This is a genomic window from Acinetobacter sp. YH12132 (assembly GCF_013418645.1).
GTDB lineage: Bacteria > Pseudomonadota > Gammaproteobacteria > Pseudomonadales > Moraxellaceae > Acinetobacter > Acinetobacter indicus.
On the sequence record NZ_VPBR01000006.1, the window covers coordinates 115,344 to 165,988 of the forward strand.

A 50,645-nucleotide genomic window follows, 5' to 3' on the forward strand; every position below is an offset into this window, starting at 1 on the left:
CTTCATTGGGGAGTAGCCGCTTTTTACGCAAAGTAAAAAGGTGATGGTCAACATATTTGCTCAACAGGGCATGGTCATCATAGCAAAGAACCAAAATGCTTTTCTCAAGCTTTCTTTTGTTGGCAAGACCTTTGATTTATCACTCTGCAGATTTGGCTAGCAGGAGGGATAGGTCATTGGTATGTGTGCTAGCCAGAGAAATCCATCATGTATGAATTCCTGATCTCAACTGCAATTGTCGCTTTGGCCGAAATGGGTGATAAAACCCAGCTGTTGGCCCTGTTACTGGCGGCCCGCTTCCGTAAACCGCTGCCAATTCTGCTGGCGATTCTGGCCGCTACCCTGATCAATCACGGTTTGTCTGCAGCCTTGGGACAATGGATTACCACCATTTTAAGTCCTGAAATTCTGCGCTGGATTTTGGCACTCGGTTTTATTGGAATGGCGATCTGGATGCTGATTCCGGATCAGCTGGATGATGAAAATGAAAGTATCAACAAATGGCAGAAATACGGAGTGTTTGGTGCCACCTTTATTCTGTTCTTCCTGGCAGAAATTGGCGATAAAACCCAGATTGCAACCGTGGCGCTGGCTGCGCGTTTTGACAGTATTTTCTGGGTGATGATTGGCACCACCTTGGGGATGATGATTGCCAATGCGCCGGCAGTATTTATCGGCAATAAAATGGCAGAGAAATTACCGGTATCCTTGATTCATAAAATTGGTGCACTGATTTTCCTTATCATTGGGGTCAGCACCTTGTTGCAATATTATTTCTTTTAAAGGCTGCTACTGATTTTGGCCCAATCTTCCCGGTTGGGCTTTTTTATGGGCTGAACCTGACCCGTGCTTCTACAAAATAGTTGAAAGTTAAATTGTATATTGATTGTAAGTTGGCGGAATACCCTTTATTTTATAGGGAATTAAAAATTTAATGTAAAGATAAGATTTTTTGGGGACAAGGTATGGCGTTCGATCGCACCACATCACAAGTATTATTTGATAATGGCACGCATAAATGTATCAGTTTCACCAGTCTGGTCAAAGGTGAGGGCGTACAGGCCAACCAGTTTCTGATTCTGGACAATGACCGTGCCGCAGTTCTGGACCCGGGCGGCGATTTGACCTATGTACCGCTAACCATGGAACTGAATAAATATACCCGCCTGACCAATCTGGACTATGTGATGGCATCACATCAGGACCCGGATATTATTACCTCAATGCCGCGCTGGCTGGTGTATACCGATGCCAAAGTGGTGGCTTCGAAATTGTGGGCGCGTTTCTTGCCGCACTTGAACTCGGCCTTTATGAGTGACCGGATGAAAGGCAACTGGCTGGAGCGTCTGATTGAACTGCCAGATCATGGCCAGGTGATTCCATTGGGACAGGCATCCATTGTCGCCATTCCTGCGCATTTTCTGCATTCGGTCGGTAATTTCCAGTTTTATGATCCGGTGGCCAAAATCCTGTTTTCCGGCGATATGGGCGCTTCAATGGTCGAAGATGCGTCCAAGCCGTTAGAAAACTTTGCCGCGCATATTCCAAAAATGAAAGCTTTCCATCAGCGTTATATGTGTGCCAATAAAGTCATCCGTTTATGGGTGAATATGGTGCGTCAAATGGATGTCGAAATGATTGTACCGCAGCATGGTACCGCGTTTGTGGGCAAGGAGCAGATCAACCAGTTCCTGGACTGGATTGAAACGCTGGAATGCGGTGTCGACCTGATGGATGAGTCGGTATTTACCTGCCCAACTTAAGGTCAAAATCGCGTAAAAAGCTGAAAAAATAACTTGAGTGTAAAAACAACATTTTTTATATTTTCTTCCCCAAAAAAACTCTTTTTTGATGACGAGAATTTTAACAATGTTGTCTCAAGTTGCTTCCTCAGATGCGTGTCTTAGCTGCGGCGCATGCTGCACCTATTTTAGAGTTTCATTTTACTGGGCAGAAGGCATTCCCATGCCTGAGCATTATACCGAACCGGTAAATGCCCTCTATTCATGCATGAAAGGAACCAATCAGGCCAATCCGCGTTGTATTGCGCTGGAAGGAACGGTCGGACAACAGGTCAGCTGCTCCATGTACGAGCAGCGCAGTTCTAGCTGCAAAGAGGTACAGATTGCCGATGAGCAGTGCAATAAGGCACGCCGTGCACATAATCTGATTCCTTTAGTGCTGGTCGAAGCGGCCAATGATGGCCAGGACCCGGATTTTGACCGGGTCAGTTAAAGACTTCAGCATCCAGATGCTGTTATCGTAGAAAAGCAGGCCACGGCCTGCTTTTTTCATCAGCAAACTCATCCGAATTGTCAGGATGCGCGGAATAAATAATTATTTATGCAATAACAAATGAAATTTATAGCAAGATTTGTTTATAATAGCGCACGGAAATTACCAGTGAGACTGTTATGTTGACCATCGTTCAAGAAGCGCTAACCTTCGATGATGTCTTATTACTCCCTGCCTACTCAACTGTCCTCCCAAAAGATGTCTCTCTAAAGACACGTTTAACTCGCGGCATTAATCTGAATATTCCTCTTGTGTCTGCAGCCATGGATACGGTGACTGAATCTCGTATGGCCATTGCAATGGCGCAAAATGGCGGTATTGGTATCCTGCATAAAAACATGGATATCGCAGCGCAGGCGGCTGAAGTACGTCGTGTGAAAAAATTTGAAGCCGGTATGGTCAAAGACCCGATCACTGTGACCCCAGAAACCACAGTACGTGAACTGATTGCCTTAACTCAAGCCAACAACATCAGCGGTGTGCCTGTGGTGAAAGATGGCAAAGTGGTGGGCATCGTCACCGGTCGTGATACACGCTTTGAAACCAATCTGGAGCAGCCGGTCAGCAACATCATGACCGGTCAGGACCGTCTGGTGACGGTGCGTGAAGGCGAATCAAAAGAAAATATCCAGGCACTGTTGCAACAGCACCGTATTGAAAAAGTACTGGTGGTGGGTGAGAACAACGAACTGCGTGGTTTAATTACGGTCACCGATTTCCGTAAAGCCGAACTTTATCCAAACAGCTGTAAAGATGACCTCGGTCGTTTACGCGTAGGTGCTGCAGTGGGTACCGGTGTAGAAACCCCAAGCCGTGTAGAAGCGCTGGTTGAAGCTGGTGTGGACGTGATTGTAGTCGATACTGCACACGGTCACTCTGCCGGTGTAATTGAACGCGTACGCTGGGTAAAACAGAACTATCCGCAAGTGCAGGTCATTGGTGGTAACATCGCAACGGGTGATGCTGCGCTTGCGTTATTAGATGCTGGTGCAGATGCAGTGAAAGTCGGTATTGGTCCGGGTTCTATCTGTACCACCCGTATTGTGGCCGGTATTGGTATGCCGCAAATCTCGGCGATTGACTCTGTAGCAAATGCATTAAAAGAACAGATTCCATTGATCGCGGATGGTGGTATCCGTTTCTCTGGCGATATGGCCAAAGCGATTGGCGCAGGTGCCAGCACGATTATGGTCGGTTCACTGCTGGCTGGTACTGAAGAAGCACCGGGCGAAGTTGAATTCTTCCAGGGCCGTTATTACAAGGCTTATCGTGGTATGGGTTCATTGGGTGCCATGGCGGGTGCAACCGGTTCTGCAGACCGTTACTTCCAGGACTCTAAAGCCGGTGCTGAAAAACTGGTGCCAGAAGGTATTGAAGGTCGCGTACCGTACAAAGGCCCAATGGGTAATATCGTGCATCAGATGATGGGTGGTTTACGTTCATCAATGGGTTATACCGGTTCTTCAACCATTGAAGACCTGCGTCAGAATGCCAAATTCGTGAAGATTACTGCAGCCGGTATGTCTGAATCTCACGTGCATGATGTGACCATTACCAAAGAAGCACCGAACTATCGCGTTGGTTGATTTTTGGTAATTCGCCTTATAGAAAAGCCGTCATAAATGTGACGGCTTTTTTAATTTTGGTGTAAAGTAAGCGTGTTGAAACAGGATGATGAAAATCACCATAACCCTATAAGAAGTGAGTAAGACATGAGTTATTTTGGAACCGATGGTATACGTGGCAAGTTTGGGGAGCTTCCAATTACACCAGAGTTTGCATTGAAACTAGGTTTCGCGGCAGGTAAAGTTTTAAAAAAATACAGCAAGAAAAATAAACCGATTGTGGTACTGGGCAAAGATACCCGTCTGTCAGGTTATATTCTGGAATCGGCGCTACAGGCTGGTCTGAACGCTGCCGGTATTTATGTACATTTACTGGGGCCATTGCCGACCCCCGCGATTGCACATTTAACCCGTGCCTTACATGCCAGTCTGGGCATTGTCATTTCTGCATCGCATAACCCGTATTTTGATAACGGGATTAAATTCTTCTCCAGCGAAGGCAAAAAACTGCCGGATGAACTGCAGGAAGCGATTAATCAAGAACTCGAAAATGAAATTCAGATTGAAGATAACGCCAATCTGGGTAAAAGCTTCCGCGTTAAAGACTCTGCCGGACGTTATATCGAATTCTGTAAATCGACCTTTCCTTATCATTTCGATCTGAACCATTTAAAAATTGTGGTGGACTGTGCCAATGGTGCAGCCTATAACGTTGGTCCGGCGGTATTTAAAGAGCTGGGTGCCAAGGTCATTCCGCTATATAACACCCCAGATGGTCTGAATATTAATGAAGATTGTGGTTCGACCCATCCGGAACAGTTACAGCAGGCGGTGGTAGAACATCAGGCGGATTTGGGCATTGCCTTTGATGGCGATGCTGACCGGGTGATTATGGTTGACAAAAATGGTGAGCAGATCACCGGTGATCATATCCTTTATATTCTGGCGACGCAGGCCAAAAACAAACCGGCAGGTATTGCCGGAACTGTCATGAGCAATATGGCACTGGAACTGGCGTTAGAAAAAGCTGGAGTCGAGTTTGTCCGGGCCAAAGTTGGTGACCGCTATGTGTTGCAGGCGCTTGAGGAAAATGGCTGGAATATCGGCGGTGAGCCATCGGGCCATGTCCTGACTCTGGATAAAAGCACCACTGGTGATGCGATTATTGCCGCATTACAGGTCTTAACCGTCATGGTAGAGCAGGGCAAAGCCCTGCATGAACTGGTTGCCGATTTTAAACTGTTCCCGCAAGTGCTGGTGAATGTACGTTTAGAGGCCATGTTTGACCCGTATGCCGTGCCCGCTTTAGTGGAAGAATTTGGTAAAGCAGAAGCGCAGCTGCAAGGCCGTGGCCGTATCCTGATTCGTAAGTCAGGCACTGAACCGGTGATTCGTGTAATGGTCGAAGGGGATGACCAGCAGGAAGTGACCGTACTGGCCAACCATCTGGCCGATGCCGTGCGTCATCATGCGATTGCTGCCTAAGGGGAGTATAGATGTCTGATTTAATTAAAGACTTAAGTGAATTACGTTTAAGCTATCAAAAAGGCGAGCTGCATGAGTCAGCCGCTTTGGCTGATCCACATCAGCAGTTCTTAAACTGGTTTAATCATGCGCTGGAAATTAAACTGCATGAACCTTATGCCATGTCTTTGGCTACAGCCAATGCGCAGGGCCGTCCGCATGTGCGTACCGTGCTACTGCGCGGTGCAACCGAACTTGGTTATGATTTTTATACCAACTATGACAGCCAGAAAGGCACCGACTTACTGGAAAATCCTTATGCGGAATTGCTGTTTTACTGGCCGGAACTGGAACGCCAGATTCGGGTTAGCGGCCGGGTGAGTAAAATTCCGGAGGAAGAGTCGCATCTGTACTATAACAAGCGTCCACGTGACAGCCAGATTGCGGCGCATATCAGTACCCCGCAAAGTGGTGTGATTGCCAGCCGTGAAGCGTTGCAACAGCGTTTTGCACAGCTTGCTGCCCAGGTGGGTGAGCAGGATGTACTGAGCAAGCCGGAATTCTGGGGCGGTTATCGTCTGGAACCGGATTATTATGAATTTTGGCAGGGGCGCCCGAATCGTTTACATGACCGTTTAAGTTATGAAAAAACCGATGGGGCATGGACACTGCAACGACTGATGCCTTAAATGTCGAATATACAGATTAAACAACGACCTTTTCTGACACGCCCTGAAAGTTTTCAGGGCGTGACGCCGTTGATTGCCCAGATTTTGGCGCGACGTGGTGTGCAATCCGAGCAGGAACTGGAACTGAAGCTGAAACACTTGCTGGCGCCGACCATGAAAGGGCTGGATCAGGCCATTCAGCTTCTGGATCAGGCCATTGACGAGCACAAAGAGATTGTCATTGTCGGTGATTATGATGCCGATGGTGCCACTAGTACCGCCTTAATGGTACTGGCCTTGCGTGAATTGGGTGCCAAAGTGCAGTATCTGGTGCCGGACCGGTTTAAATATGGGTATGGCCTGACCCCGGCAATTGCCGATCTGGCCTTTACCCGTTTTCAGCCTGATTTATTAATTACCGTTGATAATGGTATTTCCAGTCATGCCGGCGTGGAACGGGCGCAAGCACATGGTATGCAGGTTATTATTACCGACCATCACCTGACCACCAAAGCTACACCAGCGGCGGATGCCGTCGTCAATCCAAACCAGCTCGGCTGCGAATTTCCGAGTAAAGCGCTGGCTGGCGTCGGGGTGGCATTTTATGTCTTGGCCAACCTGTCCAGCTATCGTAAAAAACAAGGCAAATCCAGTTCCAATCTGACCCAATATCTGGATCTGGTGGCCTTGGGCACCTATGCCGATGTGGCCAGTCTGGACTATAACAACCGTATTCTGGTGGATGCCGGACTGAAAAAAATCCAGCAACATCTGTGTCGGCCGGGAATTTCAGCACTGCTGGATATAGCCGGACGAGAGGCAGCCAGCCTAAAAGCCCAGGATTTAGGTTTTGTGTTGGGACCACGGATTAATGCCGCGGGTCGAATGGAAACCATGGATATTGGCATTGAATGTCTGCTGGCCAATGATGCACAAACTGCTTATCGCTTCGCTGAACAGTTAAACCAGCTAAATGTAGAACGCCGTCAGGTTGAAGGGCAGATCAAGCAGGAAGCATTGCAGGAACTGGAAAAAATTCAGCTCGATGCAAGTGAACTGCCTGCGGCCTTAATCATGTTTGAGCCGCACTGGCATCAAGGGGTGATTGGTATTGTCGCAGGACGGCTGAAAGAGCAGTTTCATCGCCCGAGTATTGTGTTTGCGGCTGATGAAGATGGTATTCATATTAAAGGTTCGGCGCGTTCCATTGATGGCATTCATATTCGTGATGCGATTGAACAGGTAGCCGAGCAGTATCCGCATCTGGTCAGCCATTTTGGCGGACATGCGGCCGCGGCCGGACTGACCATTCAAAAAGCCCATTTTCAGGAATTTAGGCAGATTTTTGAACAGCTGATTGCCAGCATGGACCCTGAGCTGTTTCAGGCCACCTTATGGACCGATGGCGAATTGCCGGTAGAAGATTTTCATCTAGACACTGTGCATACCTTGCAGCACTTGGCGCCGTGGGGGCAGAAATTTCCACCGCCAATTTTTGAGGGACAATTTCAGATTGTAGATTATCGCTGGTTAAAGGATAGCCATTTAAAGCTGCGTCTGGCTTTAAATAACGGGCAGGTATTAGATGCAATTGCTTTTAGTGCCAAAGATAAATTTGCATTTGACCCGATGCAGGATAGCGTGCATTTGGTCTATGAGCTGGAACGCAATGAGTTTAATGGCAATGTCAGCCTGCAAATGCGGATTATCCATTTAGAACAATAGGCCATAAAAAACCGCTCGAGTGAGCGGTTTTTTGACTTTTAATCGGAATGATTAGAAGCGGAAAGTACCATTGATACCAAACGAGTCAATACCGTCAGTTGTGTGGTAATTTACACCTGCTGCAATAGTTGGCGTAAAGAATTTTTGAGCTTTAATACCGAACAGTGTATCTGAACCATCTGCAGTAGAATCAGCAATAGATAGACCTACACTGAGAGTTGGATCGATATAAAGATCAGCAGCTAAGCGATAAGTTGTTTCATCGCCAATATAAGTTAAACCTTCAAAATTGGTAAAATGATTGCCAATTTGAGTCACGTATTTGGCACGTAAAGATAATGCAGTGTCATCACCTACAGTAACTGCATTTGAAAGATTTGCGATGAAGCCATAGTCTGCTACTTGAACTGGATCTACGCTTTCATTTGCAGCACCTACTGCTAATAACAAGCCATTAATTGGTAGGTAACCTACTTCAAGCGCATAACCGGTATTATCGTCACCTGCAAAATCAACTTGGTTAATAGTACCGCTTACATAAAATTGAGTATTTGGAATATAAAACTCACCACTTACACCAAACACATCAATATCTTCATCGCCATCACCGCTTGCATTTGCATAACCTAAGCCAATATTACTTGCTTTATTTAGGAAAGCCGCTTCTGCAAGTGGAGAGTTCTTAACTTGAACATCATTTAAATAATATTTTCCATTGATGAAAAATGTATCTAGATCCCCAAGGTTATCGATATCAGTGTTTTCATACCCTACATTAAGTTCAGCTTGGTAAGCATGTGCAGTTCCTAGGCTGGCAAGAAGTGCTGTAGCAAGAGCAAGTTTCTTCAACATTTAGATTTTCTCTCTTTGTTATAAAAATATGACTGTTTTATGAACAGTTGTAACAAATTGTACAGTTTATATTCGTTCAGTCAATGTGCAAAAACTACCTAAATGCTTCTTATCAGTGCAAAAAACCCATCCGAAGATGGGTTTTTTTACGATTTATGCGTTTCTATACAGATTAGAAGCGGTATTTTGCTGCTACACCAAAGCGGTTGTAGTCGTTGCTACCTGCTTCACCGAAACCGACACGACCTTCAAGGCTGACTTGTGGGGTGAAGAATTTACGGGCATTGATACCAAACTCGCTGTTGTCGTTCAGATCATTGTTGTAATAATCTGCGCCGATACTCAGGGTTTTATCAATGTAGTAATCTGCTGCTAAGTTATATTCGTCCAGATCACCGAACGCTGCACCGGCTTCAAGGTTAATGTCTTTACCATTGCTTAAAGTGGTGACATATTTGGCACGTAAGGTAGGGTCTACACCGTCGTCATAGTCATTGTCCCAACCTTTCACACCTGCGGCAATTAACAGACCTGGTGCTGGTAAATAACCTACTTCGGCACCATAGGTGGTTAAGTCATTGTCAAAGTCATCATTGTCTTTTAAATCATGACCATTGACATTACCGCTCAAGTAGAAATCTGAGTTTGGTACAAAGTACTCAGCGCCTACGCCATAACGATGCGCTTCACCATCACCGACTTCATCATATTGATATTGCGCACTTACGTTGCTGGCACGATCAAGGAAGGCTGCTTCTGCCAAAGGCGCATTACGCGTTTGAACAGGGTTAAAGTAATAGGTACCATCTACACCAAAAGAACCACTTGTGCCGCCATGATCTGGATCAATTAATCCTGCAGAAGCACCAATTTCAGCTTGGTATGCATGTGCTGTACCTGCGACTGCGAATACAGATAAAAGTGCTGAAGCAATTGCTAGTTTTTTCATGGATCTTACCCCTCTGAAATCAGGTTGACTGTTTAATTTTTTGTTACAACTTCAGTCTAGGCCAAATAAAATTTTGGTCAATCCAGCAAAAGTTACCGCATTGTTTCAGCTGTAATATTGTGTAATTGATTAATTTTAAGATATTGATAAATAATAGAAAATAATTAATGTTTTGTTTTATTAAAAGTATGGAGATTCTGTGAATTTAGGTCAATTTGTATAATTTTTGCGCTGTATTATAAGTTATGATGCGGCTTTGTAAAACCCTTTTGCGAAAGATGAAAAATTTCATTTTTATCAATTTGAAAGCCAAGAACGGGCAATTAAACCGAATTTTAAATGCGTTTTTTTCTTGATCTTTCTTCTAGTTTGCTGGTCTCTGTAGGTTGTGCCCATCATGGCCGTCTAAGTTTATATCCCTCATTTTAGTTGAGTGGATGCAGGCGCCTCTTACTCCTGATTGGCTCTATGCTACAATACACGGGTTTTATCGATATTTTTTGAGAGCATTCACGTGGAAATTAATCCTTATCTAAACCAGCTAAAAGACTTGAACGAACGTGGTCAAACACTACGGGGGTATCTTTGACTACGATCTTAAAAAAGAGCGTTTAGAAGAAGTTCTCCGTGAATTGGAAGATCCGGCCATCTGGAATGACCAGAACCGCGCCCAAGCCATGGCCAAAGAAAAAGGCGAGCTTGAGAACGTTCTGAATGTATTAGACGGTCTGGCAACACAGCTCGAAGATGCGCAGGCAATGCTGGATCTGGCGGTGGAAGCCGATGAAGAAGCCATGCTGGAAGATGTGCAGGCCGAATTGAGCGCCGCTGAAGAAGAGTTGGCAAAACTTGAATTCCGCCGGATGTTTAACAATCCAATGGACCCGAACCCGTGCTATGTCGAAATTCAGGCCGGTTCTGGCGGTACCGAAGCACAAGACTGGGCTTCAATGCTACTGCGTATGTATATGCGCTGGATTGAGCGTCATGGCTTTAAGGCCGAGCTGATGGAAGAATCAGACGGTGATGTGGCCGGGATTAAATCTGCGACTATTCGTGTAGAAGGCGAGTATGCTTATGGCTGGTTGCGGACTGAATCGGGTGTCCATCGTTTGGTGCGTAAGTCACCATTTGACTCGGGTAACCGCCGTCATACGTCATTCTCTGCAGTGTTCGTTTCACCTGAAGTAGATGACAATATTGAAATTGAAATCAATCCGTCAGATGTCCGTACCGATACCTATCGTGCATCGGGTGCTGGTGGTCAGCACATTAACAAAACTGACTCTGCCGTGCGTTTAACCCACATTCCAACCGGTATTGTGGTGGCCTGTCAGAACCAGCGTTCACAACATGCCAACCGTGACCATGCCTGGAAACAGTTACGTGCCAAACTCTATGAACTGGAGATGAACAAACGTAACGAAGCTGCGCAAGCGCTTGAAGATTCCAAGTCAGATATCGGCTGGGGCAGCCAGATCCGTTCTTATGTATTGGATGACTCGCGGATTAAAGACCTGCGTACCGGTGTCGAAAACTCCAACACAGGTGCAGTGCTGGACGGTGATCTGGACAAATTTATTGAAGCGAGCTTAAAGCAGGGGCTTTAAGCCGCTGGCAATAAAAAAGTATCAACAACAAGGCACTAGTAGTGTAAAACTAATATATCTAAAAAAATCGATATATAAATCGAAAAAATACGATATATTGGATAGGAACACTGAATAGTGCTTTGTTGCGTTCCTTGAACACAGCCTGATGCGACGTGCCTGAATTATGGATATTGATTTAATTTTTAAAGCCTTAGCCAATCCGACGCGCCGACAAATCTTGCTCTGGTTAAAACATCCGGAACAGTTTTTGTCAGAAGAGCAGTGCGGCGGCTTTCAACGTGGCGTCTGTGCCGGCAATATCGAAAAACTCGGTAAGGTGTCGCAGTCAACCATGTCCAATCATTTATCTGTGTTACAGCAGGCCGGTTTAATTCAGGCTGAAAAACATGGTCAATGGTCCTATTTCTCCCGCAACGAAGCCCTGATTCAGCAATATATTGAATTTTTAGAAAGCTCACTCTAAGACAAAACAGCATCTGTTTGGTCGCGTGCAGCTACAGAGGCATCTATGGCAGAACTGAATAATCCCTTAACCCTGGGTCAACTCCAGTTAAAAAATCGTGTGGTGATGGCACCCTTAACCCGTAGTCGGGCTACGGATGATCGCGTTCCGACGGCATTAATGGCGGAATATTATGCCCAGCGTGCCAGCGCCGGTCTGATTATTTCTGAAGCCACAGTCATTTCTGAAGAAGCCAATGGCTATTTAAATACTCCGGGCCTGTTTAGCGATGCTCAGGTTGAAGGCTGGAAGCGGGTCACCCATGCAGTGCATGAGCGCGGAAGTTTAATTGTGGCGCAGTTATGGCATGTGGGCCGGGTGTCGCATCCCGATTTACTTCAAGGCGAAACGCCAGTGTCTGCCAGCGCTGTGCAACAGGCTGGTCATGTCAGCTTGCTGCGTCCAAAACGTCCTTATGTGCTGCCACGTCCGCTAGAAATTGCTGAAATTCACGCGATTACTGCGCAATATAAACAGGCAGCGATACGTGCCAAAGACGCCGGTTTTGACGGGGTAGAACTGCACGCGGCCAATGGCTATTTAATTGACCAGTTCCTGCAAAGCAAGACCAACCAGCGTGAAGATCAGTATGGCGGTTCAGTTGAAAACCGTGCCCGTTTCTTGCTGGAAGTGGTGGATGCCTTGATTGAGGTCTGGGGTGCCGGTCGTGTGGGTGTACACCTTGCACCGCGCGGTGATGAGCATGATATGGGCGATGATGATCCACGTGAAACATTTGGCTATGTGATGCAGGAATTGGGTAAACGTCAGATCGCGTTTTTCTTTACCCGTGAATATTTGGCAGAAGACAGTATTTCCGAGTATATGAAACAGCGTTCAGGTGGTGTTCCCTACATTGCCAATATGCGTTTAAGCCGTACCGATGCGATTGAACTGCTGGCTTCGGGCAAAGCCGATGCCGTGTCTTTTGGTAAGGCTTATATTGCCAACCCGGATTTATATGAACGTCTACTGGATGATGCACCGCTAAATGATTTGCAGCTGGAAACCATGATTGGGGTGCAGGGTGCAGCAGGCTATACCGATTATCCAACTCTGGCTGAAAGCGTGGTGAATGCCGACTAAAGCAGCCGCGTTGTTGCTTTGCTTTTTTATTTGGAGCCATATCCATTAACATGCGGATAGGGCTCTGTTATATTCTCAGGGCAAAAAATCAGTTTGAGGCATCTCTTTGGCTACTCCGTTTTGGTATAACGCAGCGTTATCTGTTCTAAAACCGTTGTATCGGTCGCGTATTAAAAAGCGGGCCGAGAGTGAAGCGCAGTATCAGCAGGAAATTGTAGAGCGTTTCGGGCCATTTCAGCCGCCGAAAAATCTGCAGGCGATCTGGTTTCATGTGGTCTCGGTGGGAGAAACCAACGCGGCCCAGCCTTTAATTGAACATTATTTAAAAGCCGGTCATCCGGTGCTGGTCACCAACACCACCAAAACCGGACAGGCACGGGCTAAATCTCTCTTTTTAAAAGCACCGTATGAGGCGCTGTTTCAGGCAGTGTATTTACCAGCTGACCAGAAACATCTGATTCGGGATTTTTATCAGAAATATCAGCCGAAATTATTGCTGTTGATAGAAACCGAGCTGTGGCCGAACCTGATTGATCAGGCCAAAAACTTCCATGTGCCATGCCTGTTGCTAAATGCACGGCTGTCTGAAAAATCGGCCAAAGGCTATGCCAAAGTCTCCGGCCTGACCCGGGCGATGTTGCAGGGTTTGACGCAGCTGTTGGTGCAAGATCAGGCCTCACATAGCCGCTTTGTGGCACTGGGTGCAGCTGCTGAACAGACCCAGATGGTGGGCAGTATTAAATTTGATATTAGTGCACCGCCTGCTTTTATTGAACAGGCCAAAATGTTGCAGCAGGACTGGCAGCTGACAGGCCGTAAAGTGATCACACTGGCCAGCACCCATGCTCCAGAAGAAAAAGACGTACTGGCCGCGTTAAAACCAGCCTTGATGGCAGATCCGGCACTGGTCTGTATTGTGGTGCCGCGCCATCCGGAACGTTTTGATGAGGTCTTTCACGCGGCACAGGCTTTGGATTTACGTACCCAACGCCGCAGTTTGGGACAAACTATTGAAGCGGATACCCAGGTCTATCTGGCCGATTCAATGGGCGAAATGTGGCTCTGGTACGGTCTGAGTCAGGCCTGTTATGTTGGCGGTTCTTTAAATGAACCGGGTGGTGGGCATAATATTCTGGAGCCGATAGCGTTGCATGTGCCGACTATTCTGGGTAAGAATTATTTTAACTTCCAGACCATTGTCGATGAGTTTGTCGACGCTCAAGCGGTGGTGGTGGTAGAGAATGCTGAACAAGCGGCACAGACCATGCTGGAGATCTTATCGGATTCCTCCAAAGCACTGACTTTAAATACTGCAGCACAAAAGATTATGCAGCAGAATCAGGGTTCACTGGCAAAGCATATTTCGGTGATTGATCAATATCTTTGATGATATTCTGATGGGTAAAGAAGCTGATTTTCATGGATTTACGAGATCAGATTCAAACCGGGCCTTCTCTTTATAGATTTAATAGCAGGAGCTCTGCTTTCTTTTACTTTTGTTTTGGTAAAAGGAGTCCTGCCTCGGACCGTTGTGGATGACGTTTCCGCCTATCCAGTGATGGATTTGTTGAGTTATTTTTTTTATGAATATTGTCCTTCTTGATCCTCGCCAAACTGAATCTGAACTGTGGTCGATTAGTTCAACGCGGCAGTTAGCGCATTTGCAACAGCATCTGGATATTCAGGTTGGTGATACCCTGAAAGTTGGGATTCGTGAAGGCAAACGGTATCTCACGGAAATTATCGAAATTACAGAAAAAACGGTTCGTCTAAAACCGTTAAAAGAAGAAGCTGTGCCAGCGAAATTGCCAGTGACGCTGATTGTGGCTTTACCACGTCCGAAAGTGCTGCGCCGTTTAATTATGGATGCAGTCACGGTCGGGGTGGAAAAAATTATCCTGATGCATAGCTATCGGGTCGATAAAAGCTACTGGCAGACGCCATTTTTACAGCAGCTGGAGCATTATATTGAACTGGGGCTGGAGCAGGCCGGCGATACCATCGCACCAAAAGTTGAACTGTACAAACGCTTTAAACCCTTTGTTGAAGATGTTTTACCGGGTCTGATTAGCGCCGATTGTCCCGCCTATGTGGCACATCCCTATGCAGAGATGCGCATGCCCGCCGCGATTCAGCACCCGTGCAGCATTGTGATTGGGCCGGAAGGTGGTTTTATTCCTTATGAGGTCGATCTTTTGATACATAACGGCTGCCAGGCGGTGAGTCTGGGCAACCGGATTATCCGTACAGAAACCGTGATTCCGTATGTGCTGGGACGTTTATTTAGCCTCTGAGCTGTCTGCCACCGATGGATCACCACGATAGACTTTCACTTCCTGCACCGGGTAAGGAATGGAAATGCCCTGTTCGGCAAAGCTTTGAATGACTTCTTCCTGAATTTTACTGATAGATGCCGCGCTATTGGTTTCGCTGGTATTAATCCACCATTGCACGCGTAAATTGACCGAGAAATTGGCCAGCGCATCGACATTAACGCTAAATTCCGGCTGGGTCAGAATGGTCGGGTCACGTTTCAGAATGCACATCACCAGATCTTTGGCTTTCTGAATGTCATCTTCATAGCCAATGCCGACCACAAATTCGCAGCGGCGGCGTGGAAAGGCAGTATTGACAGTAATGGCGCTGGTATAGACCGTGGCATTGGGAATCACAATGCGGCGACCATCGGCCGAGCGTAAAAAGGTGGCGCGAATCTGGATATCTTCGACCGTACCTTCTAATCCATTCACCAGAATGCTGTCGCCAATCTTAAAGGGCTCACCCAGTAAAATCAGCACGCCGGAAAGCAGGTTCTGGAAAATATCCTTAAAGGCAAAGCCAATGGCAACCGAACCAATCCCGAGGGCGCTCATCAGCTGGCTTGGGGTAAAACCAGGAATGGCAATCACCAGACCAATTAAGAAACCGAAGAAGATAATCACCGAACTGCCGACCCGGTTCAGTACCAGCACCAGATTCTGCCGGGTATAACTGCGGTTGGATAAGGTTTTTTTCACAAAAAACTTAAACAGCTGGGCAATCAGCCAGAAAATCAGAATCACACCAAGCGCGATCAGGAAATAGGGCACACGCTCCCAGAAGCCTTCCATGATTTTATCAATAGCAGAATAAGCATCATTGTATTTATGGGTATGTTCAATGACTTTCTGGGTGGTTTTTTCCGTGGCCTGTTGAATCAGCTCGGAAGTTTCTTGGGTGACTTCGCCCAGTTGGGTTTTTTCTTCAGCCACGAATCTGCCAGTCCTCAGCAATAAAATTGTATTTTGCCTGAAATCCGCCCGGATTTTAATAAACATTCTGCAAGCGTGCTGCCGATTTTTGCAAAGTACACTGCGGTTTTGACTGCAAGCGGGTGGTTTTTATAGATAAATCTACTGCTTTTATACTGAAAAGTACGACAAAGACATTGAATCTACTGGTGTATCTGTGCTTAAAATTAAATCAATCGCTACGACCAAAGCATGATTGTGGTGGAGAAAAAATAAGCGTCATACTGCTGATATGCAGAAATAAAAATCAAGAATGTGGCATACATCTCGTGATGAGATGAGAGAAGATCAAGGAAGTATAATATGAATGAGATCTATCCTGTACCCGAAGAATTTAAGAAAACTGCGCGTACCAACGAGGCAGAATATTTCGAACGTTATCAGCAATCCATTCAACAACCCGACGAGTTCTGGGCCGAGCAGGCCAAGCGTCTGGACTGGATTAAACCGTTTACCCAGGTCAAAAATACCAATTTTGATCCGGACAATTTCAAGATTGAATGGTTTGCCGATGGCCAGCTCAATGTCAGTGCCAACTGTCTGGACCGGCATTTAAAAGAACATCCTTATAAACCGGCAATTATTTGGGAAGGTGACCATCCTTCACGGCATAAAATTATTTCCTACCGTGAGCTGTACGATGAAACCTGCCGCTTTGCCAATGTGCTGAAGAAAAATGGCGTCACCAAAGGCGACCGCGTAGTGCTGTATATGCCAATGGTGTCCGAGGCTGCCATTGCCATGCTGGCCTGTGCCCGGATTGGCGCGGTGCATTGTGTGGTGTTTGGTGGATTCTCTCCAGATTCGCTGGCTAGCCGGATTGAAGACAGCCAGGCCAAACTGGTGATTACCGCAGATTCGGCCATGCGCGGCGGCAAGCCGATTTATTTAAAGGCCAATGTCGATCAGGCCCTTACTGTGGCCGGTACCGAGTCGGTGCAAAACGTGATTGTGGTCCACCGGACCGGTAACCCGATTGAAATGAAAGCCGGGCGTGACCTGTGGTATCACATGGAAATCATGACGGTCAATGAAATTTGCCCGCCTGAGCCAATGAATGCCGAAGACCCGTTATTTATTTTATATACTTCCGGCTCGACCGGTAAGCCGAAAGGGGTGCTGCACACCACCGGCGGTTATCTGACTTATGTCAACAGTACCTTCCGTGAAGTGTTTGATATTAAACAGGATGATGTGTTCTGGTGTACCGCCGATGTCGGCTGGGTGACCGGGCACTCCTATGTAATTTACGGGCCATTATCGAATGGCACCACCACAGTGATGTTTGAAGGGGTGCCGCAATATCCGACCTGGGCGCGCACCGGGCATTTGATTGATAAACACAACGTCACGATTTTATATACCGCACCCACTGCGATTCGCGCCATGATGCGTGAAGGCGACAGCTTTGTACGGGAAAGTGACCGCAGCAGTCTACGTCTGCTTGGTTCGGTTGGTGAACCGATTAACCCGGAAGCCTGGAACTGGTACTACACCGTGGTTGGTGAAAGCCGCTGCCCAATTGTGGATACCTGGTGGCAAACCGAAACCGGCGGGATTCTGATGTCGCCGCTGCCGGGCGCAACGCCACTGAAACCGGGCTCGGCCACGCGTCCGCTGTTTGGGGTACAACCGGCCCTGGTCGATGCTGAAGGTAATGAGCTGGAAGGTGAAGCCGAAGGTAACCTGATTATCAAGGATTCCTGGCCAGGGCAAATGCGCACCATCTGGGGCGATCCGGCTCGCTTTATTGAAGCCTATTTTGCCACCTATCCGGGCAGTTACTTTACCGGAGATGGCGCGCGCCGCGATAAAGATGGCTATTACTGGATTACCGGCCGGGTCGATGATGTCCTGAATATTTCCGGACACCGCCTAGGCACGGCTGAAATTGAAAGTGCGCTGGTGGCACATGATGCAGTGGCTGAAGCCGCGGTGGTGGGCATGCCGCATGATATTAAAGGTCAGGGCATTTGTACCTTTGTTACCCTGCAAGCCGGCGTGACAGAAAGTGATGAGCTGCGTACCGAACTGGTCAACTGGGTCCGGAAAATTCTGGGACCGGTGGCCACTCCAGATGCGCTACATTGGGCGCCGGCCTTACCAAAAACCCGTTCTGGTAAAATCATGCGCCGGATCCTGAGAAAAATTGCCGCCAATGAGCTGGATAGTCTGGGCGATACTTCGACCTTGGCAGAACCACAAGTGGTGGATCAGCTGATTGCCACGGTGCAAGCCAGCCGTTAAAAAATAAATATTAAAATACCGCCTCTCGCAGGCGGTATTTTTATGCTGAAAGCCGTGTAGCATAGATAGACCAGAAGCGAGCACAACAGCCCGCTCCACCCACAGTATTACGATTGATCAAGGATATGATTTTTAGATGAACCCGACTACGACCACTGTTTTAGACCCGCTGGAAATTGCCCGGCAACTGGCCCGCCAGTTTGCCCAGACCGCTGCTGAACGTGACCGGCAGGGCGGTAATCCCAAAGCAGAGCGTGATCTGATTCGCCGTAGCGGTTTGCTGAGTTTATCAATTCCGACAGAATATGGCGGGCAGGGTGCCGCCTGGTCGACTATATTTAAAACGGTCCAGATTTTGGCACAAGCGGACAGCTCCTTGGCGCATGTCTATGCATTTCATCATTTACTGATTGCCACCGTGCAGCTGTTCGCCCAGCCCGCACAATATCAGCACTGGTTGCAACAGACAGTTCAGCAGCAGCTGTTTTGGGGCAATGCCCTGAATCCGCTGGATCGGCGTACCACGGTCACACCGGTTGCAGATTCTGAATATCTGTTTCAGGGCGATAAAAGCTTCTGCTCCGGTTCGGTCGATTCAGACCTGTTGCTCTGTTCCGGTTATGATGCGACCGGCAGGCTTTTGATTGCGGTGATTCCGAGTACCCGGAGTGGTGTCCATTTTCTGGGTGACTGGCACAATATGGGACAGCGCCAGACCGATAGCGGCACGACCCATTTTGAACAGGTGCGTGTTCATCAACATGAATTGCTGCTGAATCCCGGACCGCTAAGTACGCCTTATGCCAGTTTGCGGCCGCTAATTGCACAACTGATTTTTGTGCATCTGTTTTTGGGTGTGGCCGAAGGGGCATTTGAAACCGCGATTCAGAGCGTGCAAGGTCAAAAAGCCTGGTCCAAATCTCGGGTCGAGCAGGCGGTGGATGACCCGTTTATTCAACGGCATTGCGCCGAGTTTTATCTGCAGCTGGAAAGTGTCCGGCTTTTGGCAGATAAAGCCGTGCAGAGTGTGCAGCAGGCTTGGCGCATCGGACCGGAACTCACGGCTGAACAGCGCGGTGAAGTAGCGGTGGCCATTGCTACGGCCAAAATTGCCTCGACCAATACCTCTTTATATATTACCGAGCAGATGTTTCAGGTAATGGGCGCACGGGCCACCACCGCCCAGCTGAATCTGGACCGTTTCTGGCGCAATGTGCGTACTCAGACCCTGCATGATCCGGTAGATTATAAATATCAGGAACTGGGTGAATGGGTGCTGACTGGCAAAGTGCCAGATCCCAGTTTTTATTCTTAGGACTAAAACCGCTTCATTCTCATTTCATTGAGTCAGATAAAATGAAAAAATCCCTCAAGCCGAGTCTTGAGGGAAAAATAAGGGGCCTGTTGTTGTGTTTATTTGATCCGGCATTGCAGCGATGTTTCGCTGCAAGCTTGCGGACCCAGGCTGCTGCAAGCCTGAATCCGCAGGATCAATGGCCAAGACTACACTCGGAAGAAGGGGATGCCAGCGGGTCAGCAGATTACGCCACTTGAGGTTTGACCTTGTTCTGATGCAGACGCGATTCTGCTGCATCCAGATTAGGTACTGCAGCAGAAGGTAGTACTTCATCCTGCTCAATCTGTTTATTAATGCCCAGGTTCTGGTTGGCCTGCTGGGTTTTACTTTTCACCACTTCGGCGCGCTGGCCTTTGGCCGGTGCCCATTCCAGAATGGGCAGGGCGCGTGCCACAGCCAACGTAATCCGGTCACGCAGGGCCTCGCTATGGATGGTGTATTCCAGGGTAAAGTCACGGTCTGTGGCATAGACACCAATAGGCAAGGTTTGCGCCTGGAAAAAGCTGAATAACGGACGCAGCTGATGCTCCAGTACCAAGGCATGGCGGTCACTACCCCCCGATGCCGCCAGTAATACCGGTACATCTACCAGCGCAGTCTGTTCGACAAAATCAAAGAAATGTTTGAATAGACCGGTAAAGGAGGCGCGATATACCGGTGTACCGACAATTAATGCATCCGCTGCTTCAACGGCAGCCAGATCATCCTGCACGCGCTGTGGTAACTGCTTGCGGTAAATGGCACCGCCCAGCAAAGGGGCAATTTCACTGAATTTAATAAAATGCACCTGAATCGGGGTGGCTTCGCCCAGTTCATCAGTAATGGCTTGCACCAAAGCTTCGGTTTTAGACGGATGATTTAAGCCGCCCGATACTGCGACAATATTGAGCGGTTTGGTTGAATTGAAAACAGACATAGGCTTACCTGAATTGTGGTTGATCTCGGAATGTCTGTTATTAATCAATAGTTGAATTACCCTGTAAAATAAGCAAATACAGAAAAGTTATCTGTTTTTCAGATAACTTTAAAATGAGCAATTAATAACTAAATTTAATGAAATAAATAATTGAAATTTATACTTATATGCGACTCAGATAAGCATCTGAATCAGGCTGATAAATGTTATATCAAAATCAGATTTCCTAACTCAGATTTAAGAAAATGTAAGAAAATATGAATAATCGGACAAAAAATCTCGTTTAAGCCAAAAATAGTTCACTCTTGCATATCCTTAACTGCATTTGTATGGGTAGAATAGGAGCCATTGTGCACAAGATCTCTCACGTCACTTATGAATATTTTAATCGTTGATGATCATCCGCTGTTTCGTCATGCTTTAATTCAGGCTGTACGCTATAGCTTACCGCAAGCTCAAATTCATGAAACTGCTGCAGTCAATGAATTCTATGAACGTTTAGAAAAAGGACCTGAACCTGATCTTGTTCTCCTCGATTTAAATTTGCCAGGCGCTTCGGGTTTCTCGGCGCTGGTGCATGTGCGTGCACAATATCCTTCAATTCCGATTATTGTGGTGTCGGCACATGAAGAAGTGTCGATTATCCAGCGTGCCATTGCGCATGGTGCCATGGGTTATATTCCAAAATCTGCCCACCCAAGCCATATTGGCGAAGCGATTCGTCAGGTGCTGGAAGGCGAAATCTGGTTACCGCCAAACCTGCCGGCCAATGTCAATTTTGACCCGCGTGCTGCCGATGAAACTGCACTGGCAGAGCGGATTCAGTCCTTAACGCCGCAGCAGTTCCGTGTGTTGATGATGGTGGCTGAAGGCTTGCTGAATAAACAGATTGCCTATGAACTGGATGTTTCTGAAGCGACCATTAAGGCACACGTGACGGCGATTTTCCGTAAACTGGGCGTACAAAACCGTACCCAGGCGGTATTGGCGATTAATGCGCTGAATATTGAAGAAAAGAAAATCTAAATATTGAAAAATATATAAAAAGGACATCAAATGATGTCCTTTTTGTTTTGCAGATCGGCTAAGGCTTAAGCCAGACAATCCTGTTTCGGTGTGGCATCGGTACAGAACAGCGGATTCAAAGCGCATTGCAATTCATCAATCTGTTCCTGAGTCACATAGTCCTGAGATTTTAAGTAGTCGGCAATACGGTCATCGCGCAGGCTTAAAAATGCCGGATCATAGACGCCTAAATCGACAAATAGCGCGGCAGTTTCCAGACTGTTAAAACGGTCCAAATAGACATCATTGCCATACATCAGGAAGATATGATCTTCATGGGAATGAATATCCACACCTAAACGCTGTGCCAGTTCATGCGGCGGGGTTTTGATAAACAGTAAATCGGACAGTTCATCAAACTGGCTGGTATCGAGTTCGGTTTTATCGGTTTTGACTTTGCCGAGCCAGGCTTTAAATACCAGGACCGCACCACCGCGCAGCAGCATGCTCCAGATCTGGTGACGGGTGGTGGCACCAAGACAGTCACATTCAGTTTCCAGCGAACGCAGCAGTTTCTGTTCCTGTTCAGACAGTTTTTCAAACAGGCCCAGTCCTTGTGGTTTATAGGCTGCCGGACTAAATACATCAAAATGCAGTTCATCAAAGACCTGTAAGGCCAGCGGTACAGCGGTTTGATAAATGGTATTCAGGGCTTCAATATGCGCATGTTCTAATTTGCTGTGCTGAAACAGGGTTTTCCAGTCGATGGCCGGCAACAGGGCATTGGCGCCATACTGACGGTGAAACTGTTGGTTCTGCTCATGACCTTGCTGTACTGCGCTTGAAAGACTCATCAAAAAACTCCTCTAGGCTGGATGATGATCAGCTCCGGACAGGACGTTCAGGGGCTCATCTCCAGACTAAACACTGATCTTTTCTTTTTAATGTCTTTTTTATGCGCGTATTGCTACATATCAGATATGCGACTAAAGTCTAATGTGTATTTTTTAATCAAAAAATAATTTTAAAAATCATAAGATTAAAATTTTGTAACCAGGTATACAGCTGTACACTGAGATTTTTGGTAGCCTTTGCCATAGTAAATAATTCAATGGAATTTTCTGCCAATGGCTGTCAGGCAGATAGCGCCTGTTTTGAGCAGTTTTGCCTAGCGGGCTGCAATAAATCGCCATTTTCAGGCCCAAAATACAAAACCTCTTTGTTACCGAAGCCGCAAAGAGGTTTCAAAATATGTCAGCCTAAGCTGAAATTTTCAGACCGGATAACCAGGCTCGCAAGGAGGCCGGTTTCAGCGGTTTTTTCAGCAACACGATATTCAGCTCTTTTAGACGCTGCGGTAATTCCGGATCCGAATCGGCGGTAATTAATGCCACTGGTACATTTTCCTGACGGTTGGCCAGAATAAAGTCCAGACCGACTTTATTGTTATTTAAATGCTGATCGACCAGCCAGACCTGAATATTTTCCTGCTGGATAATCTCCAGGGCCTGTTCCGGTTCGGTGGCTTTAAAGACCTGATAGCCCCATTTGCCCAATAAGGTCGCCATGCCTTCTAAAATGGTTTCATCATTATCCAGACACAGAATTTTATAGGCCTTGGTTTTCAGCGGTACGGCCTGAACCGGTGCAGCCACGGCTTTAGGTGCATCCACCACCGGTACTTCAATCATGAAGCAGGAGCCCTGTCCGAGAGTGGAATAGACATAGACCGGATAATCCAGCAGGCTGGTCATACGCTGCACAATGGCCAGACCGAGGCCCAGACCCTGTTCACCCCACGGCGAGGTATGGCCGCAACGTTCAAATTCCTGGAACAGTTTAATGCGCTGTTCTTCGGCAATGCCGGGACCGGTATCCCAGACCCCGATGCGGATATGCTGCGGACGCTGTGCAGAACGTAATACCCCGACCACGACTTTGCCTTTGGCGGTATAACGCAGTGCATTGCTGACAAAGTTTTGGATAATCCGGCGAATCCATTGCGGATCGGTGTCAATCCAGAACTGGGCATCATGCACGGCAAACTGGATGCCCCGCTGCGCGGCAATGGATTTAAATTGCAGTTCCAGATCACTGAGCAAGTCATGCAGTGGATAAGGCTGACGTTTCGGCTGAATGGTGCCGCCTTCTAAACGGGCAATATCCAGCAGCGCAGACAGCATACTTTCAGCGCCATGCAGGGCACGATCCAGCTGCTGCAAGGTTTTGCGGTCATCATCCGACTGGATGCTTTGCTCTAGCGCAGTACTGAACAGACGGGCTGCGTGCATCGGCTGTAATAGGTCATGACTGGCCGCGGCAATAAAGCGGCTCTTGGACATATTGGCTTTATCGGCCTGTTCGCGCGCCAGCTGCTGTTCGGCCAGGGCATCGGCCAATTGCTGGGTACGGTCTTGTACACGTGCTTCAAGGACCGCTTCATTTTCACGGAAGGCGGTAATATCGGCAAAGGTGGTCACGAAGCCACCGCCTTCAATCGGATTACCGCGCATTTGAATCACGCGGCCATCTTTACGGATACGTTCAAACTCATGCGCACTGCCGACTTTCATCCAGTGAATCCGTTTACGCACGTGTTCTTCCACCGAGCCCGGGCCACATTCGCCGCGCTCGGCGTTATAGCGGATCAGGTCGGCAATTGGACAGCCGACATAGACAATATCTTTTGGATAATCAAACAGTTTTAGATATTGATTGTTCCAAGCCACCAGACACATATTTTCATCGACCACGCTCACCCCCTGGGTCATGTGGTCGATCATGGTCATGATCAGATTCTGGTTAAAGCGCTGCCATTGGGAGGCCTGGTCAAGAATATTGGCGACCTGACCCAGTGCCAGACCATTGTTGACCATCGCCGTGGTGAGCAGGGTTCGCGCCGATGCCGCGCCAATGGTGCCGGCCAGGTACTGTTCGGTAAAACGCCACCACATGCCGTTGGCATTGCTGTTTTCATTCAGCACCACATTATTCTGTTCACTGAACTGCCGGAAGGCCTGCATGGTTGGCTCATCGCCGGTAATGCGTTTGGCCAGCGTAATCAGGTCACCGACTTTTAAACGCGCCACATCCTGATGCGAATAGCTGACTTCATTGCTGGTGGTGTGCGATGGCAGCGGCTTGGTTTCATAGTAGAAGAAACTTTCAGCCTGAATCTGTTCAGCCACACTCGGGCGGAATATGCGCGATACCCAGACATACAGCAACAGGTTCAGACCGAGTGACCAGACCACACCATGTGTCAGCGGCGCAAATGATTCAAAACCTAACAGCGCTTCCGGACGTAAGCCATTAATACCAAATGGCCCCACAGTTAAATAATACTGGGTAATCGCCGAGAACTGTTCTGGCAGACTGCGTAAAACCGTTGGCCAGAGCAGGGTATAGGCCCACATGATAAAACCGACAATCAGGCCGGCATAAACACCCTGTTTACTGCCGCCGCGCCAGTACAGCCCGCCAATCAGGGCCGGGGAGAACTGCGCTACCGCACTAAAGGCCAGTAAACCGAAGACCGAAAGCTGGTCAATATCATTAAAGAAATGGAAGAACAGGAAGCCAAGCAGCATCACCGCCAGAATACAGATGCGGCGGGTGAATTTCAGCACCAGTGGCAACCGTTTGTCATGACGCGAAATCAGGCCCGAGCGCCACAGCGCCGGCATGATCAGGTCATTACTGAGCATGATCGACAGCGCCACCGAAGATACCAGCAACATCCCGGTTGAAGCCGAAAAACCACCCAGGAAGGCCAGTAAGGTCAGCCATTCCTGATTATAGCTGAGCGGTAAGGACAGCACCGCGACATCCGGAATCATCAGATATTGCGGCGCGGCATGTAAGGCCCAGCTGGCAATTGGAATAATCGCGATGGTGGTTAAAATCAGATAAACGGCAAACCAGCGCCGTGCCCCGCGAATATGTTTTTCATCGCGTAATTCGACCACCGCCACGTGGAACTGGCGTGGCAAGCAGATAATCGCCAGTGCGGCCAGCAGAGTTTGCACCCAGAAAGTTTCCGGTACGCCCAACAGCTGCACTTCATGGAAGGTCTGGGCCACATCATTGCTGATCTGCTTCAGGTTATCGGCCGATTCAAAGACAAAGAAACCGGCCACACAGAGCAGGGCAAACAGCTTGACGAAAGATTCAAACGCCACCGCCAGCATTAAACCGCCGTGCTGTTCGGTGTTGGCAATTTGCCGGGTGCCAAACAGCATCGCCAGAATTGCCAGCAGCGCGGTTAAAAACAGTACACCATTGGTGGTACTTTCGACATGGGTGGTCTGATCCAGAATCACGGCAGCACTTAAGGCAATCGCACGTAACTGCAGGGCCAGATAGGGAATAATCGCAATGACTGCCAGAATGGTCACCAGCGAGGCCAGGGCACCACTTTTGCCATATCGCGCTGCCACGAAGTCGGCAATCGAGGAAATGGCATGATGTTGCCGGACCCGACCCAAACGGCGCCAGATGTCATAGCCAACCGCCACGAACAAGAGCGGCCCTAAATAGATCGGCAGGAAGATAATGCCTTCACGCACCGCTGCACCAGTGGCCCCGTAAAAGGTCCAGGATGAACAGTAGACGCCCAAGGTCAGACTGAACAGCAGCATACGACCGCGCGTACTGAGGCGGCTCGCATGTTTTTCACCAAAAAATGCACAAATAAAAAGTAATGCAATATAAAGGGCTAACACCCCGATAATCAGCCAGCTGTTCATAATACCCGCGGTGTATTTATCTCGCGTTATAATACTCTATTCGTGAACGCATCAGTTTGAATTGCTCAAAATTTAACGACCAAAGTCTAAATTACAAGCACCCTACAAACTTGTTAGTTTTCATCATGAATATAATTCGAATTAAAAATTACGCCTAAGGCTGGGCGTTTCAAGGAGTAAAACTATGGATGAGGCTCAAGTAGATCGAATTCTACACAATCCAAAATTCAAAGAAATGGTTGCAAAAAAGCGTAATCTTAGCTGGACGCTTACCGCAATCATGTTAATCGTTTATGTCGGCTTCATGTTGTTAGTTGGCTATAACAAAGAGTTTCTATTATCTTCCATTTCTGGTGGCGTGACGACCTGGGGTATTCCACTGGGTCTGGGCATCATCGTGTTATCTTTCATTTTGTGTGCAGTGTATTCCTATATTGCGAATAACAAGCTGGATCAACTGAATGAAGAAGCAATGCGTGAAGTAGAAGCAATTGCACAACAAAAAGGACAAGACTAAGATGAAATGGACTTCATTGAAGGCGCAAGCTGCTGCAGCTTCTGCGTTGATGATGTCAGGTATGGCTTTCGCCGCACCTGATCTGGGCGCAGCAGAACAACAAGCCACCAACTGGCCTGCAATTATCATGTTCCTGATCTTTGTGGGTGCGACCCTGTTCATTACCAAATGGGCGGCGAAACAAACCACCAATACCAAAGACTTCTATACTGCCGGTGGTGGTATTTCAGGTTTCCAAAACGGTCTGGCCATTGCCGGTGACTATATGTCGGCTGCGTCTTTCCTGGGTATTTCCGCCATGGTGTTTATGTCAGGCTTCGACGGCTTGCTGTATTCACTGGGCTTCATGGTGGGCTGGCCAATCGTATTGTTCCTGATTGCAGAACGTTTACGTAACCTGGGTAAATACAACCTGTCTGACGTAGTTTCCTTCCGTTTATCAGAAAAACCGGTACGTACCCTGGCGGCATTCAGCTCGCTAGTCGTCGTGGCGTTCTATCTGATTGCACAGATGGTGGGTGCAGGTCAGCTGATCAAACTGCTGTTCGGTCTGAACTATAACATCGCAGTTGTGCTGGTTGGTTTATTGATGATGGCTTACGTTATGTTCGGCGGCATGCTGGCAACGACCTGGGTACAGATCATTAAAGCGGTACTGTTACTGTCTGGTGCAACCTTCATGGCCTTCATGGTAATGAAAGGCGTGGGCTTCAGCTTCACTAACATGTTTGAACAATCAATTCAGGTGTTCTCGAAGGTACATGACCTGAGCCTGGCTGATGCAGCCAATATCATGGGTCCAGGTAGCCTGGCATCTAACCCGATTGATGCGATCTCACTGGGTCTGGCATTAATGTTCGGTACTGCAGGTCTGCCACACATCCTGATGCGTTTCTTCACGGTAAAAGATGCCAAAGAAGCGCGTAAATCTGTCGTGGTTGCAACCGGCTTTATTGGTTACTTCTACCTGTTAACCTTCATCATTGGTTTCGGTGCGATCCTGTATGTGGCCAACAACCCGCAATTCCTGGATATCGCAAAAATGGCAGTCACTGGCAAGCTTGAGCTGGTGGGTGGTAACAACATGGCGGCGGTACACCTGTCTGACGCAGTCGGTGGTGACCTGTTCATGGGCTTCATTTCAGCGGTTGCATTCGCCACAATTCTTGCAGTGGTTGCCGGTCTGACCCTGTCAGGTGCTTCAGCAATCTCTCACGACTTGTATGCCAACGTATTCAAGAAAGGTCAAACTACACCTGAATCTGAACTGCGCATGTCTAAAATCGCAACTTTAGGTTTAGCGATCTTCGCGATGATTCTGGGTATTCTGTTCGAGAAACAAAACGTTGCCTTCATGGTGGGTCTGGCATTCTCGGTAGCTGCATGTGCGAACTTCCCGGTGCTGGTTCTGTCGATGTTCTGGAAAGGTTTAACTACACGTGGTGCAGTGATTGGTGGTGTTGCTGGTCTGGTGTCTGCTGTAGTGCTGATCGTATTGTCGAAAGCAGTTTGGGTCGATACGCTGGCAATTTCTGATACACCAGTGGTGCCATTTAACGGTCCTGCAATCTTCGCAATGCCATTGTCATTCTTCTGCTGCTGGTTGTTCTCGATTACCGATAACTCTGCGCAAGCACAAGCGGAACGTAAAGCATTCGATGCACAGTTTGTCCGCTCACAAACCGGTATTGGTATCTCAGGTGCATCTGATCACTAAGATGAGCAGATATGCCTAAAAAAAAGCCCCGCAAGGGGCTTTTTTATGGCTGCGGTTTTTGCTTGCTGGCCCAGTAGGCCTGTAGTTTGCGATATAGCGCTGATTCTTTTTCAAACCAGGTGGCTTTGGCATTCAGTAACAGCTTGGCGACCAGGTAGGCACCCGTGACCTGACCGACCACCGGTAGACCCAACAGCAGACCAATAAAGGCAATTTTACTGACCTTGATGCCAGATACTCTGGCCGCCATCCATTTAAATTCTGACCAGCTGATTTCCTGCTGCTGATAGCGCCGGAACAGTTCATAAATCGCCAGTGAAACACTGGCCACGGAGATGGCCGGAAAGTAGTCCCAGAAATGTTCATCATTCGGGTCTTTGGCGGTGACAATCACATCAATCGCATCTTCCACGCTCTGGGTCAGCTCTTTGGTGCTGAGACCAGAACTTTCCAGACCCAACTGTGCCGCGATTTCTTCAGTGGCAAGCAACATTTCTTCAGGAGGGGCAGCAATCCAGTCTTTGCCGGTGCCAGTACCTTCGATGGCTTTTAGTTGCAGTTGCCAGCTTTCGCCGCTGTGCTGATCGGCCAGAAGCACATCAAAATCGGTATGGTCGTGCTGGTCCAGATACGCGGCATACAGACTGTCGCCATCTTCATGGTCCAGCCGTACAAACTCCATATCATGCAACATGCCTTTAACCGTCGATACCAGCCCGACAATCTGCTGCTCATCAAAACCCTGTAAATAAGCCTGAATATCTTCCAGAGGGGCGTTTGCCAGTTCAGCATGGCTGCGTCTTAATGCAGCCAGTACCGCCTGATCCGCTTCAGTCAGTTGCGGCGTGCGCGCGTTCCAGGCCAGTTTGGCCAATACGGTGGTGATGGCCAGCGCATCAAAATTTTTACGGAGATAGTGAATCGGTGAGGGTGAGGACGATCGGGTCATGGCTTAATCCTCTGGCTGTTGCAGCTGCTCTGCCTGAGCCTGTCCCTGTTTTTTACCTTGCTGGAACGCCTGTTTCCATACCGCTTTAATGCGTTCCTCACTGAGTTTTTCATTACGGGCTTTATGGGAAAAATACAGATCAGCCACTTTCATAATCGCAAAAGTCAGGCCGTAGACCAGTGGAATGGTCAGCAGGCCGCCAAAGCCAAAGGTCACGGTTTTCCAGACCCCCAGTGCAATCTGCTGCGCGGCGATGCCCAAACCCACCAGCCCGATCAGTTCCTTGACCCAGTCCAGCGCTTCATGGTCGGTCAGTTTAATACCGTGAATGGCAGCAATCCGGCTGGCAAAGTAGCCTTGTAAGGGTGTCAGAATCAGAATATCGGCAAAAGGCAGGGGCTGAATGGCGACACCGGCACAGGTGGCACAGGCCAGATGGGTGATTTTGGCAATTTTTTTATCCTGAGAAAGGTCATCCCGGAATTCAATCTGGGTGATTTCTTGACGTACTTTTTCTGTAATTTTCATACAAAGGAGTGATCTGTCTGCGCTTTTAAGCATGCTATGGTAATCAGAACAAAAAAGAAAGTGATGTCCGCATTACACCAAGATACCCAGGATGTGCCCATGCAAGCATTCATTGATTTATGGAAAGGATTCCGGCTGTTGCCTTCGGCCTGGCTGCTGTTAATGCAGTTTTTTATTCTCGTGTTGTCGCTGCTTAGCCATCATGCCACCTATCGCGTGCTGATCTGGATGCTGGGTGTGGTGGTATTGCTGTTAATTGCCAAGGTCATTCGCCAGACCCCGATGTTTACTTTTTTAGGACTGAGCTTTGTCACGGGCGCCTTGTTCTTTTCTCTGCTGATTGTGCTGGAGGTTAATAACCCGACCGTTCTGGTGATTAGCCATGCCTTTGAAGCCGCGGCCTATTTAAGTGCGGCCTATGGTTTGCTGCGTTATATGTTTGAAGACCGTTATCTAACCCGCGATGAACTGTTTGCCGCCGGCGCGGTATTCACCTTAATTGCCTGGGCGTTTGCCTTTGTTTATAACATTTGCCAGATTCTGGATCCTTCCAGTTTTTATCATCCGACCCAACCAGATTTGCAAAGCTGGCTGGATCTGCTGTTTCTGAGTTTCAGTTTGCAGTCTGCCACCGGCCTGTCTGACCTGATGCCGATTGGTCCGGCGGTACGGGTGATTGCCATGCTGCAAATGTTTTGCGGGGTGATGTATCTGGCCTTAATAGTTTCCCGGCTGATTGCCCTGCAATACATTCGTCATTTGCCGAGAAATAAAGATTAATCATTGGCTTGGGCTATTTTGTTACAGCAGTTCAATAGTGTTTCTGCTGCAAGAGGACTAAGCTGTGCGCGAGTTTAAGCTCACGACACTCATCTTTTGTTCACCTTTACGGTGAATGCTGCCCGGACCTGAAGCGTCTGTCTATTATCTTTAAAAATAAAATGGGGGAGTTATGCCTTCCGAAAAATTGCCCTGGTGGGGCAATATCAATCCGAATGTATTTATCAGTACGGTCGCGGTTATTGCGATTTTTCTGGCGGTGGTGCTGCTGGCGCCCAATAGTTTTGAACTGCTGACCCAGCGCATGAACCAGTGGATTACCGATTCTTTTAGCTGGTTCTATGTGCTGTCGGTGGCGGTGTTTCTGATTCTGCTGATTTATATAGCACTGTCCGATATGGGTAAAATCAAGCTTGGTCCGGACCATAGCCAGCCGGAATATCATCAGGGTTCCTGGTTTGCAATGTTGTTTACCGCCGGGATGGGCATTGGCCTGATGTTCTTTGGCGTGGCTGAACCGGTGATGCACTATGTTTCACCACCGGTCGGTGAGCCGGCCACCATCCAGGCAGCGCAGCAGGCGATGCGCATTTCTTTTTTCCACTGGGGCATTCATGCCTGGGCCATTTATGCGCTGGTCGGGCTGGCACTGGCTTATTTTGCTTACCGGCACAATCTGCCGCTAAAAGTCCGTTCGGCCCTGTATCCGCTGATTGGCTCAAAAATTTACGGCCCGCTCGGAGATGGGATTGATACCTTTGCCACGCTCGGCACTGTCTTCGGAATTGCCACCACTTTAGGTTTTGGTGTGACTCAGATCAATTCGGGGCTGAATTATTTATTCGGGATTGAGCAAAGCGCCAGTACCCAGATGATCCTGATTATTGTGGTCAGCAGCATGGCGTCTTTATCGGTGTTTTTTGGTCTGGACAAAGGTATTAAACGGCTGTCAGAGCTGAATCTGGTGCTGGCGGTGGTGCTGCTGTTATTTGTATTTATAACGGGGCCGAGTATCTATTTACTACAAACCACCATTCAGAATATTGGTCAGTATGCCTCGAATCTGTTTCATATGACCTTCAATTTATATGCCTATCAACCGAGTGGCTGGATTGGGGGCTGGACCATCATGTACTGGGCCTGGTGGATCTCCTGGTCGCCATTTGTGGGACTGTTTATTGCCCGGGTATCCAAAGGACGCAGTATCCGTGAATTTATTGTGGGGGTAATGCTGATTCCGACTGGTTTTACCCTGGTCTGGATGGGTTTTATGGGCAATGCCGCGCTGTATAGCATTTTGCATGAAGCGAATCTGCAATTGATGACCGCAGTACAGCAGGACTCCTCGGTGGCCCTGTTTGAGTTTTTAAGTAATCTGCCTTTTGCCTCCATCATGAGTCTGCTGGCGACCCTGCTGGTGATGCTGTTTTTTGTTACTTCGGCAGATTCAGGTGCGCTGGTCACAGATTTTCTCACTGCAAAAACGGAACATTCTCCGGTCTGGCAACGGCTGTTCTGGACCGTGTTGATGGCGGTGCTGGCGATTATCCTGCTATTGGCCGGTGGCCTGAGTGCGCTCCAGTCGGCCACCATTATGAGTGCCTTGCCATTTACCCTCATTCTGCTGCTGATGTGCTGGGGCCTGCTCAAAGCCCTACGGCTAGATGTCACCAAAATGAATGCCTTGCAGGAAGCGCGGATTACGCCGCGCGCCATTCATAATCCACGCAGCTGGCAACAGCGTCTGGGGCTGATCATGCATTATCCGCATAGCCAGGCTGAGGTAGAACAGTATATTCAGGTTCATGTACAGCAGGCTTTTGAGAATATTCAAAAGGAATTCCAGAAGCGGCATCTGACTGTGTCGATTGATTCGCTGGAAGATGGCCTGCGTTTAAAGGTCGATCATCAGCATGAGATTAACTTTATTTATCAGGTGGTGTCCCGTGAAACTGTGCCGCCGAGCTTTATGCCAGAAGTCACGGCCGATGCGCCGTTTTATCAGGCTGAGGTATTTTTAAGAGAGGGCGGGCAGAACTACGATGTGATGGACTGGACCCAGGAAGATTTACTGCAGGATATTCTGGATCAATATGAACGGCATTTATATTTCCTGAGTATTGTACGTAGTCCGGAATAATCATTTCTTTCAAACAAAAAAAGACGCTCATAGAGCGTCTTTTTTACATCAGTTTCTAAATCAGATTAGAAACGGAATTTAGCATTTAAGCCAACAGTTTGAGTGTCACGCACGTCACCTTCAGCATTAGCATTTACATAGCTTGCGCCAACTGCAACTGCTGGAGTGATGAAGTAATTTACGTTTGCACCCCAAGCTTTATCGTTAGCGATATCAGCGCTAGTTTCAGCATAAGAAGCACCTACGCTAAGAGCAGGTGTTAAGTAAAGATCAGTTTTTAATGCATAAGCAGTGCTTTCACCGTAAACAAGGCCAGTTTCAAAACCGATCGCCATGTTTGTACCATCAATTGCACCCACGTATTTAGTACGTGCAGTAATAGCGTCTTGGTCATCTGCGATTGTTTCAGATTCTAAAGCAGCTTTAGCAACACCATTAGAAAGGATGTTAAAAGCATCATAAGAAACTTGATCTGCAACGCTGGTATAACCTACAGCAACCAGGAAGTTTGGCGCTACTAATGCACCAAGTTCTAAAGCATAGCGATCGCCTTGATCATCAGTTGCTAAAGCATTTTTGCTGTCATTAATTGTATGGCTATAAGATGCGCTTGCATAAGCTGGAACGAATTTTGTTGGAATGTAAGCTTCTGCTTTAGCACCATAAGTATGAGAAACAATATCTAAACCATTTTCATCATATTCACCGTAGTTATACGCTAAAGAGAAGTTTGATGCTTGGTTTAAAAACGCAGCTTCAGCTAAAGGACCTTTAGTTGAATCAACATTTTTGAAGTAGTAAGTACCTTGAACTGCACCAGTGAAGTTTTGCTCATTTACAGTGTTGTCGATGAATTCTGATTGACCTTGAACTTCGAATTGGTACGCTTGAGCACCGGTCATGGCTAATAATAAAGCTGTGGCTAAACCGAGTTTTTTCATGATAGTTACCAGTTTTGTTAAAAATGGATTAAACAATAGGCATTGTATTGTAACAATTTATTAAGTCAATGAAGACAAAGGAGATTATTTAGTTGAGTAATTGCTCTAAAATATGTATAGGCGAAAAAGTAGTCAATTGATAAATCTGTTGTCAACCTAAAAAGTGTATAAAGAACAAGCGGCTAAATCTCATTTGCGAAAGAAAAGTGTTTGCTGCCTCACTTTTCTTTATAGTTAATATGAATTGATTCAATATAAATTATCTATAAAAGCAATCTAATAAAAATGTGAAAAGCAGCGCATAAAGCTTAAAAAATGAAACTTAAGACCAGGATTATGTAGCTGAAATTGATAACGCTTTACTTTTTTTCTACGTTTTCTGGTTTTTATAGGTCTAAATTCGCTGACTATTAATACTGGTTAAACTAAAAGTAGACTATTTTAATAGGCTTTACAAAAAGTGTGATAAGTATCATAATGGCTAGATAAAGTTATACCGTTTGGTCAGCTTTATCGAAATTGTGATTTCGGTCATGATTTTTCTTGATGCAGGACTAGAGGTTAGAGGAACTGCACTGAGATTCTCCACAAAGTTTTACTTTTTATATGCCCAGCTTTCCCCAAGGCTGGGTTTTTTTTATGCCTGAATCCTGTAGTCAGGATTAAAAACCGCTTAAGTATAAATTTATGGTGCACTATATTGGTGCAATATTTCTTGAATTAAAAAGCGCTATTGAATATATGACCATAAAAAATCCCGGTTTTCAACGAAAACCGGGATTTTTTAGCCAAAATTTGCGGGAAAATTTAAAATTCTGCTGAGGAATATCTAAAGTCGCCCCAATGCGGTGCATTATGCACTTATTTGATGCAGCTGTAAAATGTTTTCTTTAATTTTTTATACAATTTTTAAAACCTTATTTTTATTATATAAATCATTGGCTTATATTTAATTTTTAAGAGAATGCAATCTCGGTTGCCCTTCAAAAAAATAGAAACTTACTCTAATTTCGTCGGTTTTTATTCAATTTAATCAATAAATTTGTTAACCTTGTCACAATTTTTTAGTTATCTTGTTGATTTATTCGACTTATAGTTGAATGAACGCTACCGCTGTCCTGTTATTTTTTCCTCAGCAGTGTGGTCATCCGCTTCAGGTCGTTGCTCTGCCTTTGTTGATTCAATACGTTCAGTTCATGCTCATGGTAGTGAGGTTATAAACATGTCCCATCGCTTGCATTCAGAGAATACTAAGCAGCGTCTGTTTATTTCTATGCTCATTATCATCCTGTCGATTCTGTTTATTTCGGTTCCGGTGACGCTGAAGAGTTATCGCTCTTATCAGCAGTCTGATGTGGTGCTGACAGAAATTTCAGTCTTACGTCATGTGGCCGATCTGGCCAATGAGATTTCACGCGAACGTGGTCCGGCCAATAAGGTCATGTCCAGTACTCCAGATGAACTCAGTGCCAACCTGAAAGAGCTGACCCTGTTTCGAGAGCGGGTCGATCTGCAGATTGAACACACCATGCAATTGTTAAATAGCGCCGGTTTTGCTGCACAGGCCAATGCCTTGACCACCGATTTAAAACCGGCTTTGGCAAAAGGACGTGCTGCGGTGGATGCCTATGCAGCACAACCCTATGCCCAGCGCAGTTCAGCACAGCTGGATCAGGCCATTCAGGCCATGTTTCGTGCCTGGGATGAAGTCTATGAGGTGCTGAAGCATGTCATGATGCAGTCGGAAGGCAAAAAGACCATGCTGTCGGAGTCCTATAGTCTGATTCTGGTACTGGCCGATTTACGTGATCAGGCCGGACGTCTGGCCTCGACGATTATGGCGGCCGTGACTTTTAAAGAACCAATTCCTGAACAGAACCTGGCTTATTCCTTACAGAGCCAGCGGCAATCTTATTATTTATGGGATCTGGTCAACTCGATTCAGCCTGAACAGCACAAAACGCCTGAATACCTGGGACTGCATCAACAGGTTAAACAAAAATATCTGGATCAGGGGGTTCCTATTGTCAGCCAGCTGATTGAAGAAAGTCTGCATGCGCGCCCGTATTCGTTAAGTGGGACTGAACTGACCCTGAATATTGTCGATAAATTTACGACGGTGGTGAATCTGCAGAAATATCTGCTGGATTATAGTGTCTGGCTGGCCCAGCAGGAGCGTCATGCTGCCTGGCAGCAGTTTATCCTGACGCTGTCGGTGTCGATTATTTCTTTGCTGGCGGCGCTGTTTACCATGGTCTATGCGCGTTTTAAGGTATTTAAACCTTTAATTGAAGCGCGGGATCTGATTTTAGAGTTATCTGAAGCCCAGCCGCAGACGGCCACAGCTCCAGATTCCTCACCCACCTCTTTATTTGCTGCGCTCAAGCAGTTGCAGGCACGTTTGGCTGAACGGGATTTGCTGGAATTCCAGCTACGCAATATGGCCAATACCGATACCCTGACCGGGGTTTCCAATCGTCTGGCGCTGGAAGAATATATTCAATATCTGAATCAGAATCCGGACAAGCTCCATCAAACCGGTTTAATTATTATTGATATTGATGACTTTAAAGAGGTCAATGATCAGTATGGGCATATTGTCGGTGACCGGGTGATTCAGGGAATTGCCGAAGTGTTAAAACACAGTGTGCGTTCATCTGACCTGATTGTGCGTTATGGGGGCGATGAATTCCTGATTCTGATTGAGCAGATTGATCTGGACGGGGCCTTGAGTATTGCCGAGAAATTACGTCAGGAAATTAGCCAGAATGTTCTGACCCTGCCGGGACTGGACACGCCGTTAAATATTTCTGTCAGTGCCGGGGTCGCCGCAGATGCAGGCAGCTGGATGGAACTGTTTGGCCGGGCAGATCACTCCTTATTTAAGGCCAAAGAGAAGGGGCGGAATAGGGTGGAAAGTATGCTCTAAACCGTAAATTAAAATAGAAAAATATTTTAAATATATATCTTGATATTTTTCAGGTGAATCTAATAACAAAGAAAAGGGCTCCTCAGAGCCCTTTCATTTTATTTTAACATCGGTTTCAGGAATTTTCCGGTATGGGAGGCTTTCACTTTCACCACCTCTTCCGGGGTACCTTCGGCAATAATCATCCCGCCGCCGGCACCGCCTTCCGGGCCTAAATCCACAATCCAGTCTGCGGTTTTAATCACATCCAGATTGTGTTCAATCACCACAATGGTATTTCCCTTGTTGCGCAGCTCATGCAGGATGTCCAGTAGTTTGGCAATGTCATGGAAATGCAGACCGGTGGTTGGTTCATCCAGCACGTACAGGGTTTTACCGGTATCCCGTTTTGCCAGTTCGCGTGCCAGTTTGACCCGCTGCGCTTCACCACCAGATAAGGTGGTGGCTGACTGACCCAGACGGATATAACCTAAACCGACTTGATTCAAGGTTTCCAGACGGCGGTGAATCACCGGAATGGCATCAAAGAAATGCATGGCATCTTCGACCGTCATTTCCAGCACATCGGAAATATTTTTGCCTTTGTAATGCACTTCCAGGGTTTCGCGGTTATAGCGTTTGCCATGGCAGGCATCACAGGGGACATACATATCCGGCAGGAAGTGCATGGCGACTTTAATCATGCCATCACCTTCACAGGCCTCGCAGCGTCCGCCTTTGACGTTAAAGGAGAAACGGCCCGCCGCATAACCGCGGCCTTTGGCTTCAGGCGTCTGGGCAAACAGTTCACGAATTGGGGTAAACAGACCGGTATAGGTGGCCGGATTGGAACGCGGGGTGCGGCCAATCGGACTCTGGTCAATATCCACCACTTTATCCAGGAATTGCAGTCCTTCAATGGTGTCAAACTTTTCCGCGCTGAGCGTGGTGGCGCCATTCAGCTGGGTTGCGGCCAATGGCAGCAGGGTACGGTTAATCAGGGTCGATTTACCCGAACCGGATACCCCGGTAACGCAGGTCATCACGCCTAAAGGCAGGGTCAGATCGACATTTTTCAGGTTATGGCCGCAGGCGCCCATCAGCTTGATCTGCTCATCTGGTTTCGGTGGCTGGGTGCGCTGTTTCGGCACTTCAATCTTGAGCTTGCCCGACAGGTATTGACCGGTCAGGGAATTGGCATTGGCCGCCAGTTCCTGATAGGTACCTTCAGCAATCACATTCCCGCCATGCACGCCGGCGCCCGGCCCGATATCAATAATATGGTCTGCGGCGCGAATCGCATCTTCATCATGTTCGACCACCAGTACGGTATTGCCCAGATCACGCAGGCGAATCAGGGTTTCCAGCAGGCGGTCATTATCACGCTGATGCAGACCAATAGACGGTTCATCCAGCACATACATTACGCCCATTAACCCGGCACCAATCTGCGATGCCAGTCGGATGCGCTGGGCTTCACCACCCGAGAGCGTTTCGGCAGAGCGCGACAGACTTAAATAGTTCAGACCGACTGAGACCAGAAAGTGCAGACGTTCACGGATTTCCTTAAAAATTTTATCGGCAATTTCGCCTTTGGCGCCTTCCAGATTCAGGTTCTGGTAGTAATGCTCGGCATCGCCAATCGACATTTTGGTAATCTGGCTGATGGTTTTGTCTTTGACTCGCACATGGCGCGAAATTTCATTCAGACGTGAACCATCACAGGCATCACAGGCGGCATTGGAGAGATACTGCGCCAGATCATCGCGGACATAATTACTTTCTGTTTCACGATAGCGGCGTTCCAGATGCGGCAAAATCCCTTCAAACGGTTGTACCCGGTTATGGCGACGACCACGTTCATCGACATAGCTCAGGTCAATTTTTTCCCGGCCACTGCCGTAGAGAAATTTTTTCTGGGTGTCTTTGTCCAGTTCATTCCACGGTGTATCCAGCGAAAAATCATAATGATCGGCGACTTTTTGCAGCATGCCATAATAATAAGGACGCTGACGGTCCCAGCCACGAATCGCACCCTGGCTTAAAGAAAGTTCCGGATTGGGAATGAGCTTGTCAGCACTAAAATGGCTGCGTGTGCCCAGGCCATCACAGACCGGACAGGCACCAAACGGGTTGTTAAATGAAAACAGGCGCGGTTCCAGTTCAGCCACGGCACGGTCACATTCTGGGCAGGAGTGTTTGGCCGAGAACACCCGGTCCGGATGTTCGCCTTTCATCCACGATAAAATCGCAATATCCCCGCCTAAACGTAAAGCGGTTTCAAAACTTTCGGCAATACGGTTGCCCAAATCATCCCGGACTTTAAAACGGTCGACCACCACTTCAATACTGTGTTTTTTCTTTTTGTCCAGTTCTGGTGGCGGATCAATCTCCATGATTTCGCCATCTACCCGGGCACGGACAAAACCCTGGCTTTGCAGCTGTTCAAACAGATGGGTATATTCGCCTTTACGTTCACGTACCACCGGTGCCAATAGCAATAGGGCGGTACCTTCTTCCAGACCTTTGACCACATCGACCATTTCAGATACGGTTTGCGCCACCATCGGTAAGTCATGTTCCGGACAGTAGGGCGTACCCACGCGTGCATAGAGCAGACGTAAATAGTCATAAATTTCGGTAATAGTGCCGACGGTAGAACGCGGGTTGTGGCTGGTCGATTTCTGTTCAATGGCAATGGCCGGACTTAAGCCTTCAATCGAGTCGACTTCCGGTTTTTCCATTTGTGACAGGAATTGGCGCGCATAGGCCGAGAGCGATTCGACATAACGGCGCTGACCTTCGGCATATAGGGTATCGAAAGCCAGGGAAGATTTACCTGAACCGGAAAGTCCCGTAATCACCACAAACTTGTCGCGTGGAATATCAAGGTTCACATTCTTCAGGTTATGGGTACGTGCGCCTCGAATACGGATATGACTTTGGCTCATGCAATGATCCTAGAAAATTCATTTAAAACCTCTATATGATAGCGCATGAAAAATGTTCAAGTGCAGGCTTAAGGTATTTCTACGTCAAATTATGTCGGTTGATTGCAAATAAAGGCCAAGATCTGAAAACGTATAAGGATAAAAAATTGTCAGGAGAAAAAGTACGGGGATCAAAGCACGCAAGAATGAAAGAGAGCTGTCGGCCCTTGTGCAAGTCTGCTGATCTTGCACCAGGGCGAGTGATCAAAGATTAGTTACTACTGTCCAGACCCGGCCAGTTGCGCTGTGCATAGGCGCTGTCCCAGAACAGCCATTCCAGTTCAGCGGCACGGGTATAGGCCTGACGCATTTTCGCCAGCGTGTCTTCATCACAGCGCTCGGCCACGCGGTCAACCGTGGCAATCACATTGCGCACTGCGGTATGGAATTCTTCGCCGGCATAGGTATCGACCCAGGCTTGATACGGGTTGTTGGCGACCGAGTTACCGACAATATCTTTACCGACTTCGGCATAAATCCAGAAACATGGCAATAATGAGGCCAGCACCACCGGATAACTCTCCGACCAGGCAGTGGCAACTAGATAACTGGTGTAATGATGGCAGGCTAGGGTCAGCGGTGTATTTTCAAACTGTTCCTTGCTAATGCCAAAATCCTGCATAAAACCGTTATGCAATGAACGTTCCACCACAATTGCTACCTTGGCGGCTTCGGCAAACTGGATCACATCATCGGCATCAAAGGCTTTGGCAGCACACACCGCCAGCGCGCGGCCATAGGCCAGTAAATAATGCGCATCCTGAATCACATAGTGGCTAAAGGCCTCACGACTTAGGTTGCCTTGCGCCAGTTCCTGGTTAAAGGGCAGGGCCAGGGTGTTTTGATACAGTTCTAAATTCTGTTGCCACAATTGTTCAGAAAAACGCATGTCCGGTTCCTGTAAAGCATCAAGATCAATGCCCAAAGACTAGCATACTTGCGCCGCAAAGATGAGCCGCTTTGATTTGTATCAGAATAAACAAAAAAGCATACGAAGTGTTTTGGCATCGTCATGAAAAAGCGTCATAATAGCGGCCATATCTCTATCGCCGAGGTCCTGCATGTCTTCAGCAGGATGCACGCGGCGCATTCGGTGTAATTCAAGTTTAATATTTACCGAATTTCTTTATCTAATAATGTCATAGGTCGATTTGTCATGATGAAACATTTTGGTTTCTCTATTGCATTTACGATCGTGTGTCTCGGTTTGTCTGCTTATTGGGGCTATACCCACGGTCCGGAAGCAGGCCTGAAAACCATGTTCACAGCACTGACCATTACGGCCATTCTCGCCATTATGGAAGTGTCGTTATCGTTTGATAACGCGGTTGTTAACGCATCAGTCCTGCGCGGTTGGGACCATTTCTGGAAAATGCTGTTCCTGACGGTCGGGATTCTGATTGCCGTATTCGGTATGCGTTTAATTTTCCCGGTGGTGATTGTTGCCGTCACAGCCGATATGGGCATGATGGAAGTGGTGCAGCTGGCACTGAATAATCCAAAAGAATATTCGGCCAAATTAATGGCGCATCATCCTGAAATTGCAGCATTTGGTGGTGCCTTCCTGTTAATGGTGTTCCTGAACTTTTTCCTCGATGATGAAAAAGACACCCACTGGTTCCGCTGGATTGAGCGCCGTTTATCCAATCTGGCCAGTGTACCGGCCATGTCGGTCTTTATTGCACTGGTGGCCTTGCTGATCATGGCGGCCAATGTGGTCGAAGATAAACGTCTGGTGGTGACCATGGCCGGCATCTGGGGCATCGTGATCTATATTGGCGTACAGGTATTGAGTCATTTACTGGGTGGCGAACCTGAAGTCGATGAAAATGGCAATGCGATCCGTCATGATGAAAATGGCGTACCAACCGGTGTGGTGAAAGCCGGTATTGGTGGCTTCTTGTATCTGGAAGTGCTGGATGCCTCGTTCAGTTTTGACGGTGTGATTGGTGCCTTTGCGATTACTTCGGATGTGGTAATTATCATGCTGGGTCTGGCGATTGGCGCGATTTTCGTGCGTTCGATGACCATTTATCTGGTAGAAAAAGGCACCCTGGATGCTTATATTTACCTGGAACATGGTGCGCATTATGCGATTGGTGCGCTGGCCTTTATCATGATTGCCAGCGGAACCGGTTTACATGTCCCGGAAGTGGTCACCGGTCTGATTGGTGTGGCCTTTATTGTCTGGGCGGTATTTGCCTCAATTCAATATAAAAAACGTCAGGCACTGCACTAAGTTGCAGTCTGATCTAAAGAAGGTGCAAGCAATTGCACCTTTTTTTATGACTGGCAGTTCAGATGCAGAATATTGTGCTGAATATCGCAGCATCTGCAGCATGAATGATGTAGGATATTCGCATACAAAATTGTTGCACTTAGCCTATTGATATGATGAATGCCTTAGAACGCCGTTCAACTTTTGCCTTAAGCAGTATTTTTGCCTTACGCATGTTGGGTCTGTTCATGATTATTCCGGTTTTCTCGGTGGCAGGGCAATCCTATCAATATGCAACCCCGACCTTAATTGGTCTGGCGGTTGGGGTGTATGGTCTGACCCAGGCCATTTTACAGATTCCATTTAGCCTGATTGCTGATCGCTATAGTCGTAAACCGCTGGTGGTGCTTGGACTGTTACTGTTTGCTTTAGGCGGTGCCATTGCTGCAATGTCAGAGACCATTTATGGGGTCATCATTGGCCGGGCCATTGCCGGTGGCGGCGCAGTCTCTGCCGTGGTGATGGCTTTACTGGCCGATGTCACCCGTGAAGAACAGCGCACCAAAGCCATGGCCATGATGGGCATGAGTATTGGTTTATCCTTCGTGATTGCCTTTAGTGCCGGGCCGTGGCTGACCGGACTGGTTGGTATTTCCGGGCTGTTCTGGGTGACCACCATTATGGGACTGGCGGCCATTGCCATGTTGCTGCTGGTGCCTAAAGTCACGCGCCATCATCGTAATTTCCAGCAGGGCTATCTGCCGCAGCTCAAACAGGTGCTAAAAATGGGCGATTTAAACCGCCTGCATCTGTCAGTGTTTACCCTGCATTTACTGCTAACGGCGATGTTTATTTATGCACCACCGCAGCTGATTGAATATGCCGGTTTGCCATTGTCCAGTCACGGCTGGGTGTATTTGCCGCTGCTGGTGCTGAGTCTGTTTTTTGCCTTCCCAAGTATTATTCTGGCGGAAAAATATCGCAAAATGCGCGGTATTTTCCTGACCGCGATTGGCGGAATTATTCTTGGCCTGATCGTGATGATTTTTGGTTTTGAATCTAAATATATCCTGCTGATTGGACTGGGCCTGTTTTTTATTGCCTTTAACGTGATGGAAGCGCTGTTACCGTCCTGGTTATCGAAGGCGGCACCGATTCAATCCAAAGCCACTGCAATGGGCGTCAATGCCAGCAGCCAGTTCCTCGGTGCCTTCTTTGGCGGCATGATTGGCGGGCAACTGTTACTGCTGAATAACACGGCGATGGGTTGGAGTATTCTGACCGCAGTTGCTATAATTTGGCTGCTGATGAGTTTTGGTCTGGCCCAGCCGCGTTATCTGTCGTCGATGGTATTTCGCCTGCCTGAGGCCAAACAAACGGATGAGTGGACTTCTCAACTTTTGGCCATTCATGGTATTGAAGAAGTCGTGGTGATGTCTGAACAGCAAGTTGCCTATATAAAAGTCGATAAACAGCAAATTGATGATACTGCGCGACAACAATTAACGCACTTGTTGGGTAAAGAGGTAGCCATTTAAGCATAACTCTTATAAAGTAAATAATAGAAACAAATAGGAAGAATACAGCTGATGCGTGGTGTAAATAAGGTCATTTTAGTTGGTACTTTAGGTCGAGATCCAGAAACAAAAACTTTCCCGAATGGTGGCTCGCTTACTCAATTTTCCATTGCCACCAGTGATGCGTGGACCGATAAAACCACCGGTGAGCGTAAAGAGCAAACCGAATGGCACCGTATTGTGCTGCATAACCGTTTAGGTGAAATCGCGCAGCAATACTTACGCAAAGGTTCAAAAGTCTATATTGAAGGTTCGCTGCGTACCCGTCAGTGGACCGATCAGAATGGTCAGGAACGCTACACCACAGAAATTCGTGGCGAGCAAATGCAGATGCTGGACTCGGGTCGTCAGCAAGGTGAGCAGGGCGATAACGGTTTTAATCAGCCACGTTTTAACAATAACCAGGGCGGTGGTTATAGCAATAACAACCAGGGTGGCTATGCGCCGCAGGCTCAAGGCGGTTTTAACAACAATAATGCCGGTGGTGGTTATGGCAACCAGGGTGGTTATCAGCAACCGAAACCAGCTCCTGCTGCAACGCCTGCACCTGCAGATTTGGATGATGACTTACCGTTTTAGTACACCCTAGAGACCATGTTTTGTAAAGTTTATAAAATTATTCTTTATTAGCAGTTAGTTACAAAAGAAATTTACAGACACTAGAAATAGTTCTGTAAATTTTTTTATTTAATATATTATGATATTTAATACTTAGATATTTTGTTAAATTTAATTATGATGTCTGTTAAAAGATTTGTAATGAGTAGTGGAGAGAGATTTGCTGTTCTTTTGAATAGTGATGGCGTTCCTATGACTTATCCAAATTTATATACGATCATTCATTTAAGAAATCGTGGTCAATCAATCAATACTATTACAGCTATTCTAGAAGATATTAAGTTGCTGTTTCAGTTATTGGATAAGTTAGGAATTGATTTGGAACAAAGGATTAAAAATAAAGATTTTTTAAAATTAAATGAAATCGAAGCTTTAGTAAATTTAACCAGTTTCAATCGTAGCCGATTAAGCGGGACAGCTTCAAAAAAAAAGATCATAAGTTTTCCAAAAAGTAATAACAAAGAGCGAGCTAGAGCAAAATTGGTTATTACTCAGGACTATGTATCCAAACAATTGATATATCGGCGGTTAACTAATTTTGCTGAATATATTGGGTGGCTAGAGATATATTTTCATTCATCAGTAATAACAAGCACAAAAAATTTATTAACATCTCGTAGGCCTTGTAAGCCCATGGATAGTCAGTCTGAATATGTGTCCTTTGATGATGAGCAGGTAGATAAAATTTTAAAGGCGGTTAATCCTGATAATCAGAATCGTATTTGGATTTCAGATTACATAGTTTATAGAAATGAGCTGATTATCTATTTGTTTTTATACTTAGGATGTCGTAAAGGAGAATTATTAAATTTAAAAATTACAGATATAACCCCTCCTCAAGCGGGTATACCTTATCTGACTATTAGACGTAATCCTCATGATGATAGTGATCCTCGGTTATATCAACCTTTGGTAAAGACTAGAAGTCGATCAATTGCACTCAACCAGAATCTAAAGAAAAAATTGGATATCTATATTCTAAATCATAGATCGACAGTGCCTAATGCAGAGTTAACAGACTTTTTGATCTTATCAAATAAGGGGCAGCCGCTTTCAATTAATGCACTAGACAAAATTTTTTCAGAAATTTCTGAAGTCGTTTTATTCAATGTGCATGCACATGCATTTAGGCATACATGGAATGATAAATATACAGATAAAGTTCAGACTTTAATTAAATCTGGAAAAATAACAGAAGATCAGGCTGAGAGAGATCGAGCATATCTGATGGGTTGGATACCAAATTCACAAAGTGCGAGAAGATATTCAAGACGTGCAGAAAATAAGCGAGCTATGGAAGTAGGTTTAAGTATTCAAGAAAATTTTGAGGATAAAAAATGAGTAAACTACCTCAAGTCGATAGTTTAGATAAGTCGAAAAATACTTTTACTACATTCAAAGGCTATCAGGTTGATATTTATGATCATACATGGGTGTTGGATATTAACAACAAAGCTGATATGTCAAATCTTTCGAAATTTTCGGAGGAAGTTAGATCTGACGTATTAAATACTTTTATCAATTTTGCTAAATATAGCTCAAGCACACATGCAGCAGAAATGATCCGTTATGCGCTTAAATATCCTGATTTGACAGGTGAGTCAGAATTTACTTTAAAAGGAATTTTAGAATATAAAAAATATTTTAATGATAAAAAGTATGAATATAAATTAGCAAAGTTCAGAGTCTTTTTAAAAAAACTATACAATTTAGGATACTCTTCAGTAGATGACGAAATCTATGATTTAATGGATTCATGGAAATTAACTGGAAATGAAAAAGGTACAGCTGTTCTTTCTCTTGATCCAGATGAAGGTCCATTTAGTCCATTTGAATTCCAAGCAATTATTACTAGAACCAACGAATATTTAGCAGAAAATAGGATTTCTTATTATGAGGCTGCTTTAATTCGTGTTTTTTGTGCGACAGGTAGACGACCAATACAAATTGCTGGGTTAAAAGTAAAAGACTTATACGAGACCGATAAGTATAAGTTTAAGGATGAAAAAAAAGTTCATGTACTCAATATTCCAAAAGCTAAAATAAGAGGTGCTAGTGGATTTCGTTATGCTTTTCGTGAAGTAGGAATTCGTGAAAGTATCGTACAAATATTGTTTGAGCATACTCGAATTTTAAAGCAGAAATTAAGCAAAGAAATAAAACGAGAGCTATCTGAACAAGAGTTTGCAGAGCTACCGCTATTTTATGATTTTGAGAAATTGGTTAATTTGGATTGGGAAAATCGGCATGAAATTTCAGAAATTTTGCCAAAAGAAATTATTCATTTGCCTACGGTTGAATTAACTCAAAAGTTAAAAGATGCGGTAAGAAAGCTTGGTGTTCGGTCAAGGGAAACAGGTAAGCCAATATTTGTTACTTCTTATAGGTTTCGTTATACACTTGGTACAAATGCTGCTAGACAAAAAGCAGGCGTGATTGTCATCGCAAATTTATTAGATCATCATGATACCCAAAATGCACATTGCTATGTACAAAGTGTGCCAGAAATTGCACAGCAAATATCATCCATCATGGATGAGAGTTTACGCAAATATGCAGATGCTTTTCAGGGGAAAGTTGTAAAGGATGAGATTGAGGCTCAATCACAAATTGAAGATGCTAATCGAATTTCTTGTGTAGAGCAGGATTGTGATGTTGGCTCATGTGGTACACATCAATACTGTAACGATTATGCACCAATCGCATGTTATCTGTGTAGTAAATTTATGCCTTGGGCAAATGCACCCCATCATCTTATTTTAAAACAATTAATGAAAGAACGAGATGACCTAATAACAATGGGGTGTAGTCTTGAAGTTGCTGCCGTGAATGACCGAACAATTATTGCCATTCAGCAAGTCATTGATGCTTGTAAGGAGTTTAATCATGGATAATTTGATTTATTTTCCATCTGACAGAATCCAAACTCCTGACTCTGAAATTAAGCGGTTTATTGATTTTGTTAAGCAGTTATCAGAATTAAATGAAGATATTAGATTTGAAGACCATTATTGGAAAGGCGAAGTAAACTTTGTCAAAATGGGTATTTCATCCAAAGATAGATTACCCGAAAATCTTTTACATCATTCAATTCTAGAATTTGCAAAGGCGTATGTTAAGTATCAAAGAATTAATAGCAAGTTAAAAACTCAAGACACAATTCTTTCAATTCGGGCAATAGAGCAAATATTCTTAGACCGAAATAGTGAAGTTGATTTAACTAAATTGGTTATTGCTGATTTTGACTTGGCTGCTGAAAATGCTAAGAAAAATTACAAAGCAAGCTCTGCTTATCATGTAGGAAGACAATTAAAAATTCTTTTGGATTTTCTACGCCAAATAAAGGTATTAGCTTTGCCAGAGTGGAAAAATCCACTTAAAAAACCTGCTGATAAATCGATTGTGCTAGATGAGGAGTCAGAGGAACATAGAGAGTCTAAACTTCCTGATGAGGATGCGATTTTTGCATTAGCTGATATTTTCTCGCGGAAAGATTCAGAACTGTCAGATAGAGATATTTTTGTCACCAGTGCTGTGGGTTTGCTTCTAGCTGCGCCAGAACGAGCATCAGAGCTATTTTTCTTAAAGCAGAATTGTATCCACCAGGAAGAAGCCCAAACGCTTTCTAAGAGCAGTTTAGGGCTTACAGTAGATGGTTCTAATAGTGAAACTGTATTTGGTATTAGATGGTATGCGCAGAAAAATTTTGGGTACGATATTAAATATATTCCAGGTGTCATGATCCCAACTGTTCAATTAGCAATTAAACGATTAAAAAAAATTTCTGAAAAAGCAAGACTATTTGCATCTCTGTTAGAAAATAGTGATAAGTTTCCTCGACATGAATTATGTCCAGAAGTCTCTGATGAGCAACTGTTAACAAAAAAACAAGTATTGCAAGCGCTAGGTTTTGATGAGTCAAATTATTCGGATACAACAACAGCTAGAACTTCAGGCAATCAATTCTTGGCAGTAAGAGGTTTAGAAAGAAAGAATAATATATATAGTTTGAATGATTTGAATGAATTGATAAGAAGTCGCTTACCTGAAGGCTTCCCATATGTACCGTTTCAAGTGGGTGCTGGCATAGAAATAAAATGGTCTGAAGCGCTTTTCTGTTGCTTTGCAAATCAATTTCATACCCAAAAGCCAACAGTAACTACTGAGCTATGGATGCCACATATTGATACTTTAAATGAAGACTTATCTCCCACCAAAAAGAAGAAAAAAGGAAGTGATGAGTTAGCAAATGTTCAATCTATTTTCCAACGATGGGGATATGGTGACTACAGTGTGTCTACCCATCAATTTAGGCATCTTCTCAATACAATAGCAAATACCAATGGAATGGATAGCATGTTACTCGCTAAATGGTCAGGGCGAGCTGATTTGAAGCAAAATCGAACATATGACCATACTTCGGTTGAGGATCGTAATGATGGCTTAGTTGAAATGCAGAAAAACGAGGTTGGTACAGTAGATACTGATAGTACATATACATTCCAGATCGCTACACCTCGAACTCTACAAGAGTTAAATACCAAAACAACATTGTCCATGCACACTACCGAGTTTGGACTTTGTACACATTCTTATATTGATGAACCCTGCCTAAAATATAGAAACTGTCTTAATTGTACAGAGCATGTCTGTATTAAGGGGGATGAAGAAAAGAAAAAACGACTTCAAGATCGACTTAGAAAAGAAAAAATCTTATGGGCAAAGGATAAGGAGGCTGTTAGTAAAAATGTTACTGGTGCAGCGGTTTGGTTGGATACTAGAGAGCTTACTATTAAACGTTGTGAACAGTTGATAGCCCTACTTGATGATCCAAACATTCTTGATGGAACGCCTTTAAGTTTGCCGCCTTCGGAACATGTGACACATCTTGATTTAGCGTATCAAAAAGCAGGTCGTAAACGTATCCCCATTATTGAGAATACTCAACGTAAAAAGCTTGAAGAGCAGTCAGGTTTACATGATTCTTTATCATTGGATTTATGGAGCTAATATGGCACAGCATCTAACAGATCAGAATGTACAAGATATTGTTGAAATTCTTGATTATTGGTCGCCAAATGAAAAGTTAACGTGGGAGAAGTTATGCAAAGCAATTGAAGTACAACTAGAGATTGTGCCTGCACCAACTCGCCAAACCCTACAAAAATTTGCAAAAATTAAGAACGCTTATGATCTAGGAAAAAAATCTCCAGCAGCATTAGAAATTTTAAAAGCAAAACAGCAAAAACTCCCTGCTAGTCTGAAAATCGCTCAAACTAAAATTGAGGCTTTGGAGGCCAAGAATGCTAGATTGGAAAAAGAAAACGCTATGTTGTTGGAACAGTTTGTGGTGTGGCAATACAATGCCCATAAGTATGGGCTCAGCATTGCTAAATTGAATGAGCCAATGAGCAAAAAAAGTTCGGATTGATTAACAATCGAAGAGCTAAATGAGTCCTTAGTTCAGAAGCAATAGTAAAGTTAAAGAACCAAAATAAACTGGATCTTTAACTTTCAATAGGATAGATAATGCTTTTTAGAGCAAGTTGGTATGCTTTCAACTCAATTATTTCGGACTTACAATTATTTCTAACATATAAAATTTTCTTTTTCATGCTTGGGAAATTAATTTCCAATTGTTTGTAAGCCTCTATTTGTTTTTCAAGGAAAGAAATTTTAAAACTTATTCTAGTTTCTTCTAGTCTCATTTTCGATAAATCTTCACTTTCATTGTTTATGCCTCTAAATATATTAATTTTCTTTGTCTCACTAAATAAAGAAAAGCGAGAGTTTTCATGGTTAACTTTTTTTTCTAAAAAACCTAATTCAACAAGTTTTCGAAGTATTCGATACATTCTTTGACGGTTAAAGCGATTACGTTCCTTTGTTGAAAGTGAGAGTGCAATCCAAAAGTCATTAGTAGTCCAATTATTAATGGAATATTGCTGAATAAGAGGTGGAAATTTTTCGAATAGCGGTAAATTGATAGTTTGCATTGGAAAAACTAAAAAACATAAAAAGAGGATTATAAGCCGTGGATACATAGTCCTCAAATTAGGATAGTTCTATTTTTTGAGCAGTTGATTCAAAACATGTCAGAACTAACAGTCTCTTTTGGTTTACGTGTTCGGGAACAAAGGAAGCTAAAGAAAATATCACAGGAAAAACTAGCTTTTCTTAGCAATATTGATCGCAGTTATATGGGACGTATTGAGCGTGGGGAAGTAAATATAACTATTGAAAAAATATATGAATTAGCGAAATCATTAGATGTGTCAGTGAAAGATTTATTACCAGATGATGTATGATTTGTAGAGTTTATAAATATGAAAAGAGGGTTCCATGAAGTTCACTGGTAATCCCCCCTAAAAATAATAGGATCTAAAAGTAGAATTTTCTCTTAAGATACGAGCAGGAGATTCTGCATGAAAACATCTAAATTTACTGACAGTCAGATCATGTCCATCTTGAAACAGGCAG

At 45.8% G+C, this 50,645-nt stretch carries 40 protein-coding genes and 1 riboswitch (1 of these 41 only partly in view); of the genes, 28 read left to right on the forward strand and 12 right to left on the reverse strand.

Features of this window, described 5'->3' with window-relative positions:
• Positions 1-136, forward strand: a riboswitch (yybP-ykoY riboswitch) (it extends 5 nt beyond the left edge of the window).
• Between the two features lie 71 nt (positions 137-207).
• The 7 genes from FTU67_RS08750 (at position 208) to recJ (ending at position 7,717) form a co-directional block, all read left to right on the forward strand.
• On the forward strand, positions 208-783 hold the full coding sequence (locus FTU67_RS08750; RefSeq protein WP_016658743.1) for a TMEM165/GDT1 family protein: 576 nt from the start codon (positions 208-210) through the stop codon (positions 781-783).
• Positions 784-965: 182 nt separating this feature from the next.
• Positions 966-1,763, forward strand: a complete 798-nt coding sequence (locus FTU67_RS08755) for an MBL fold metallo-hydrolase (RefSeq protein WP_005180798.1) — start codon at positions 966-968, stop codon at positions 1,761-1,763.
• A gap of 106 nt (positions 1,764-1,869) precedes the next feature.
• Complete coding sequence (locus FTU67_RS08760) at positions 1,870-2,235, forward strand: YkgJ family cysteine cluster protein (RefSeq protein WP_075167288.1); 366 nt, start codon at positions 1,870-1,872, stop codon at positions 2,233-2,235.
• A gap of 179 nt (positions 2,236-2,414) precedes the next feature.
• A complete protein-coding gene (gene guaB / locus FTU67_RS08765) occupies positions 2,415-3,881 on the forward strand; it encodes an IMP dehydrogenase (RefSeq protein ID WP_005180795.1) in 1,467 nt (488 codons plus the stop codon).
• Between the two features lie 126 nt (positions 3,882-4,007).
• A complete protein-coding gene (gene glmM, locus FTU67_RS08770) occupies positions 4,008-5,345 on the forward strand; it encodes a phosphoglucosamine mutase (RefSeq protein ID WP_005180793.1) in 1,338 nt (445 codons plus the stop codon).
• A gap of 11 nt (positions 5,346-5,356) precedes the next feature.
• Positions 5,357-6,013 carry a pyridoxamine 5'-phosphate oxidase gene (gene pdxH / locus FTU67_RS08775; RefSeq protein WP_005180791.1) on the forward strand — a complete coding sequence of 219 codons (657 nt, stop codon included), beginning with the start codon at positions 5,357-5,359 and terminating at the stop codon, positions 6,011-6,013.
• On the forward strand, positions 6,014-7,717 hold the full coding sequence (gene recJ, locus FTU67_RS08780) for a single-stranded-DNA-specific exonuclease RecJ (protein ID WP_180061636.1): 1,704 nt from the start codon (positions 6,014-6,016) through the stop codon (positions 7,715-7,717). It abuts the gene before it with no gap.
• Positions 7,718-7,768: 51 nt separating this feature from the next.
• Here the strand turns inward: recJ and FTU67_RS08785 are convergent, their stop codons facing one another.
• Together FTU67_RS08785 and FTU67_RS08790 are read right to left on the reverse strand one after the other, a co-directional pair.
• Entirely contained in the window at positions 7,769-8,569 is an 801-nt protein-coding gene (locus tag FTU67_RS08785) for a putative porin (protein ID WP_180061637.1), read from the reverse strand.
• Between the two features lie 172 nt (positions 8,570-8,741).
• On the reverse strand, positions 8,742-9,518 hold the full coding sequence (locus FTU67_RS08790; protein ID WP_163140941.1) for a putative porin: 777 nt from the start codon (positions 9,516-9,518) through the stop codon (positions 8,742-8,744).
• Positions 9,519-10,032: 514 nt separating this feature from the next.
• On the opposite strand from FTU67_RS08790, the gene prfB reads away from it, so the two are divergent.
• The 5 genes from prfB (at position 10,033) to FTU67_RS08815 (ending at position 15,013) form a co-directional block, all read left to right on the forward strand.
• Positions 10,033-11,128 (forward strand): peptide chain release factor 2 gene (gene prfB / locus FTU67_RS08795; protein ID WP_104470758.1). Its coding sequence is split into 2 segments (ribosomal slippage): positions 10,033-10,104 and positions 10,106-11,128, totalling 1,095 coding nucleotides; the frame shifts between segments, so codons are not numbered across the junction.
• A gap of 166 nt (positions 11,129-11,294) precedes the next feature.
• A complete protein-coding gene (locus FTU67_RS08800) occupies positions 11,295-11,594 on the forward strand; it encodes a helix-turn-helix transcriptional regulator (RefSeq protein ID WP_104489264.1) in 300 nt (99 codons plus the stop codon).
• A 45-nt stretch (positions 11,595-11,639) separates the two neighbouring features.
• Positions 11,640-12,719, forward strand: coding sequence for an alkene reductase (locus FTU67_RS08805; RefSeq protein ID WP_180061638.1), 1,080 nt, complete (start codon positions 11,640-11,642; stop codon positions 12,717-12,719).
• A 106-nt stretch (positions 12,720-12,825) separates the two neighbouring features.
• On the forward strand, positions 12,826-14,106 hold the full coding sequence (locus tag FTU67_RS08810) for a 3-deoxy-D-manno-octulosonic acid transferase (protein ID WP_180061639.1): 1,281 nt from the start codon (positions 12,826-12,828) through the stop codon (positions 14,104-14,106).
• A 196-nt stretch (positions 14,107-14,302) separates the two neighbouring features.
• Positions 14,303-15,013 carry a 16S rRNA (uracil(1498)-N(3))-methyltransferase gene (locus tag FTU67_RS08815; RefSeq protein ID WP_168398218.1) on the forward strand — a complete coding sequence of 237 codons (711 nt, stop codon included), beginning with the start codon at positions 14,303-14,305 and terminating at the stop codon, positions 15,011-15,013.
• Here the strand turns inward: FTU67_RS08815 and FTU67_RS08820 are convergent.
• The gene (locus tag FTU67_RS08820; RefSeq protein WP_016658753.1) at positions 14,999-15,970 is read right to left on the reverse strand and encodes a mechanosensitive ion channel family protein; all 972 of its coding nucleotides are present in this window, start codon (positions 15,968-15,970) and stop codon (positions 14,999-15,001) included. The two genes, FTU67_RS08815 and FTU67_RS08820, sit on opposite strands and share 15 nt — an antisense overlap.
• A gap of 342 nt (positions 15,971-16,312) precedes the next feature.
• On the opposite strand from FTU67_RS08820, the gene acs reads away from it, so the two are divergent.
• Positions 16,313-18,256 carry an acetate--CoA ligase gene (acs, locus tag FTU67_RS08825; RefSeq protein ID WP_180061640.1) on the forward strand — a complete coding sequence of 648 codons (1,944 nt, stop codon included), beginning with the start codon at positions 16,313-16,315 and terminating at the stop codon, positions 18,254-18,256.
• Between the two features lie 136 nt (positions 18,257-18,392).
• On the forward strand, positions 18,393-19,571 hold the full coding sequence (locus FTU67_RS08830) for an acyl-CoA dehydrogenase family protein (protein WP_127801060.1): 1,179 nt from the start codon (positions 18,393-18,395) through the stop codon (positions 19,569-19,571).
• A 226-nt stretch (positions 19,572-19,797) separates the two neighbouring features.
• On the opposite strand, the gene msuE is transcribed toward FTU67_RS08830, so the two are convergent.
• Complete coding sequence (gene msuE, locus FTU67_RS08835; RefSeq protein WP_180061641.1) at positions 19,798-20,529, reverse strand: FMN reductase; 732 nt, start codon at positions 20,527-20,529, stop codon at positions 19,798-19,800.
• Between the two features lie 375 nt (positions 20,530-20,904).
• Between msuE and FTU67_RS08840 the strand changes: the two genes are divergently transcribed.
• Positions 20,905-21,555, forward strand: a complete 651-nt coding sequence (locus FTU67_RS08840) for a response regulator transcription factor (RefSeq protein WP_005180757.1) — start codon at positions 20,905-20,907, stop codon at positions 21,553-21,555.
• A 65-nt stretch (positions 21,556-21,620) separates the two neighbouring features.
• On the opposite strand, the gene FTU67_RS08845 is transcribed toward FTU67_RS08840, so the two are convergent.
• Both FTU67_RS08845 and FTU67_RS08850 read right to left on the reverse strand, forming a co-directional pair.
• Positions 21,621-22,388 (reverse strand): hypothetical protein, encoded by a 768-nt coding sequence (locus tag FTU67_RS08845; RefSeq protein ID WP_005180752.1) that lies wholly within the window; start codon positions 22,386-22,388, stop codon positions 21,621-21,623.
• 405 nt (positions 22,389-22,793) lie between these two features.
• A complete protein-coding gene (locus tag FTU67_RS08850) occupies positions 22,794-26,282 on the reverse strand; it encodes a PAS domain-containing hybrid sensor histidine kinase/response regulator (protein WP_005180746.1) in 3,489 nt (1,162 codons plus the stop codon).
• A gap of 184 nt (positions 26,283-26,466) precedes the next feature.
• Here FTU67_RS08850 and FTU67_RS08855 point away from each other — a divergent pair, with 184 nt between their 5' ends.
• Together FTU67_RS08855 and FTU67_RS08860 are read left to right on the forward strand one after the other, a co-directional pair.
• Positions 26,467-26,799, forward strand: a complete 333-nt coding sequence (locus FTU67_RS08855; protein ID WP_005180745.1) for a DUF485 domain-containing protein — start codon at positions 26,467-26,469, stop codon at positions 26,797-26,799.
• Between the two features lies 1 nt (position 26,800).
• Positions 26,801-28,516, forward strand: coding sequence for a cation acetate symporter (locus FTU67_RS08860; RefSeq protein WP_104489272.1), 1,716 nt, complete (start codon positions 26,801-26,803; stop codon positions 28,514-28,516).
• A 43-nt stretch (positions 28,517-28,559) separates the two neighbouring features.
• On the opposite strand, the gene FTU67_RS08865 is transcribed toward FTU67_RS08860, so the two are convergent.
• Together FTU67_RS08865 and FTU67_RS08870 are read right to left on the reverse strand one after the other, a co-directional pair.
• On the reverse strand, positions 28,560-29,465 hold the full coding sequence (locus FTU67_RS08865; protein WP_180061642.1) for a hypothetical protein: 906 nt from the start codon (positions 29,463-29,465) through the stop codon (positions 28,560-28,562).
• 3 nt (positions 29,466-29,468) lie between these two features.
• Positions 29,469-29,993, reverse strand: coding sequence for a hypothetical protein (locus FTU67_RS08870; RefSeq protein ID WP_180061643.1), 525 nt, complete (start codon positions 29,991-29,993; stop codon positions 29,469-29,471).
• Between the two features lie 99 nt (positions 29,994-30,092).
• Here FTU67_RS08870 and FTU67_RS08875 point away from each other — a divergent pair, with 99 nt between their 5' ends.
• Both FTU67_RS08875 and FTU67_RS08880 read left to right on the forward strand, forming a co-directional pair.
• Positions 30,093-30,773 (forward strand): ion channel, encoded by a 681-nt coding sequence (locus FTU67_RS08875; RefSeq protein ID WP_180061644.1) that lies wholly within the window; start codon positions 30,093-30,095, stop codon positions 30,771-30,773.
• Positions 30,774-30,945: 172 nt separating this feature from the next.
• Positions 30,946-32,913, forward strand: a complete 1,968-nt coding sequence (locus tag FTU67_RS08880) for a choline BCCT transporter BetT (RefSeq protein WP_180061645.1) — start codon at positions 30,946-30,948, stop codon at positions 32,911-32,913.
• Between the two features lie 65 nt (positions 32,914-32,978).
• On the opposite strand, the gene omp33-36 is transcribed toward FTU67_RS08880, so the two are convergent.
• Positions 32,979-33,857: a porin Omp33-36 gene (gene omp33-36, locus FTU67_RS08885; protein WP_265596407.1), complete on the reverse strand. Its 879-nt coding sequence runs from the start codon at positions 33,855-33,857 to the stop codon at positions 32,979-32,981.
• A gap of 1,219 nt (positions 33,858-35,076) precedes the next feature.
• Here omp33-36 and FTU67_RS08890 point away from each other — a divergent pair.
• Entirely contained in the window at positions 35,077-36,783 is a 1,707-nt protein-coding gene (locus FTU67_RS08890) for a GGDEF domain-containing protein (protein WP_104489298.1), read from the forward strand.
• Between the two features lie 98 nt (positions 36,784-36,881).
• On the opposite strand, the gene uvrA is transcribed toward FTU67_RS08890, so the two are convergent.
• Both uvrA and tenA read right to left on the reverse strand, forming a co-directional pair.
• A complete protein-coding gene (gene uvrA, locus FTU67_RS08895) occupies positions 36,882-39,713 on the reverse strand; it encodes an excinuclease ABC subunit UvrA (protein WP_005180735.1) in 2,832 nt (943 codons plus the stop codon).
• Positions 39,714-39,963: 250 nt separating this feature from the next.
• Positions 39,964-40,641, reverse strand: coding sequence for a thiaminase II (gene tenA, locus FTU67_RS08900; protein WP_180061646.1), 678 nt, complete (start codon positions 40,639-40,641; stop codon positions 39,964-39,966).
• 267 nt (positions 40,642-40,908) lie between these two features.
• Here tenA and FTU67_RS08905 point away from each other — a divergent pair, with 267 nt between their 5' ends.
• The 7 genes from FTU67_RS08905 (at position 40,909) to FTU67_RS08935 (ending at position 49,596) form a co-directional block, all read left to right on the forward strand.
• Positions 40,909-41,991 (forward strand): DUF475 domain-containing protein, encoded by a 1,083-nt coding sequence (locus tag FTU67_RS08905; protein WP_005180731.1) that lies wholly within the window; start codon positions 40,909-40,911, stop codon positions 41,989-41,991.
• Positions 41,992-42,143: 152 nt separating this feature from the next.
• Complete coding sequence (locus FTU67_RS08910) at positions 42,144-43,508, forward strand: MFS transporter (protein WP_075167305.1); 1,365 nt, start codon at positions 42,144-42,146, stop codon at positions 43,506-43,508.
• Positions 43,509-43,559: 51 nt separating this feature from the next.
• Positions 43,560-44,126: a single-stranded DNA-binding protein gene (gene ssb / locus FTU67_RS08915; RefSeq protein ID WP_045795510.1), complete on the forward strand. Its 567-nt coding sequence runs from the start codon at positions 43,560-43,562 to the stop codon at positions 44,124-44,126.
• A 156-nt stretch (positions 44,127-44,282) separates the two neighbouring features.
• Positions 44,283-45,506, forward strand: a complete 1,224-nt coding sequence (locus FTU67_RS08920; protein WP_168405515.1) for a site-specific integrase — start codon at positions 44,283-44,285, stop codon at positions 45,504-45,506.
• On the forward strand, positions 45,503-47,059 hold the full coding sequence (locus tag FTU67_RS08925) for a site-specific integrase (RefSeq protein WP_156189618.1): 1,557 nt from the start codon (positions 45,503-45,505) through the stop codon (positions 47,057-47,059). Before FTU67_RS08920 ends, FTU67_RS08925 begins: the two co-directional genes overlap by 4 nt.
• Positions 47,052-49,175, forward strand: a complete 2,124-nt coding sequence (locus tag FTU67_RS08930) for an integrase (RefSeq protein ID WP_104988038.1) — start codon at positions 47,052-47,054, stop codon at positions 49,173-49,175. Before FTU67_RS08925 ends, FTU67_RS08930 begins: the two co-directional genes overlap by 8 nt.
• Before the next feature lies 1 nt (position 49,176).
• A complete protein-coding gene (locus FTU67_RS08935) occupies positions 49,177-49,596 on the forward strand; it encodes a hypothetical protein (protein ID WP_104988039.1) in 420 nt (139 codons plus the stop codon).
• 76 nt (positions 49,597-49,672) lie between these two features.
• Here FTU67_RS08935 and FTU67_RS08940 read toward each other — a convergent pair whose 3' ends face one another.
• Positions 49,673-50,161, reverse strand: coding sequence for a hypothetical protein (locus FTU67_RS08940; protein WP_168382385.1), 489 nt, complete (start codon positions 50,159-50,161; stop codon positions 49,673-49,675).
• Positions 50,162-50,257: 96 nt separating this feature from the next.
• On the opposite strand from FTU67_RS08940, the gene FTU67_RS08945 reads away from it, so the two are divergent.
• Entirely contained in the window at positions 50,258-50,473 is a 216-nt protein-coding gene (locus FTU67_RS08945) for a helix-turn-helix domain-containing protein (protein WP_019385588.1), read from the forward strand.
• Positions 50,474-50,645: the final 172 nt, after the last annotated feature.

Coding starts and splice junctions, on each gene's coding strand:
- FTU67_RS08750 (WP_016658743.1), top strand. CDS start 208: ATGTATGAATTCCTGATCTCAACTGCAATTGTCGCTTTGGCCGAAATG.
- FTU67_RS08755 (WP_005180798.1), top strand. CDS start 966: ATGGCGTTCGATCGCACCACATCACAAGTATTATTTGATAATGGCACG.
- FTU67_RS08760 (WP_075167288.1), top strand. CDS start 1,870: ATGTTGTCTCAAGTTGCTTCCTCAGATGCGTGTCTTAGCTGCGGCGCA.
- guaB (WP_005180795.1), top strand. CDS start 2,415: ATGTTGACCATCGTTCAAGAAGCGCTAACCTTCGATGATGTCTTATTA.
- glmM (WP_005180793.1), top strand. CDS start 4,008: ATGAGTTATTTTGGAACCGATGGTATACGTGGCAAGTTTGGGGAGCTT.
- pdxH (WP_005180791.1), top strand. CDS start 5,357: ATGTCTGATTTAATTAAAGACTTAAGTGAATTACGTTTAAGCTATCAA.
- recJ (WP_180061636.1), top strand. CDS start 6,014: ATGTCGAATATACAGATTAAACAACGACCTTTTCTGACACGCCCTGAA.
- FTU67_RS08785 (WP_180061637.1), bottom strand. CDS start 8,569: ATGTTGAAGAAACTTGCTCTTGCTACAGCACTTCTTGCCAGCCTAGGA.
- FTU67_RS08790 (WP_163140941.1), bottom strand. CDS start 9,518: ATGAAAAAACTAGCAATTGCTTCAGCACTTTTATCTGTATTCGCAGTC.
- FTU67_RS08800 (WP_104489264.1), top strand. CDS start 11,295: ATGGATATTGATTTAATTTTTAAAGCCTTAGCCAATCCGACGCGCCGA.
- FTU67_RS08805 (WP_180061638.1), top strand. CDS start 11,640: ATGGCAGAACTGAATAATCCCTTAACCCTGGGTCAACTCCAGTTAAAA.
- FTU67_RS08815 (WP_168398218.1), top strand. CDS start 14,303: ATGAATATTGTCCTTCTTGATCCTCGCCAAACTGAATCTGAACTGTGG.
- acs (WP_180061640.1), top strand. CDS start 16,313: ATGAATGAGATCTATCCTGTACCCGAAGAATTTAAGAAAACTGCGCGT.
- FTU67_RS08830 (WP_127801060.1), top strand. CDS start 18,393: ATGAACCCGACTACGACCACTGTTTTAGACCCGCTGGAAATTGCCCGG.
- msuE (WP_180061641.1), bottom strand. CDS start 20,529: ATGTCTGTTTTCAATTCAACCAAACCGCTCAATATTGTCGCAGTATCG.
- FTU67_RS08840 (WP_005180757.1), top strand. CDS start 20,905: ATGAATATTTTAATCGTTGATGATCATCCGCTGTTTCGTCATGCTTTA.
- FTU67_RS08845 (WP_005180752.1), bottom strand. CDS start 22,388: ATGAGTCTTTCAAGCGCAGTACAGCAAGGTCATGAGCAGAACCAACAG.
- FTU67_RS08850 (WP_005180746.1), bottom strand. CDS start 26,282: ATGAACAGCTGGCTGATTATCGGGGTGTTAGCCCTTTATATTGCATTA.
- FTU67_RS08855 (WP_005180745.1), top strand. CDS start 26,467: ATGGATGAGGCTCAAGTAGATCGAATTCTACACAATCCAAAATTCAAA.
- FTU67_RS08860 (WP_104489272.1), top strand. CDS start 26,801: ATGAAATGGACTTCATTGAAGGCGCAAGCTGCTGCAGCTTCTGCGTTG.
- FTU67_RS08865 (WP_180061642.1), bottom strand. CDS start 29,465: ATGACCCGATCGTCCTCACCCTCACCGATTCACTATCTCCGTAAAAAT.
- FTU67_RS08870 (WP_180061643.1), bottom strand. CDS start 29,993: ATGAAAATTACAGAAAAAGTACGTCAAGAAATCACCCAGATTGAATTC.
- FTU67_RS08875 (WP_180061644.1), top strand. CDS start 30,093: ATGCAAGCATTCATTGATTTATGGAAAGGATTCCGGCTGTTGCCTTCG.
- FTU67_RS08880 (WP_180061645.1), top strand. CDS start 30,946: ATGCCTTCCGAAAAATTGCCCTGGTGGGGCAATATCAATCCGAATGTA.
- FTU67_RS08890 (WP_104489298.1), top strand. CDS start 35,077: ATGTCCCATCGCTTGCATTCAGAGAATACTAAGCAGCGTCTGTTTATT.
- uvrA (WP_005180735.1), bottom strand. CDS start 39,713: ATGAGCCAAAGTCATATCCGTATTCGAGGCGCACGTACCCATAACCTG.
- tenA (WP_180061646.1), bottom strand. CDS start 40,641: ATGCGTTTTTCTGAACAATTGTGGCAACAGAATTTAGAACTGTATCAA.
- FTU67_RS08905 (WP_005180731.1), top strand. CDS start 40,909: ATGATGAAACATTTTGGTTTCTCTATTGCATTTACGATCGTGTGTCTC.
- FTU67_RS08910 (WP_075167305.1), top strand. CDS start 42,144: ATGATGAATGCCTTAGAACGCCGTTCAACTTTTGCCTTAAGCAGTATT.
- ssb (WP_045795510.1), top strand. CDS start 43,560: ATGCGTGGTGTAAATAAGGTCATTTTAGTTGGTACTTTAGGTCGAGAT.
- FTU67_RS08920 (WP_168405515.1), top strand. CDS start 44,283: ATGATGTCTGTTAAAAGATTTGTAATGAGTAGTGGAGAGAGATTTGCT.
- FTU67_RS08925 (WP_156189618.1), top strand. CDS start 45,503: ATGAGTAAACTACCTCAAGTCGATAGTTTAGATAAGTCGAAAAATACT.
- FTU67_RS08930 (WP_104988038.1), top strand. CDS start 47,052: ATGGATAATTTGATTTATTTTCCATCTGACAGAATCCAAACTCCTGAC.
- FTU67_RS08935 (WP_104988039.1), top strand. CDS start 49,177: ATGGCACAGCATCTAACAGATCAGAATGTACAAGATATTGTTGAAATT.
- FTU67_RS08940 (WP_168382385.1), bottom strand. CDS start 50,161: ATGCAAACTATCAATTTACCGCTATTCGAAAAATTTCCACCTCTTATT.
- FTU67_RS08945 (WP_019385588.1), top strand. CDS start 50,258: ATGTCAGAACTAACAGTCTCTTTTGGTTTACGTGTTCGGGAACAAAGG.